We start from the raw sequence: 57671 nt of genomic DNA on the forward strand, positions 1-57671 counted from the left end.
TAAAAATTCACTATCTGGTAAAAGTTTTGTTGCGTAGCCTACATTATGCATTTTTTGATGCATTTCAATAACTTGTACAATAACTAATTTGGCTCCTAACTTTTCAGCAAATTCTTTTGCAATACCAAAACTCTTTTGACTAGTTGTAGAACGGTCAATAGGTAATAATATTTTTTTCATATAAGTGCCTCCTTACAAAACTTTGTAATATCTAAATTATTATCCATTATAACTAAAGGTAATGATAAATACTAGCTATTTTTGCAAAAAAATGAATAATCAGTCTAGTAACTTTTATTATTAAGTTATTTTTAATATCATTTACCATTACCCTTTTTAATATATTTATACTTATTAATAACAAATCACCATTTATCTTAACACTAAAACTGGTACCTTCGCATGATGAACTACCTTATTAGTTACACTTCCTAATAGGAATCTCTTAGGTAAAGACATCCCATGAGTACACATCATGATCATATCACAATTTTCTTTTTCACATCTATCCAAGATTATATTAGCTGGTTTTCCTAATTCTATAATAACGTCTACCTTAATCCCATTATCTGTTAAAAACTCTTTTGGTACATCTATAAACTCTTGATAAGCTTTATCAAAATCATCATTTGGTACTGCACCTGCTTCCAGAGAAACAGTATAAGAATTAAAATCGTATTCTATTACATGTAATAGCAAAATTTCTGCTTTAAACTTACTTGCTATATTTTTAACACTTTCCAAGTGTAAAGCGCATAACCCTCCACTATCAATCGGTAATAATATTTTATACACTTTAATCCTCCTCACAATTTTGCATAATAATATAGTGTATTAAAACAATTCATAAAAAGGTCTTAAATTCCAATATATTTTTGTTTTTTTATTAAAAATTTTTTATTGCAAAAATTACCTTAATAAAATACTAGAAAACAGCACAAAATAAGGTCGTGATAACTTGAGGAGGTGTAATAATGAGTAGAGGTAATAGTAGCATTGATTGTAATGTTTGTGATTGTGCCTTTAATCTTGGTTCAAATAATAAGTGTAGCCTTAGTTATATCAAAATCACTAAAAATGGAAACGCCACTTCTATCGAAGGTACTGACTGTGCAAACTTCAAACTTAAATCAGATAAGGGGGAATTTTAATGTCAGGTAATAAGAGTATAGGGTGTTCTGTACGTGAGTGTAAATTCCACGTCGAGTCATCAAATCTTTGTAGCTTAGAGAATATTATGGTTACAAAACACGGTCAAGGTAAAAGCATAGAATGTACAGACTGTGCAAGTTTTAAAGCAAGAAATTAACACAAAAGGTGACTGTCTAATATTCTAGACAGCCACCTTTCTTTATACATTTAAAGGTTCTTTATTATAGTTAATTTCATTTTCTGTAGCACCTACTAAAACAGCTGCAGAAATATCACCTGTGATATTTAAAGTTGTACGTGCCATGTCTAATATACGGTCTATACCCGCTATCAGAGCTATTCCATCAAGTGGTAATCCCACAGATGTTAATACCATCGTAAGCATCACTACTCCCGCTCCTGGAACTCCTGCAGTGCCTATAGATGCTAAAGTGCCTGTTAATACAATTGTAAATTGTTGAGTCAAAGATAAATCCACGCCATATACTTGTGCGATAAATAAAGCACATACGCCAAGATATAAACAAGTACCATCCATGTTTATCGTAGCCCCTAAAGGTAATACAAAACTTGATACCTCATTAGAAACGCCTAAATTTTCTTCCGCACATTGCATTGAAGCAGGTAAGGTACCTGAGCTACTACACGTTGAAAAGCCAACCAATTGGGCAGGTAAAATAGCTTTAAAAAATGCAAGTGGACTTATTTTAGCTGATACCTTTACTACCATTGAATAAACAAAAATAGCATGAATAATCGAGCCCAAGTATACAGTAAGGATAACCCAAAATAATGGTTTTAAGACATCATAACCATATTGAGCCACAATAGGTGCTATAAGGCCAAATACACCATAAGGAGCTAAAGACATTACAAAATCAGTAATTTTAAACATCACTTCGGAAAAACCATCAAAAAAACTTTTAACAACCTTACCCTTTTCACCAATAACTGTTAAACTAATCCCTACGCATAAGGCAAAGAAAATAATTTGAAGCATATTTCCTTCTACAAGAGACTTTAAAGGGTTTTCCGGTATAATATTTAAAAAGACATCAATAATAGGAACTATTTCTTGACTTTCAAACTTAGCATCAACAGCTAACTTTAGACCAGTACCAGGCTCTATAATATTAGCTAAAGTCAAACCAATAACTATAGCAACTGCCGTTGTAGCCATATAATAAATAAACGTTTTTCCACCCATTCTGCCTAACTTTTTGATATCACCTACACTAGACGCTCCCATCACTAAAGTAGCAAATACAAGTGGCGCAATAATCATTTTTATTAAACGCAAAAACAATAATCCCAGAGGTGCAATAAAAGTACTAGTTATATTTTCCGGTATAGCCAATCCAACTAAAACACCCAGAAATAATCCAATGAAAATTTTAGTAGAAATATTTAACTTTTTCATTAGGTCACTCCTTTCAAGAAAATTTAATCAATTAAAAAGCTTAACCTTATCATTTTAAATCATTTGTCAGTTTTTGTCGAATACCTTTATAAGACGTTATTTTACTCTTATTTACAGTTTTGTTTCTATATAAAAAGGCTTACTCAACCGAGTAAACCTTTTCTAATACTAATCCTTCTTTAAAACTGCCTCTAGTTAATACCTTTGTTTGTCTTATCTTTTCTATATCATCCATATTTAACTTATGTACTTGATTTGCTAAAGCATAAATAACCTCTAATATATCGGCTAATTCCTCAGGGTCAAAAGATTCAAGATATTCATTTACTTCTTCTTTAAGTTTGTCCACTAACATTTTACGGAAAAAATCATCATCAATTATTTTTGATATTTCTACCTTTTTACCGTCATTTTCAATTATTTGAGGAATTTTATCTCGGACTAGCTTTTTATATTCAATGATCATTTTCCTACCTCCCCTGTGAATTAGCTTTGATTTAAACAACTAGATTATTAAATATAATTTAATAATCTAGTTGAGTTTCTACTGCAAATCCAGACTATAATTTGCTCCATTATTATTGTCCCAATTATCAGCACTATCCCTAAAACATAGATTTAATTTGCTTCCATTTGGAACAGTTATATCAGAATAAAATCTGTTATTTTTTCTTTTCATTTTATAATCTTTTACATTTTCCCAACTATCTGAATAATTTGTAACTCCACAATGAACATAAATTTCATCAGCTCCTGATTGAACTAGTTCACCTTCATAAGTTAATTTCACAACTTTATTTGCCTTAACTTCCCTCGGGGTTACAAATATACCACTATGAAAAAGATCCATTTAAAATAACCTCCTTTTCTGATACTTATTTATTATGCCCAAAATGGAGATTAAAATTAGTTGTTTTCTTTGTTAGGGTTAATCAAGTTCTAATAATATCTCTAATTATTTTTCCTGGTGTCCTTGAAAATTCTTGTAGTGAAATTTTTTTAATTTGATCCTTTTTATAGATAAGTACTATTTCTTTATCGTCTAGGTGAACTATTTTATCATCTATTTTAAAACTAGCAATATTTGAATTATCCTTTTCTAATGAAACTTGCACCTTTTGTGACCAACGCTTTAATTCCATCCATAATCTGAATTCCAGCTCATCTTTTATGCAAAGTTCTTCAGAAAATTCACAATTCTTAAGTAAGTAATAGGTTGTATACATAATTGTTCTAAGACTATTTCCTTTAATCAAAATAGGATTATGTAAAACTTCCCACTTTTCAACTTCAAACTTAACATATAAATTATCTGCTTTTTTTATTTGCTGGGGCAATTCTTTAATTTCTTTGCGCGGTAAAACTATTATATTTTTAATTTTACCATAATATTTAATACCTGCGCTGTCTTTAAACAAGTTTTTTGATTGATAAATAGCGATATATTCTAAGTTGTTTTTATACATATTAATATTTTTTAACCTTGTATGATAAAAATTATTATTAAGATTAATTGTTAATTGTTCTCCATTACTCAAAGTTCCTAGCAATACATTTCTTTGTTTATAATATTCAGGTTTAAGATATTCAGTTGTACCTATTTGTTCAATACTTCGTTCAAAAGATGAATAGGATGATTCCTTAATAAGTTCATCTAAAAATTCTTCCATTAAATTTGTTGCAGTAGGTAAAAAGGGAAAACCACCTATATTTACCGACTTAATACTTTTATAAAATTTATGTTCTTTATATTCAGTTTCATTTTTATATGGAAATAGAACATATGCACCAAAAATATCCCTCTTAATCTGATTTTCAGTATTTTTACTAGTATGAATAATTGCATCTCGATATCTATGCATAGCATTAATATCTTCTTCCATAGGACCAGTAGCTCCATTTAATTTTTTCTCCCCTGAGATAGAATATTTAAAATCAACCTTATACTTTGCATCAAATATGTAATTATATTTAACATCACTATTTGCTTTTTTTAGAGAAAAAACATTATCAGGTTTCTGTCCTACAGTTACTGATTCCATCCCCAGATTATAAGAAACAGTAAAGACTTCTCCGTTTTGGGGATTTAAATATTTAGCAGAAGTATTCTTTCCTTTTTTTAAGGTTACAAAAACACCATTATTATTTATTTTTATTAAGTCAGTTTGTAAAAGCTGATATTTTTTCTTTAAGATGCTATTTATTTTTATAAAGCACCAATATTCATATAACACAGATAAATCTTTGATAGATAAATTAAACATATCACCTTGTAGTCTCAGACCTTTTTTAAGCATTAAATAATATTTATAAATATCTTTATATCCTGGTGCCATCTTGATAACTAAGGATGATGAATCTTTTGGAGCAAACTTGCTTACTTTTTTCCAAGTATCATTATACATAATTCGATTTAGGCTTTTAATAATATTATCAATACTCTTTACAATTAATTCATCCTGTTCTCTGTTTAAACTTAAATATTTTATTCTAAATTCTTTCAATCTACCCGCAATCTCTAATACCATATATTTTGTAAATTGGTTTTCATACGTATCTACAGTATTTTCTTTTCTTATTTCTAAAGCTTTAATTGCCACATAATGGCCACCTTTTCTCATTACATTTTGCGGATTTTTCTCTAGCCATCTAGTTGTTTTAGAACTATATTTCTTCGTTTTATGAAAAGGAAGTACTTGCTCATTTTTAATTAATTTATGGTGAGGATTACTATTAATAATTTTTAACGCTTGCATAAAATTATTAATAATCAACTGTAAAATGCTATAAAATTCAGTTAGACTACTTGAATTTTTTTCTATTAAGCTTGTTTGTAGATATGTTCTTTTTAAAAAATCAAAAGATAAATTATAGATTTCTTCATTTACATCATGCAAGATTTGCTGGTAATCATCTTTATAATCTATTTTAGTAGGAAAAACTTCTAGTAATAATACTAAATTTCGTTTTTTATTTAGCATTATAACTAGTTCAGTCAATCCTATATCACCTTGAAAATTAATAATGCCTGAAAGCACTCTTTTGCTTTTTGAAGTAAAATTTATTTGATTACGTAACAATATATTTTCATGGTAGAATTCAATTTCATCCTCAATAAATTTCTTTTCAATTATTAACTCATAATTCGTATATTCAAAAAGAATAGGTCCTTCACTTATTTTAAAATTTTCCATAAACTCATCTTGACAAAAAACTTGAAATTTATTTTCAGTATTTCCATAATCTTTATATTTACCTGTCAACGTTAAATATAAAGATTCAGTTTCTATGCTTACTAAAATATGATTACCAGAATGTAGTGAATCCATCACTTTCTAACCTCCTAGTCATATCACATATCTTGTAAGCAGATTTTTTAAATAATACTACTTCAGTGTTTTTTGCTAAATAAGCGTACATTTTGTCAGCTATTTCGTTAGAATATAGGTCATATTCTAAGGTTTGATCTGTAACATAAGAAAAAAGATTAACTAGAATCTTTTTTATCTCGATATCATTACCTTGGATTTTAGGAAGAATCTTTTGTAAAATACTAAAATCAAGAGCTTTGTTAAATTTAAAGATATTTTCTTTAACAGAGTAAATAACATAAAAAACTATTTCATCTCTAACCCTATATCCAAACTGCATATTTCTTTCAGCTAAGATTTTGTTTAAATTAATTAAATGATCAATCGCCTTTTCAGCTATGTTTCTTTCATCTAGACAATCTTTTAATATTAAATACTCAGACTTTAAACTCTTGTTTGTAATTATTATTTCTTCCTTTTCTTCATCTTCTGCTACATCGTCAAAATTAAATTCTAAATCTACACATGAAAACTCAATAGTATTAGCACGATCTAGAACCTTTTTACTGAAAGAATATGTGGTTTCGTCCATATTAACTGTGCCTATTATGTATAAATTTTCTGGTAGATATAATTCTTTATATTTATCTTTTGCTTCGCTATCTTCGCCAAACACGTCTTCTGATAAAAGCTGGTTAGTTACTATGGTATCTTTTTGTTCCCTGGTCTCCATAACTGATAACATATCACTAAAGTAATATTCCACTCTGGCCAAATTCATTTCATCTAAACATAAAAAATAAGGATAATTAAGATTTTCAGTAGCTTCTTTGATAACTTTAATTACCGGTCCAGGATTATACTTTCCATCGATATTTTTATAGCCTAACAAATCAGAGGGATCAGACCAATCGGGTCTAACAGGGATTAAACTAAATCTCCTATTACTTGTATTTGCCCCAATTGCTTCAGCAAAAAGCTTAACTAATTTACTTTTTCCAGTTCCTGATAAACCTGCTAATAAAACAAACGGTTTTGTCTTTAAGGATAAATAAAAATTAGCAATATCCTCATAAGTATAAAAATAACCTTTTCCTTTGATATAAGCATGGATATTACTAATTATTGCTTCAGTTTCATCCTGTGTTTCATCTACTTCTGCCTCAACATCTATATTTTCCTTTTCTAACATTTCAAAATACCTCTTTAATTTATCCTGTAAGATATCTTTTATTTTTTGTAAATCTTCTTGATTATTTATTTCTTGCCATAACTTGCTAGGAAATTGTACAAATTCGCTTTCTCCAGTTATTGTTTTTTCTATATATCCTTTGCTAGATATAACACTATAGGCATTATCATTAATCATACTTTTTAATTTGTTAATGTCTAAACTTTGATTATTTTTACTTAAAACTGAACTTTTATCCTCTAAAATAAATCCATTCTCTTTTCTTTCCAGAAAAAAATTTTGTATCCACTTTAAGACATCGCTGTAGTTTGCTCTGCCATGTTCATCAAGGTTATACAACATCCCAAGTAGTAACAAAAGTTTATATGACTTCTGATACTTATTTCTTTCTAATACACCAATTGGTCCGATATATTCTAAAAATTCTTTTTTCATTTCAGCCCATGCACCTGTTCATATAAAGTATCCCTAACATCTACAAATTCATCTTTTACTAAGTTATTTGGATAGGACATTATCATTAAAGGTACTGGTTTTTTACTTTCATCATAGGCAGGTTGGACATAGTCATAACTATTTAATTTAAATCCTAATCTTTGATAAAAGTTAATTCTTCTCTTTGCTATTTCTGTGTCGGGAGGTTCTACTTCGAGAACAATTTTAGTTGGATATTCTTTTATTAGCCCTTGGTACATTTTTTCACCATGACCCTTACCCCTTACTTTCTGATGGGTAGCAGCATGTTCTACATATAAAAAATCGCCTAATTCCCAAACTGTACAAAATCCAATAGTTTCGTTTTTTGCTTTATATGGTAATATCTTATATTTCGGATTATCTAATAACCTTTTTTGTGCTTGTAAATTTCTTTTTTCATCTTCAGGAAATGAGTCATTGTATATTTCCCAGAATACTTCCCAGGTTTCTTGTAAAGAATCCATAACCTTACCTCAATTCATGATATTATTAAATACTTCTAGGGTATAATTGATATCTTCTGTAGTGATATCTAAATGGGTCACAAGTCTAATTCTTTTATCAGTAATACTTCCTGTTAATACTCCATTTTTCTCTAATTCCGTTACTAATTCGTCTGCCCCTAGTTCAGGCTTAGTGATATCTATCATTACTATATTAGTATGAAGTGTTTCTAAATCTATCTTTAATCCGTTTAATTTATTTATACCTTCTGCTAATATTTTAGCATTATTATGGTCTTCAGCTAATCTTTTACGATTATTTTCTAAGGCATAAATTCCAGCAGCTGCTAAAATTCCTGCTTGCCTCATTCCTCCACCTAACATTTTCCGGTATCTTTTAGCACCAGTTATAAATTCCCTACTACCTACTAACATACTTCCTACCGGTGCTCCGAGTCCTTTAGAAAGACAAAACATCATAGAATCGACATCTTTAACGATTTCCTGTGGCGAAGTGTTTAAATATGCTGCAGCATTAAAAATTCTAGCTCCATCTAAATGAACTTTAAGACCATTTTCCGTAGCGATTTGAGCTAGTTCTGAAATTTCATTTGCCGTAGAAACTAATCCACCAGCCATATTATGTGTATTTTCTAAGCACAGTAAAGTTTGCTTAGGGGCATGAATATCAGGTGCTTTAATAGCTCTTTTTAATTGTTCTGGCATAATTTTTGCCTTTTCTCCAGCAATAAGTGTAGGTAGCACTCCCGCTAAAAGAGCAATACCACCCACTTCATAATTGTAGATATGAGATCTTTCTTCGAGGATAATTTCTTCTCCTCTCTCAGTGTGCACCAGTACTGCTATTTGATTTGCCATGGTTCCTGTAGGTACAAATAATGCTGCTTCTTTTCCCATAAGCTCAGCTGACATTTCTTCTAATTTATTAATTGTTGGGTCTTCTCCATAGACATCATCGCCTACTTCTGCTTCCATAATTGTCTGGCGCATTTCTAGTGATGGTTTCGTTACTGTATCGCTTCTTAAATCAACAATTTTCATCTTTAGATTCTCCTTATCTATTATCGTAAGCTAAAGCTAATAACTCTATGGGATGTTTTACTTCTCCAGGGATTTCATTTAACTTTAAGCCTGATTGTAATTGCATAGTACATGCTGGGCAAGATGTAGCTATAATAGATGCTCCTGTCTTTTGAAAATTATCTATTTTTCGATTAATAATGTTTTTTGAGATTACCGGATTGAAAATTCCATAAGATCCTGCTCCTCCACAACAAGTATCAGCTTCATCCATTTCTACAAATTCTATTCCAGGAATATTTTCTAATATTTTACGAGGTGCGTTTTTCACTTTTAAATATCTAACGCCATGGCATGGGTCATGATAGGTCACCCTTCTAGTTACCTTTCCCATTTCCTTTTTATACCCATATTTTAATAAGAAAGTGCTGATATCAATAATTTTGTCATAAATTTTATTAGCCATTATTTTATAAGTTTCATCATCTTTAAATAATTCTTTATAATCTCTAAGCATTGATCCACAGGTTTGACAATCTATGATAATGACTTCTGTATCTAAACAGCTAAGTATTTCTACATTTTCCTGTGCTAATTTTATATATTCATCTTGGTTTCCAGCACTAAAATGAGGGGCACCACAACACTTTGTCTCTGGTACTAATACCTCATAACCATTTTCTTGTAATACTTTGATTGTTGAGATAGCAACATTAGGAAAGAAATTATTTACCGAGCATCCTAAAAAATACCCAACTTTTTCTTTAGGGTCAAGTGATCTATATAATAGTTTTTTTAATCTTGAACGCACATTTTCTTTAGGTATATCGGGGAGTTTGCTATCAAGATTTTTAAATCTATCGCTTAAAGTTAAAACGCTTTGAGTGCCACTAGTTTGATAAAAACGCATTAATTTAATAACTCTATCTGTTTTCTTATTATCTGAAAATACATTTTTTAGTAATACCCTTTTAGCTAGGGATAGCCCTTTTATTTTGGTAGTTTCATTTCTCATTTGAGCAATTAATTCAGTAGTATTTACTCCTGCCGGGCATTTTTCTACGCAAGCACCACATAATAAGCATTCATTTATATACTTTTCTAATTCTGGTTCTTCTTTAAGATTAAGTACACCTTCTAAAGTCATACGAATTAATTTGTTTCGGCCACGAGCTAGTTGAAATTCATTTCCTGATGTTTTATAGGTAGGGCATACTTCTTGGCAAAAGCCACAACGATTACATTTCATCACCATTTCTAATAATTCATCTTTATTCATAGCAAGTTACCCCTTAAAGCTTTACTTTGTGGTATTAAAACTGAATTTGGATCTACTTTATCTTTAATTCTTTGTAGTAGCATCCCATAACCCGTTCCCCTACTTGGCTTAACCAATACTTTATCATCATATATTAAGGTTCCTTCTAAAGATTTAAGTATTGTGGCTAAATTTTGCAAATACCGTTCTGGACTTTTACTTATCTCAAACTCTATAATTCCATTTGTTAAATTTCCTTTAAAACTTAAATATTTTTGATATTTAGTAGCTAAATTTTCTAATACTTCAATTCCTTCTATGATGTTTTCTAAAGATAATGCAATCATTCCTTTATAACTACTTGCATCAATTATGTTTCCTGTAATTTTATATAGCTCATATTTCCTGCGCAGTAGTTCTGCCTGATGCCTGATTGTTTCAGAAAATCCTTCTAACTTAACCGTTAGATAATATCTTTGTTCTTTATTGTAAATGTTAATAGTAGCTAAACTTATTTTTTCTCGAAAGAGAGCAATTACTATTTTCTTAATTTCTGTAAGATCGTAACTATTAAAAGTAAGAGTTAAATTTTTTTCTGGTCTAGGTTTTATTTTTAAAGTAGCTTTAGTTATTATGCCAAAATTGCCCCATGAGCCTGCTAGTAATTGGCTAATATCATATCCTGTTACATTTTTGACTGTTCTTCCTCCAACCTGCACAATTTCACCTTCTGGTGAAACAAATTCAAGCCCTAGTACATAAAATCTAGCACTTTTATAGATATATCTATTTTCACCATATCTATTTGATGCTATTTGCCCTCCAATGGTAGAGTTTTCATCAGTATCCATTGGATAAAAAAGGTTATCCTTTTCTAAATATTCTTGTAAATCTTTCGTTGTCATCCCCGCTTCGACCTCTATACTTAAGTTATGAGGACGATATTCCATTACCTTGTTTAAATCTTTCGTAGAGAGAATTATTCCCTTTTGAAGCCTATCTACACCTTTTGCAAACATAGAGCCACTACCAATTGGATAAATAGCAAATTCATGCTCATTGGCAAGTTTTACTAACTTTGCAATTTCTTCAGTATTTTGAGCATACACAATATACTCTGGTTTATATTCTGAGCCTAATGCTTTATATGAATCTGTTAATTCAGAATATATATGTTTTTCATCGATGGCTTTAGTAAGTATTTCATAGAGCTGGTTGTTTTCCACTTTATTACCCCCTTACCTTAGATGTCATCTGGTAATACTTTGTCAGCGTTTAATAACCCTTTAGGATCAAAGGCATCTTTTATTTTTTTCATATATTTTAAACTAGTTTTTGAATATGCATCTACCATATATTTCTTTTTCTCCAAGCCAATTCCATGTTCCCCTGATAAACTTCCACCTTGATAAAACGTTTCTTTTATAATTTTATCACAAGCTTTTTCTACTTTTAACACTTCTTCAGGAATTCGATGATCATAATAAAGTGATGGGTGTAAATTACCATCACCTGCATGAGCAACTTGCCCAATAATGATTTGATATTCATCTCCTATTTGAGCTATTTTTTTAAGCATTGTAGCTATTCTATCTCTTGGTACAACTATATCGTGACTTATATTTGCAGGTTTTAATTTACCTAACGCTCCATTAACTGATCTCCTAGCTGTCCACAGTTCTTCTCTTTCTTTCTCGTCTTTAGCTAATTTATAGTCATAGCCTAAATTTGCTTTAAAAGCACGCATAATGCTCGTCACTTGAAAATTAGTTTCTGTAGGAAAACCATCTACTTCCACTAATAAAAAAGCTGCTGCCTTTTTGGGTAAACCTAGTTTAGCATGTTCTTCTACTGCCCTAATTACAGTATTGTCCATGATCTCCATCGTAGTTGGGATTACTCCACTTGCTATTATTTGCGCAACACAATTACCAGCATCTTCTATACTATTAAAAGTCGATGTCATAGTTTCCACAGATGGATTTAAACGACTTAGGGACAAACACGCTTTTGTTACGATTCCAAAGGTTCCTTCGGAGCCACAAAATACATAAGTTAAATCTACTTCAGGCAATATTTCCGAACTTAAATTCCCTGTTTTAATTATTTCGCCTGTTGGTAAAACGACTTCTAATCCCAAAACATGGTCTCTCGTTGAGCCATATTTAACGCCTTTAATTCCTCCCGCATTTTCAGCTATATTTCCTCCTATTGTAGAAATATTTTGACTAGCTGGATCCGGTGCAAACATTAAATCATACTTTTTAGTTGCTAATTGCAATTGTTTATTTGTTAAACCTACTTCTACTAAAGCAGTTCTATCTATTGAGTTTATATCTAATATTCTGTTCATTCTAGTAAAAGACAAAACGATACTCCTCTTTGGAGGTACCGCCCCTCCACTTACTGAAGTCCCTGCCCCTCTTGGCATAATAGGAATATCATATTTATCTGCTACTTTAACTATTTCTGCTACCATTTCAGTAGTTGATGGAAATAAAACCACCATAGGCTCTCCTTGATACGGAGAAGCATCATATGAATATGTTTCAAGGGCTAATTTATTAGTAATTATATTTTCAAGACCTACAATTTTTGTAAGTATTGTTTTTAGTTTTTTATCCAGCATTTTAATCACCTTTTTATATACGTTTTATATCTTTTAGTATAATACAAATCGTGAAATATTTCTGTATATTTAAATAAATAAGGCTTGGAACAAATGTCCCAGCCTTATTTTAAAAAGTAAAAATCAAGTACAAGAATTGCACTAATTTAATTAGTTTTAAATTTATATTAAACAATTAATTGTTTTTTAATTTTTTATAATATACATATGAATATATACTAACAAATATTAAAGGCACAAATATACCTACCATTAAAAAAATAAATCGATATACATCAGTTGTTAGGATGACTCCTAGCAAACTAAATACTCCGCCAGCTACCATAGCCTTTGAGCCTACATAATGTGTTTTTTTCCAGACCTTTTCATTAGCAAGTGTCCAGGGTAATCTAATTCCTACGAAATAATTATGTCTTACTCGCCCTAAAACATTTCCTAAACCAATAAATAACAAAGAAACACCCACTGAAATCCATAAACCCATGTCTACTTTATATCCTAAAGAAGCGTACAGGGTCAGAATATACATAAAAACTAAAAAAACTAATAAAGTAACTCTGATAAACTTATAAGACGTAGCAAATTTTTCATAATTTTCTTTTTTAGGATCTAACTTTGGAGCCAAAAGCAAGGTTAAATACATAAAAACATTTAAAGCAGGAAAGAAAAATGTCCCAAAATTTCTCGAGCTATACTGATCCACTTCTCCTTTAAAATTCCAATGTGTTGGCATTTGATCAGGTAAAGATGGGTATAGGATTATCCCAATGATAAAAGGAATAATTAAAAGCATAATTGAAAACCATTCATTTTTGATAAATTTATTCACTGTTCATCCCCCTTATTAAGAATATCAAAAAAGAAAGTTAATAATTCCTGAAAAACAGTCGTGTTAAGAGAATAGATAATATTCTGCCCTTTTCTATCATCTAAGATTAAATCAGCTTGTTTAAGAATATTTAAATGATGACTAATGCTAGGCTTAGAGATATTAAACTCCTGTGCTATTTCACCAGCAGTTAAATCATTTTCTCTTAATATTCGTAATATCTTCCTACGATTTGCATCCGATAGTGCTTTAAATATTTTGCTTTCATCAGCCAAGATACGACCTCCTTTATATTATTAGACATTTAGATAATTATCTAAATGTCTAATAATATTATAATGTATTTGACTAATCTTGAAAAGAAAAATAACTAAAAAATATAATCTAAAATCTCATTTTAAAACTAAAAATGTATCCTATAAAATTAAAACTCGGAATTTTAGATTTAACTAAAAAACCGAGTTTTTACCTGAATTTAAGATTACATTAACCACATATTAACTAGCATGATATATATACCTGAAACTAGAACTAATCCAATTCCAAAAATTATATTATGTTTTAAACAAATCTTAAATGTATTTTCAGACAGTAAACCACTTAACACAATATTAAAAGGTGCAAGCGGAGAAAATATCATGGCAGCTAGCCAGCCTCCTATTAAAGTTAAAGCAAAGGTAATGTTATGAAAACCTAATAAACTTGGTTCTAAGGCTAATCCTAAGGTGGTTACGGTAATTACTTGATGTATACCGATACTTGAAAAGACAGCTGTCAAAATAATTATAAATTCTATTAAAACAAACGTTGAAAGTCCTGAAATATTTTGAAACAAGTTAAAAATAAAATCTTTAATAGGTGTATTTGCCATTATTACTCCAAAAAACCCAGCACTGATAAAGAAAATAACTTCATTTTTTACTTGTAAAATAACATTAGAGTATCTTTTAATACTTATTAAAAATTCAGGTATTTTCTTAATTAATAAAGACCAGATAATACTATGAATAACTGCGATAAAACTTACCATTAACATCATATTGCTAAAGGTGAAAAACTTCTCAGCAATAACGACTTCAACTAATAATAGTACTAAATTTAACATTAATTTATGTACCCTTTTACCATCATTTTCATCCTCAATGATATTCTCATTTTTCGGGATACTCTGCACTTGATGCTTTAAATTTTTATCACGAGAAAATACTAAATTTCCTAAAATTAATAAGCATACTCCATAGAGGAATCCATAAAGAAGATAATCCGTAAATGGTACATTAGTATAATATAAAATTAAATTTACGGAGCCAAAATAAGGTGACCAAGTGATACAAGCTGCAAAGCCGACAGCATAAATATTCGCTAAGAATTTCTTTGGAAACTTAACATCTTCAATTAAGGCATGAGTAACACGAACTGATCCTAAGTTAGTTATTGCTCCTAAAGAAAAAACAAAACCACTTAAAATTCCAAATAACCTTTCAGTATGTTTGATATTTTTGCCGATATAATAATTAAAGGCTTTAAGGTAACCTCCTTCTCGTAAAGGAATTGATAAAATTGGAGCTGCCACAAATAAAATAGCTAAAGGTAAGTTTTTTGTAATCGCATCAAACCAAATATCAAAACTCATTCCATATCTATACCATAAATAATGCCCTACCATTAAGCCAAGTAGGCTTAAATATAATGAAATACCTCTGGCTAGTAATAAACAGGTTATTAACATGAAAACAAGTAAACCAATTTCTATATTCACCAGAGAATTTAAATCTATAAACTCTTTTGTAAATACGATGATAATTAAAAGAACCATACTACTTACAAACAATCTTTTAGTTACCTGCACTAAACTTTCCCTCCCAAAACAAAAACGGTGCAACACCTTCATAATGTTTACACCGCTATATTATATGCGTAATTTCTAATAATTAAAAGTTACTAATTAACAATTACTTCTTACCCTAATAACTTTAAACTTTTGGTTTATATATTTTTCTATTATGTAACAACCAAACACGATCGGAAAAATCGCCTTCATTTATATTATCTAAGTTTTTCTTCATATCAAACATGCGAGCATCTATCGTATCTATATGATGTAATAATTCTGCCTCAGGGATCATGGGTCTTTTAGGACTTCCAAACTCAGGCTCGTTATGATGCGAAAGAATCATATGCTGGAGTAAAATAGCTGTTTCTTCATTCATTTCTATTTCTGATGCAACCCTTTCAATCATTTTGATACCTTGAACAATATGGCCTAGTAAATTACCTTCCATCGTGTAATCTGAAACTATTCCTAATTCACTAGAATCCATCTCAAATAACTTAGCAATATCATGGAGAATAATTCCGGCATAAAGTAAATCTAGATTAATAAATTCATAAACTTTACTTAAACCTTCTCCAACCTTAAGCATACTCGTTATATGATACAACAGTCCAGATCTATAAGAATGATGATTTTTTTGCGCTGCTGGATAATAAATTAACCTGTCTTTGTTTTCCTCTAAAAGGATATTAACTAACATATTTATTTCTGAATTTTTTATTAATCCAACATATTTTAATACTTCACTATACATTTCTTCAGCAGGATACGGCGCTGATGGAACAAAGTTTTCAACTTTTAGATTATCATCTTCGGTAGTTAATCTAACTTTTTCAATAATGTACTGTAGCCTTCCTTGCCACTGCGTTACATTTCCTCTAACTTTAACTAATTTATTTGCAATATATTTTGCTTCATCTTTTTCTGTACAATGCCATAGTTTTGCATTGATTTCTCCGGTTTTATCAGCTAAGGTAAAATCTAAATATTTATTATTATTACTAGCGGTTCTACTTTCTACAGATCTAATTAAGAAAAATCCTTGTGATACTTCTCCAATTACAAATTCACTGATTTGTTTATCTTCAATTATTTTTTTATCATCCATATTTTATCTCCTCTAGTATAAAGATCTCTTTAAAAATCATACACTAAGTTAAGGAAATTGACAAATAAGATAATTAAAGGGACATTTAACATGTCCCTTTGAGTACTAGTTATTTTCTTTTCACTAAATAATTTATTAAACCCCCACTTGCAATAATTGGGTCAATTACTGGAATATTTAGCTTTTCTTCTAATAATGGAGCTAAGCCTATTGTCGACATACCTGTGCAGGCTAATAATAGACAATCTGCTCCTTGATCTCTTAAATCTCTAGCTGTCTTTAATACTTTTTCTTTTCCATCTATTTTTAATAAATCTTTAGTATTATTAATCCCCTCTGAAGGCTGATAAGCTAATAATTTATTGCCTAAGGTTTCATGTAAGTTTGGAGGAATTACTTTATCTAAAGAGGTTACCCCTATTTTATTCCCTAGAGACATTGCCATTAATGCTGAAGCCATCCCTGCTCCGACTACAGGAATATTAAGCTCTTTTTTAATCAAGGTTAAACCTGGATCCATACAGCAGCTAATCAGGATTGCATTTACCCCTGATTTTTCCATATCCTTGGCTATCTCTAAAATTTTAGGAACAGATTCTAATTCTGTTTCTTGATTATATACACCATTTGGTTGATCCTTAATAGCTTCTGATATTATTTCTAACTCTGGATAAATATTTTTAATTATGGTTTCATGTGAATATAAAACCTGAAGATTATCTGTCGAAAGAACTCTAATAATTCCAACCCTATTTTTATTCATTTTAATTACCTTCCTCAAGTAACAAACAAGAAGCATAGTGACCATTTCCATAATCAATTAGTTTAGGAGACTTTTGCTTACAGATATCTTTAGCCTGTCTACATCTTGTATGAAAATGACAGCCTGAAGGAGGGTTGATAGGACTTGGAACATCTCCTTCTAATACTATTTTTTCTCCTTTATGACGTGGATTAGGCACAGGGATAGATGAAAGTAATGCTTTAGTGTAAGGATGCTTTGGATTAGAAAACAATTCCGCATAACTAGCTAACTCCACTATTTTTCCTAAATACATAACAGCTATTCGATCACTTATATGTTTTACTACACTTAAGTCATGAGCAATAAATATATACGTAAAGCCAAACTCTTCTTGTAATTCTTCTAATAAATTTATAATTTGTGCTTGAATAGAGACGTCTAAAGCCGATACAGGTTCATCACAAACGATAATTTTAGGTTTAACTGCTAGAGCTCTTGCTATTCCGATTCTTTGTCTTTGCCCTCCACTAAATTCATGTGGATATCTTCCAGCAAAACTTGCATCAAGGCCTACGATATCTAACAGTTCCTTAACCCGTTTCTTTTTTTCTTCCATAGTACCAATGTTATGAATAACTAAAGGCTCCATAATAATTTGCTCGACATTTTTACGTGGATTTAAAGATGCATAGGGGTCTTGGAATATCATTTGTAATTCTTGACGCATTTTCCTCATTTCTTCAGGATTTAATTTACTTAAATCTTTTCCTTCAAAAATTACTTGTCCTTCAGTTGGTTTTAATAATTGAAGTAATAGTCGTCCTGTAGTTGATTTTCCACAACCACTTTCACCTACTAGGCCAAAAGTTTCTCCTTTATTAACCGTAAAACTAAGTCCATCAACAGCTTTAACTGCACCCACATTTTTTTCAAAAATTATTCCTTTTTTAATTGGAAAGTGTTTTTTTAAGTTTATTACTTCTAATATTTTTTCATTCACTTAATTCACCCCCTGTTGAGTGTTAGCCAAGGTTTCCCAAAAATGACAAGCTACTTTATGACCTTTTTTAACTTCTTGTAGTTCTGGCTTATCCTTATGGCAAATATCTTTAGCATAAGTACACCTTGGAGCAAAGCTACACCCTGGTTTTAGACTACGTAAATTAGGAGGATTACCCTTTATGGGATTTAATTTATCCCTTTCAATCCGATCAAGTTTAGGCTGAGAATTTAAAAGACCTAAAGTATATGGGTGTAATGGTTTTTCAAATAAAGAATAAACATCTGTATATTCAACACATTTTCCTGCATACATTACTGCTACAAAATCACAAGTTTCTGCTACAACTCCTAAATCATGAGTTATCATAATTATAGCTGTATTAAATTCTTGTTGTAATTTTTTCATAAGTTTTAAGATTTGTGCTTGCACGGTTACATCTAGGGCTGTAGTTGGTTCATCAGCAATTAAAAGTTTTGGATTGCAGGATAATCCCATTGCAATCATAGCCCTTTGTCTCATACCACCACTAAACTCATGGGGATATTGCTTAACCCTTTCTCGTGGCTCAGGAATGCCAACTAAAGTTAACATTTCTACTGCCTTTTCAAGAGCTTGTTTTTTATCACAATTTTGATGTAATTTAATTGTTTCCGCAATTTGATCTCCCACAGTAAAAGAAGGATTTAAAGCGGTCATTGGGTCTTGAAAAATCATAGAAATTTCATTTCCCCTAATTTCTCTCATTTCGTTATCTGAAATTTTCAGTAAATCTCTTCCTTCAAAAATAATTTCACCGGCAACTATTTTTCCTGGAGGGTTTGCAATAAGTCTCATAATAGATAAAGAAGTAACACTTTTTCCAGAACCAGATTCTCCTACAATTCCTAAGGTTTGACCCTTATCTACTACTAGATCAACTCCATCAACAGCCTTGACAGGAACATCACCAGTAAAAAAATGGGTCTTCAATCCTTTTATTTGCAATAACTCTTTTTGCATGTTTACCACCCTGCCTAAGTCTATTTTTCACCTAATGTTTGGAATACTTTCATAGAGCCATATAATTTTTGAATTCTTTCAAATTCGTTGGCATCATATAGTGAAATTTGTTTTGTACCAAATACTTTAGCAACTTCAATAGTAAATCTTGCAGCTAGTCCAATATCTACAATATGACTTGCACCTGTTGCACATCCTGGCACAGGTACTCCTGCTGTAATGGCTACCCCTACTACAGGTGCAGATGTGGCTACAGCTGGTTGTAAAATACTATTTATATGATAAAGTCCATTACCATAAGGAGTAATATCTTGTTGACTTAGTGGAAAAACATTAGCAGCATTACCTGTAACTATTTCTAAAATATCAACTAAATCGCTACTTGTTTTTAGAATATAGCCTTCCTTTACCGTTGGAGATATAGCTATACCTTTATAATTCATTATTTTATTACCCTTAGTAGTATCAAGAGAAATTATTGCATCCATTTCTTTTTCTACTTCATATTGATTCATAGTTATAATATCAACTGGGGAATCCATAAAAGGAACAGGTTCATGTGGTAATGTAGGTGCATCTGGACAAATATGAGTATTAATAATTATATCACCAGCTAATTTATCACCTAAATTATGCATTTTTCCTAACTTTAAAGCTGAAGTTAATGCTGCTGCACATCCATCCCCATCAGAAACAAAACCAATAGCCTCTGGTCTTGCTCCTATACCACCTAAACGCCCAACAATCCCAAGGGTTGGGGCAGTTCCACCTGTGGATTTACCTTGTGTACCTGGAATAAATATTCTTACAAAATCTGTTGAGCCTTTTTCGCCCATAACCGTTTGAAAGCTTACATTTTCAATGCCTTGAGCTTTAAAAAATTCTACCACTTCTAATCCATTTACTTTAGGACTATCTAATAATTCATATATATCAATTGCTTGTTTTAGCATTAGATTTCCTCCTTTAACGCTTTATACTCTTCTTGAGCCTTTTCTACTAATTCTGGATTTTGGAATAGATCAATTGCTGTCAGAGCAAGAGCCTTGGTTGCCGTAATTAAAGCTCTATGACCTGCCTCACTACCACAAGCATCTGCAAATCCAGTAGTATGAGTTGCTAAACCTTCACCTAGGCCTATATAAGATTGAAATCCAGGAAGAACCTGAGTAACATTACCCATATCAGTAGATCCTAGTCCTTCTTCAATATTACGTGGATAAACTTTTTCTCCTACTAATAAGTAGTTTTTTTCTAACTGTTTAGTTAAAATACTATTATTCATAATTTCATCATAGCTTAGTTCTTCTTGTTTAAATTCTAATTTTGCTCCCGTTGAAAGTGATGCGGCTTCGCTACATTTGTAAATCTTTTCAACTATTTTATCTAAATCTTTTCTCTTTAAAGCACGTACACTAAATCTACATTCGGCTAATTCTGGTACTATATTAGTTACCACGCCACCTTTTGTTATTATTCCATGAATTCTTATATCATCTTTAAGGTGACCTCTGAGACCATTAATATTATTAAAAGTTTGAATTACAGCTTCCAAAGCATTAATGCCTTCATGTGGAAAGGCTGCAGCATGAGCAGGTTTTCCATGAAAAGTTATGACTAATTCAGCATTAGCTAAAGAAATATCATCAACCATTGTTTTATCAGCTGGATGAATTATCATAGCACAATCTAAATCTGTAAAGCATCCTTTTTCTATCATGATAACTTTGCCTCCCCCGCCTTCTTCAGCAGGAGTACCATATACAACTAAAGTTCCTTTTAAATCTTTCATATATTTACTAATGGATATAGCAGCCCCTATACTAATCGTACCAATTAAATTATGACCACATGCATGTCCAATCTCTGGGAGAGCATCGTATTCTGCTAAAATACCAATAGTTGGACCTTGTTCCTTTCCCTCAAAGGTTGCTTTAAATGCTGTCTCTATTCCTTTAACTCCTTGTTCTACCTTAAATCCATGTGCTGTTAATTTATCAGTTAATACTTTAACTGCTTTAAATTCTTCAAAAGAAAGTTCAGGGTTATCAAATATATAATCACTTAAATTAATTAACTCATCTTTATTTTTTTCAACTTCGCTAATAATTTTATCTTTTAATTCCATATTAATTACCTCCATTTATTGTTTCAGCCTTGGATCTAAAGCATCACGTAGTCCATCCCCAAATAAATTAAATCCCAGTACAGAAAATAAAATTGCAAGTCCAGAAAAGGTTGAAATATGAGATGCCATACCAAGATATTCTTGTCCTGCTTTTAAAATACTACCCCAAGACGGATCTGGTTCTCTTATTCCTAGTCCTAAAAAGCTTAAAGCTGCTTCGGATAAAATAGCCCCAGCTATCCCCATTGTCGCGTATACAATTAAAGGAGCCATACAATTGGGTAAAATATGTGAAAATAATAATCTCTTATTTTTAGCACCTAAAGCCTTAGCAGCTTCGACATAATCTTGTTCCTTAACTACTAAAGTTTCGCCTCTAACTATCCTTGCAAATCCAGGTATATTTATTATACTTACAGCAATAATAATATTATGGATACCTGATCCTAAAGCAGTCATTAATGCTATTGATAATAAAACATATGGAAAAGCAAATAAACCATCCATAATACGCATTATAATACTGTCTATTTTACCTCCATAAAAACCTGCAACTAATCCTAAAACAGTACCAATTGTTCCTCCAATTAATATTGATACCATACCTACAATTAGAGAAACTCTTGATCCATGTAGGATCCTAGTTAATAAATCACGCCCAAAGTCATCAGTTCCTAAAATATGACCATCAACCCCAGGAGCTAAAAATGAATCTGCTAAATTCATTTCATTAGGACTAAAAGGAGTTAATAATGGAGCAAAAATTGCTACTGTAATGTTGATTATTACAATTATCATGCCGATCATGGCTAATTTATTTTTTTTAAGTCTATGCCAAACTTGACCATTAAAAAGCCCCATTACTAATTACCTCCTTCATTATCATAGCTAATCCTTGGATTAACCCACACATATAATAAATCTACAATTAAATTAATTATGACAAACATTAAAGCTAAAAACATAACACTACCTTGCACCATAATGAAATCCCTTTTTTCAATCGCATCAACTATTAATCTACCCATTCCTGGCCATGCAAAAATTGTTTCAGTTAATACTGCCCCACTTAACATCATAGAAATTTGCATACCCATAACAGTAATAATCGGAACTAAGGCATTTTTTAAGGAGTGTTTGCCAATAACTATCCATTCAGAAAGTCCTTTCGCCCTTGCTGTTCTAATATAATCTTGTCTAACAACTTCAAGCATACTTGATCTGGTAATTCTAGCTAAATTTGCCATAGGTATCGTTGATAATGCTATACTTGGCAAAATTAAATGACTAATTACATCCCATAATCCATTAGCCATGCTTCCCATCCCAATTGCAGGTAATATTTGAAGTTTAGTTGAAAATATTAACACCATCATTAATCCTAACCAATATACAGGCAATGATACTCCAATTAATGCAAAAGTCATGCTAATATAATCAAAAATTGAATATTGCTTTACAGCTGAAATAATACCAATTGGAATAGCTACTATAATAGCTATAAATAAAGCTGCTACAGTTAATAAAATAGTATTTGGTAATGTATCTAAGATTAAATTTAATACGGGTTGATGATATGCTATCGAAGTTCCTAAATCACCCTGTAATAAATCCAGTAAAAATCTACCATACTGTACAAGCCAAGGATCATTTATACCTAATTTTAATTCAAGTGCTTTAATTGCTTCCGCTGTTGCTTGTGGCCCAAGCATAACTTCTGCAGGATTACCAGGTAAAACTCTAGTAATTATAAAAACAACCACTGAAACAGAAAATAAAACAGGTATTAATCCTATAATTCTTTTTAAAACATACTTAAACAAAAATCTCCCCCCTAACATTAGGTAGTACACTATCATAAAAAATATGTAGCCAAAGGCTACATATTTTTTATTGTTCTACCCATACATTTCTTTCTTGTGTTACTATTCTAACTTGATCGTCTGGGCAAATATTGTAATCATGAACTCTGCTTCTAACACCATTGATATTATCTTTATGGAAACCTTCTACATGTGGTACTTCTGCTACTGCCTTTTCAATTACTTCTTTATAAAGAGCTTTACGTTCAGCCTGATCTACAGTTTTTCCTTTTGCATCTTCAATTAACTTAGTTACCTCTTCATTATCAAAACCTTGTCCATTTCCTAAATATCCGATTTGATCTTTATGGAATAATTGATATAAGAAGAAATCAGGATCTGGATACCAAGTCCAAGCTAATAAATAAATAGGTGCTTCTCCTTTTGCTACCTTATTACTATATGAACCCCACTCTAGCTTTTCAATTTCAGCATCAATACCTACTTCTTTTAATTGAGTTTGCATTATTTGAGCCCATTTTACACGAAATGGTTTATTTGGAGTAACAATTGTAGTTTCAAATCCATTTTCATAACCAGCTTCTTTTAAGAGAGCTTTAGCCTTTTCAATATCAGGTTTTTGAATAGCTAATTTTTCTAAAGAAGCATCATAACCCCATGATTTACTTGGTAATGGAAGGTAAGCCCTAGTAGCTCCTCCAAATTGAAAAATGTTCTTTACTGCTGCATCTACATCTAAAGCATAGCTAATAGCCTTTCGTACACGTATGTCAGCAGTTGGTCCTTTTTTCATATCCATACCTGCAAAATATACGTTCATTCCTGGCATTGTTTGAATATTTATATTAGAATCAGCTTCTAATTTTTGTTTATCAGGTCCTGCTACTGCAACTGAAATATCAATATCACCACTAATTAAAGCATTTGACATCATTGCTTGATCAGGAATAAATTTAAATACTAATTTATCTAGATGAGGCTTTTTCGCCCAATACTTTTCATTTTTCACTAAAGTAACATTATCATCTTTAGCCCATGTACTAAAAATAAAAGGTCCTGTTCCTATAGGGTTTTGACCAAAATCATCCCCTAAACCTTCAACTTCTTCTTTAGGGATAATAGCATTACCTGGGTCAGTTAATCTTGCTAAGAAAGCAGCATTTGGAGATTTTAATACTAATTTAACAGTGTTTTCATCTACCACAATTGCTTCTTTTAAATCGCTTAAACGACCTAAAGCCGATTCATTAGCTGATCTTTCTAAACTGAACTTAACATCTTCTGGTGTAACTTTACGTTCTTTTACAAACTTACCTGGGTGGAAATATACATCATCTCTTAAAGTAAATGTATATTCTAACATATCCTCAGATACCTTCCAGCCATCTTTACCAATAGAACCTACTATACTTTGTTGATCATCGGTATATGTAACTAATGTGTCAAAAATAGAATTCATCACGCTAGATTCATAAGTACCTGTATATTGTGCAGGATCTAAAGTTTTTGGCACCTGATCTAAACCAACGGTTAAACTTCCTCCATCCATTGGTTCTAAGTTAGCGTCTTGTCCAGCATTATCATCTTTTTTACCGCAACCAGTAATCATGACTGCTAACATTAAGCATATAACTAATAAATAATTCAATGATTTGCGTTTCATTCATAAACCTCCTTCATTAATTTAATCTACTTAATTAAAAGTATAATGTAATAGTTACTATTAATCATTGTACATAGATTACTAATTGCAATCTTTTAATTTGTGCACCGTGTATAATGTGTATCCAATTTTATAGATTTAACAAATGTCTTATTTTTATCGCTATTGACAAACTAAGTTTAATCTCAGGTTCATCAATATCTAAGTTTAAGATTTGTCTAATTCTCTTTAATCGATAGTTTAAAGTGTTTCTATGCATAAATAAATTTTCCGCTGTTAAGAGCACATTCGCATTATACTTGTAATATTGTTCTAGTGTATGAACATAATCAGTGTTATTCTTTTGGTCATATTGTACCAACATCTCTAGATATTCCTTATAAAACTCATTTAAGCTATTATTATCCTGATTAGAAAACAATATACGATAAACTCCCATATCATCGAAATTATAGATTTTTCCGCTTCCTAAAACTTTTCTACCAATAGTTAAAGCTTGATTTGCTTCTTCATAACCCGTTGAAAAATTACCAATTTCTTTTACAGTTTTGCTGATACCTATTGATAAAGAAATATCTAAAAACTTTGTTTCTACATTCTTTTTAATTTTCTTAGCGATAAATAAACAATACTCTTTTACCTCCTTAGTATCGGCAAAATTAGTATCTAAAAATAATAGAAACCCATCTCCCCGTTCCGTAAGTATTGAGTTTTTAGTGTTCGCTAAAACAACCTTTTTGATCGTATTATATATTTCGCTTTTAAAATCTTCCATTTCATACATTTTGTCAATCTTTCTCTGGTTTAAGCTGTAATTATCAATATATACATTCATAATCACAAATTCTTTATTAATATCCCACCCAAAGTCATTTGCTCTTTTTACTAAACTATATCCTTCTACATATTTATTTACTAAAAGCTCATCAATAAAATCCCGCTGTAGTCTTATTTCTGTTTCAAAAATTGCCTTTTCCTTCATAATTTCTAAAGCTGCTACAGTTGCACTTCTTTCTAGGGCTATTACAGTAAAATCGTTAATACTATCTTCTTCATCTAATATAAGTACTACTCCATATTTTTTTCTTCCAGCTAAAATTGAAACTATCACTTGATTGCTTGAATCATCTTTAATAACAGAGATTCCTTCTTTTAAATACTCACCCATTAATTTTGTGTTTAATCTTTTTTCTCTTAAAAATAAATACACTTCTTTACTTTTTTCATCTGCACAAAAATCCAGCAAATCTCCCGCCTTATTTTCAATAAAAACTGGCTTATTAATTACTTCTGCCAAAATATTTGTTACGCCTTTTAAACCTCCGCCACTTAAAACCATTTTATTTAATCTTTGATGTAGTTCATCCCCTAAACGTAAAAGCCTAGTTTGCTCTTGTAAGATTAAGCTTAAAACATTATTAATTATATCCGAATAAATAACATTTCCTGGTAGTTCAATAATCGGAATGTTTAGCCTATCTGCTAATTTTAAGACCTCATCAGGTATATTATCTAGATAACGTCCTAGTTTAATAGCTAGAGCTGTTTCTTTTTTATTAGCTAAAAATTTCACAATGTTAAGCAATTTTGTTTCATCTTTTTGCATAGCAAATGTTGTGGTTAATAAAAAGGTGTTTTTTCTAATCCAATCTCCAAAATCCGGAACCTCAATTACATCAATATATTCTATTTTATTATTTAAACCATTTTCCCCCGCTACAACCTTAGCATTTTTTAATATATCTAAACTTAGAATTTCTTTTACAGTAACACGCATAAAAATCTCCCTTTTGTCTTAATATCTATCTCATCTCTGCTGTAATATACTTATATTTAAAATTCTCATTTAAAAGTTCATTAATTATTGTTCCTAGTAATTAAGTTTATTATATCATTTAAAACATAGAGTAATATTATCTAATTAATATTTTAAATACAACTTCTAGGGTATAATCATAAATTACCGAAAAAACAATTAAAAAAGGGCACCTTGCAGAAATTAAATTTCTATGCAAGGTTACCCTTAAAATGACCTAGTCAAGCAAAATTATAGACTTATAAAAGCATCTTTAGCTTCTGGTTTTTTATCTATTAATTTATATTTTGCCATCCACTCAATCACATTTTCATAGCTTTCTAAAGACTGTGCACCAAAGTCCTCCATTAAAGGTAAAAGGATTTCTAAACTTTTTTCTTCAATCTCTTTTTCTAAAGGAAAACTATCATTTTGATGAGAAAGTAAAATAGTTAAAGCTTCTTCAGGATTATCTTTAACAAATGCTTGTCCTTTTGCTGCCGCATTCCAGAATTTTTTAACTGTTTCTTGATCATTTTTTGCTGTATCTTCACTTACTACTAACACTAACTCATAAAAATCTGGCACACCATAATCAACTGGATTAAAAGTTTTAATTTTTTGTCCTTCTTTTTCTAATAAAACCTGTTCATGATTTATAAATCCACCGCTAGTTGCTTCTACCCTTTTAGTTACTAGTGCAGGGATTAAATCAAAACCAATATCAATAATTTCTACTTTACTTAAATCTCCCCCATCAGATTCAATTACTGTTTTAGCTACGGCTTCATAAACAGGTAGTGAAAATCCTACAGTTTTGCCTTCTAAATCTTTTGGTGAGTTAATATTTTGGTCTGTGGTAGTCATCATGGTATTTAAATGATGACCTACAATAGATGCTACTGATACTACTGGAATATCTTTTGCTCTAGCCATTACTATTTCGGGTTGATAACTTACGGCAAAAGTAGTTTTTCCCCCTGCTACTAGTTTTAAAGGATCACTAGTTTCTGCTGGCATATTAATCTTTACATTTAAACCTTCTTCTTCAAAATAACCTTTTTCAGCTGCTACATATATAAAGGAATGAACTGCATTTGGATACCAATCTAACATAATACTTACTTCTTTTAAATCTTCAGTTTGTTCTGCACTCTTTTCTGGTTCTTTAGCTCCATCACTACATGCAACTAAAGAAAACATCATTACTAATGATAAGAATAAAATACCTAGCTTTTTCATCAATACACTACCCTTCTTTTTTTGTATTTAAAGACCAGGGGATGAAAATTTTTTCTAATATTTTGACTACTCCGAATAAAAATATTCCAAGCAAGGCTAAAATTATAACAGCAGCAAAAACGGCATCAGCTTCTAAATTACTAGACATTCTTCTACTAAATACCCCTAATCCAGAATTTCCACCTAACCATTCTCCTATTACTGCCCCAATAACACTTACGGCTGCTCCGACCTTTAACCCAATGAAAAAATTAGGTAAACAAGCAGGTACTCTAACCTTCCAAAATATTTGACTTTCTGTTGCCCCCATGGTTTTTAACAGATTTAGATACTTTATATCAATGCTTTTAAATCCTTCAAAGGTATTTACAACAATAGGAAAAAAAGTAATTAAGACAGTAATAGCTATTTTTCCCGATAAACCATACCCAAACCACATAATAATTACGGGAGATAAGACAATTATGGGTATAGTTTGAGAAATGACTAAAAATGGATAAATCCCTTCTTCTAATTTTTTACTTTTTAGCATTAAAACAGATATTAAAACTGATAAGATAACGGAAATAAGTAATCCTGCCATAACCTCTGCTAAAGTTACAGGAAAATGAACTGTAAAAAGAACTTTTTTATATGACCATAAAGCCATCGCTATTTTCGTAGGTGCTGGTAAAATAAATTGTTTTACTTTTAATAGTCTTACAGCTACCTCCCAAAAAATCAAAAACAGACTTAAGAATATGATCGCGTTATAATTTTTCATTTTTTTCATTCTTCTAATCCCTCTAGACCTTTTAATATTGCTTGTCTTATTTCAGTAAACTTAGGGTATCCTAGTAAATCATTATCCCGCGGATATTTAAAAGGAACTATAAATTCTTTAATATTTCGATTTGGTATTTTGCCCAGTAAAAATATTCTTTGAGATAAAAATATTGCTTCTTCTACATCATGAGTTATGAAGATAATAGTTGGTTTGAATTTTTGCCACATTTTAAGTAACCATTTTTGCATTTTAAACCTTGTTAAAGCATCTAAAGCACTAAATGGTTCATCAAATAAAATAACTTTATTACCCGTGAGAATATTTCTTAAAAAAGCTACCCTTTGCCTCATACCCCCAGAAAGATGATGCGGATAAGCATTTTCGTATCCTTCTAAGCCAAATTCTTTTATTAATTCTTTTACCCTATTTCGTGCCTCTTCTTTTTTTATCCCTTTTATTTCTAAAGGAAGCACACCATTTTCGAGTATTGTTCGCCAAGGCAAGAGTAAATCTTCCTGAGGCATTAAGCTGATTTTTCCCATTCTATCAGTATTACTACCATTTAATAAAACTTGTCCCTTGGTAGGTTCTAATAAACCTCCTAAAATATGTAGTAAAGTTGTTTTTCCACATCCACTTGGCCCAACTAAAGCTATAAATTCACTTTTTTCTACTTTAAAACTTATATTTTCAAACACTGGTTCTTTGTTTTCTTGGTAAGAATAATGAATTTTATCTACATTTAGTTCCATTGTTTTCACCCCCAATAAAAAAACCTCTCTACGCAAGGTAAAGAGGCTATAATCCTTTTCTAAACTTCCCTACGTAGGTATTAACCAAGTCAGGTTCAAAGGGTAAAAACTAATTGTTTTTTCTCAGCCACATGGCACCCCCAGCGACAATATTAAGTTATCCTTATTGTAGCATATAATAGAATATATTACTACAACCTTAGCTTATAGCAATTACAATTAAACCTAGTACTGTTAAGAATGTTCCAATAATTTTTAAAAGATACATAGATTCCTTTAAAATAAAATAACCAAACAAAGTACCAATTGGAATACTGACTTGCCTAAAAGCAACAACATAAGCAACATTACTGGCAAATAACATCGATAATAAGATTATCCCATACGAGACATAAATCCCTAAGCCCATAATAGTAGCATTTTTTTTATGGTTTTCCATTATTTCTCTAAATAATTTTCTTTCCTCCTGGCTAAATAAGGTGAATATTCCTAGCCATACAGAAGAAAAAAGAGCAATAAAAACCATAAAGATTAAAGAAGCTTCTAAAGATGAAAAAGCCTGATCGGGTACTTCATTTAAAATCCTTAGGGCCTTATCATCAATGACTGAATAGGCGGCTGTACCGATAGCTGCTACAAAGGCAAAACCGATTGATTTGGTAAATAGACTTTTCAGAGTTTCTTTGGTTATCTTTTCAAGAGGTAGAATAAATAAACCAACTACAATAAACAAACATCCTATTATGTAAGAATGCGAAATATCAGAGGCTTTTCCGATCATTACTGTATATATAGTAACCATAATAATAGGTAAAGCCCTTGCAATAGGGTAAACTAAAGACATTTCCCCTAAACGATACCCATAAGCTAAGGTGCTGTAATACAGGGCTTCAAAGAAACCTGTTAATATTAAAAGCACCCAAACATAATCAGGAATTAAACTTAATTTATCATGATAAAAAAATAAAATTGGAGAAAAAATAATTCCCGCTGCGATATTTCCTACAAAAAAATAACTTATCGAAGAATTATCCTTTTTACTTAGTAGATTCCAACCCGCATGAGTAACTGACGAAAGTAAAACTAAAATTATACTTATCGTAGACACATAAAACCCTTCCTCCAAATTAAGGTACTATAATCCAATTTTATCAAATTATTATGAAATTATCTATGAAAATTTGCTTTTTAAACTTTATGCAAGAACTCGCTTAAATCACTACACACTAAGACTGGCTTGTCATAATGTACTAGTTTTTTTAACTTACTTACAATTGTCGTATCAGGATTAACTATGACTAATTTTTCTAAAGAATTATTTTCAAATGACTCTAATAATAACTTTCTTATTCCAAAATCTGTAGGAGGAAAAGAATAACCTATCACAATTAAGTTTTTACACTGGGATAAACATTCTTTTGCTTTAACCCACAACTCCCAAATTAGTTCTTGATTATAATTTTTATACAATACCGGTGGAATTATTACAGGATCAATAATTAATCCATCTATATTCTCTGGTTCAGTAAGCCACCATTTTTCTGAGGTTAATACTACTTTTCCATTTTGTTGTAGATTTCTTTTCTGATCAACGGGTAAATATTTAAACCAATTTAAGGATCCATGTAGTTTAAGGATTTTCCAATCATATAATTTGTTTTTTTGATAATATGATTGGTCTACCTTTATACCATCAATTACTATTTGATCAAATTCCACTCCATAACTTAAAGGATATTTCCACTTATATTGATTATGTTTTCTCTCATTTAAAAGACCTGAGGCTGTTTCTATAGATCTTTCTACATTGCAATCATAATTAAAGGTTATTATATTTGGTTTTTGCTGATATATTAATTTGCCAAAATCCCGCATTAGCTTTGATGAATTGATGAATTCTTCAAAATCAGCTAAAAATTGTACAAACATTATTTTAAGGGCAGAATTAATTCTAAGTAAATATGATATTTCTTGTTCTTTATTTTCTTCAATTGCTTCCATTAATTGAAGTTGGATCAGAGTAAAACATTCTTCTAAATTAAATGTTCTATTTATTAAATTTTCTTTATCCATTTTCCAGTACTTTTCAATATACTCATATACTAAATTAACCTTTTGCACATACTCCTTAGATTGATACTTTGTGCTTTTAAGGATTGTTTTAAAAAAGTTTAAAGTTAAAGGAGGATTAAGTCCTTCATAGTCCGTTATACACTGATTTATTCCTGCTCCAATTATATAAACTGTATCATTAGTCATATAAAACTATCCTTTCAAGATCAAGCTATCATATATATTTCCCCATAGTTAAATAAGAATACCTAAATACTTATAGAACACTTTCAGTTAATTATGTATATTAATTTCAGATAAAACTAATCATATAAAAACCAAAGTATACAATATAATCATTTGCAAAAAAATAATATTCAGTTACAATATATACGGGGAAACTTCCTAAGAATGGTTAAAGATGAGTATAGTTAGGTTAGGAGGAGTAAAATATGTCAAGGACTATTGGTACCACGGTTAGAGGTATTATAGCACCTATTGTTAAACAAGGTGATGACCTTGTAGAAATCGTAGTAGATTCTGTAAAAGCAGCCTATGAATCAGAAAAGTTTACATTTAGAGATAAAGATGTTGTGGGGATTACTGAATCTCTTGTGGCCAGAGCTCAAGGGAACTATATAACAATAGATGATATTGCAGAAGATGTCAGCAAAAAGATAAATGGTGAAGTTGGGGTTGTCTTTCCTATTTTAAGTAGAAATAGATTTTCTATGCTTTTAGAAGGTATCGCTAAAGGGGTAGACAAAGTACATTTGTTATTAAGCTATCCTTCAGACGAAGTTGGTAACCATTTAATGGACATCGAAAAAATGGATGAAGCTGGAATTGATCCGTTTACAGATGTTTTAAGTGAAGAAGATTACCGCAAAATTTTTGGCAAAGAAGTAAAGCATCCTTTTACAGATATTGATTATATTCAAATGTATAAGGATTTAGGGGTAAATGGTAATGTTATTATTCACTTAGCAAATAATCCTAAGGAAATCCTAAAGTTCACTAAAAATGTAATTGTAGCCGATATTCATAGTAGAGAAAGAACTAAAAAAATCTTAAAAAATGCTGGTGCTGAAATAGTTCTAGGTCTTGATGACATTTGCTCAGAGCCTTCTAACGAAAGAGGCTATAATAGTGATTATGGTTTATATGGCTCAAATAAAGCATCTGAAACAATGATCAAACTCTTTCCACGAGATGGTCAAACATATGTTGATGAAATTCAAGCTAGATTAAATAAGATGACTGGTAAAAATATTGAAGTTATGATTTACGGTGATGGAGCTTTCAAAGACCCAGTCGGTAAAATTTGGGAACTAGCTGATCCTGTTGTTTCTCCTGCATATACAAAAGGATTAGAAGGAACTCCTAATGAATTAAAATTAAAGTATTTAGCTGATAATAACTTAATTAATTTAGAAAATCAAGATATAAATGAAATAGCGAAAAAGTATATTAAAGAAAAAGATAGTAATCTTTCTGGAAAAATGGTTGCAGAAGGTACAACACCACGTCAAATTACAGACCTTTTAGGTAGTCTTTGTGATTTAACTAGTGGTAGTGGTGATAAAGGTACCCCAATCATTTTAATCCAAGGATATTTTGATAATTACGCAACCGATAGTTATTAAAATAAAAGGCTACTCTAATGAGTAGCCTTTTATTTTATTTATTCTGATTTTAATTTTTAATCTATTCCTTATTATCCGGAAAAAAAACCCCAATATTTATTAATACCCCTATTATAATTAATAAAGATGCGATTAACTTTATTATACTGATACTTTCATGCAAGAAAAAATAAGCTAATATCATTGAAAATAAAGGCACTAAATTAATATACAAGGAAGATCTACTAGGACCAATATTTTTAATGGCAATTTGATGAATCAGATAGCCGATTACTGAGGCAAAAAAGGACATATAAAAAATTGATAACCATCCATTTAGAGATGTATCAGGGATATAAACCCACGGCTTTTCTAAAATAACCATCGGTATTAATAAAATTGCACAAAATAAAAAGGCATAACTTGTCACTTTTAAAGGACTATATTTTATTAAAGCCTTTTTAGAAAGTATCGCATAACTTGCCCAGCAAATTACGCCAATAATCATTAGTAAATCTCCTATATTAAAACTAAGGCTTTTTAAAACTTGCCACTTTCCATTAGTAATTATTAAAGCCACTCCACTAAAAGATAATACTATGGCTACTACATTTTTTATTTTAATTACCTCTTTTAAAAAGATAAAAGACAAAATGGTGGTTATTATAGGATTAATTGCCCCAATCAAAGAAGCATTCACGGGTGAAGTATATTTTAAGGCTAGAAAAAAGAAAATATGATATCCGATCATCCCTATAATTGCTAAAATTAAAAATGTTTTTAAATCTTCTCGTCCTATTTTCCAATTTTGTTCAGTTTTAATTAAAATCAAGAAAATAATCATGGACGCAAATAAAAACCTATAAAATGTTAGCGAAAATACCGGAAATTCTTGTACAGAAAATTTACCAGCGATAAAAGCTCCCGACCAAAAGAAAGCTGCAATCACCATTAAATAACCATAAAATACATTTGACTTGTTTTGCTTTTGTATTGCTTTTGACATACTACTACCCCCAGGTATATATATTCTTACAAAAATAAATTATATACCTAGGGAGAGTAAAATTATAGGTAAATTAATGTTTTTCAGAGAGAAACCAGATATTATTATTTTTCTTGAATATTATTAACATTTTGAGTTATTTCTGTAAAACTTGAGTATCGTGGATCTAACGGATTTATTTTCAACATATTTACTAATTCTATATATCTATTACTAACTGTCGAAGGAGCTAATTCATACATTTTAGCTAATTGTTTTTGCGTTAAACTTGGTCCAGATTCAATTATATTTATCGTATAATCCAGCACTGCTACCCAAACCATGGGCTTAATAATTCTTGGTTTACTCTTTTGTAAGAAATCATGCCAAAGTTTAATTGTATTTGCAATTTGTAATGTGGTATATCTAGTTTTAAGTTTTTCTTCGAGTAAATTAGCAATTTTTTTATACTGTCCTTTAGGCCATAAATAATCTTCACTAAATGCGAGTTTCTTACTTCCCCAGCCTAAATGTTCACAAATTATACTTTTACATAAAGAGAACATTAAATCTTCTTCAGTACCTTGTTCGCTTGAATTTAGAATCTTTTCTAATTTACTTTTGTAATGAGGATTATCTAACGCTTCTAGAGGAGTTAATCCACCTAGTTTAGAGTTTTTATAATGAAGCCAAAAAATAGAGAACATATGTTTTTCTCGATCCGAAACATAATCCTTTGCAAATTCATCTGTATCATCAATCAAAACTTTTAATAATTTAAAACTATAATCAGTGAGAAAAGAATTTATATTTAAATTGCTTTCTTTATATAAATTGAGGATGCTTTTTAAAAATCTATCTTTTTTAATTACATCTACATAATAAATACTTAAAAATGGCTGATAATAATTTTCATCTGGTATTAACTGACACCAAATAGCTTGTCCTTTATCAAAATTACGATATTTGCTTGCATACTTAAGAGATTTTATACCTTCTCTTAATACGTCCTTTAATTTGATTTCGCCTTTTTCTTTATCAACTTCAATTATTTCATATAATGAAAATTTAATGGTTTTTAAATATTCTAACCAGGTAATTGTAACTTCTCTAAAATTACGCTTACTTTTTGCAATAAACTTTTCAATTATTGTTTCTCCGTCATTTAACTTATTGTGCATTATAAAGGATTCTAAAAATAAAATATTTTCAGCATCTTTTACAATCTCCGACATTGTCCTTGGACATTCATATTTTAACTTTTTTAAATATAAGATAAATTCGTTAAAGTATTCATTTTCTACAAATTGCATTAATAAATCTGGAATACTATTCTTTTCCTTATCCGCTTGTGCTTCTAAAAAATCCACAATTTTATTCTCTTCTTTACCACAGCAATGTTTATATTTTTTATTACTCCCACAATTACATAATTGATTACGACCTATTTTCATTTAATAACCCTCCATTTTTCCTTTATTGCCAATAATTGTATATTCTACTTGTTTTCTTTAATTCCTTTTTTAAAATAATTATTTTGTAATATTTGTCAGTATATCTAAGCTTAATAATCTAATACTAAGCATGAGGTGAAAAATATGAGGGTTATTATCTTTACTTTAATCCTAAATATTTCAATATTTGCTTTTAGTTTTTATACTGACAATTATTTAGCCAAATCTTCTGTGGAAATGATTGCTACTTTAAAAACAATTGAAAATAATTTAGAAAATGAAAATTGGCAAATGGCTCAAAAAAGTATGCAAAATTTTGAGCAAAAATGGAAAGATAATTTGTTTATGTGGTCTTTAATTACAGATCATAGTGAAATTGATAATATAGAAGTAAGTATAGCTCATATAAAATCTTATCTTAAAACTCAAGATTTTTCTGAGGTGAATGCAGAGATAGCTTCTTTATTTCGTTATATAAAGCATATACCTGAAAACGAAAAATTAACTATCCGCAATATTTTTTAAAATATGCGTCATTGTAAAATATTCTTCATTGCTTCATTGTAAAATATCTATAACTAACTACTTTTCAAGATTGACAGTTCGCTAACCTTTCCCTAAACTTACTTATAGAATATATCTTAAATTTAGGGAGAGAAAATCATGACCAAAGAACAAAAAAAGGTTTTTGATATTTGGTGGAGACTTTTAAGACCACATACTTTATCAGCTGCTTTTATTCCTGTCTTTATAGGAACAGTACTTGCACTTGAGATTACATCTATTCATTTTGGGCTTTTTGGAGCTATGCTGTTAGCATCAATATTAATTCAAGCAGCAACCAATATGTTCAATGAATATTTTGATTTTAAAAGAGGTTTAGATACTAAAGATTCAATAGGAATTGGTGGTACAATAGTTCGGGACAAAGTTAAACCAGAAATCGTTTTAAATTTAGCTTTTATTTTTTTAGGTGTTGCTACATTATTAGGTGTATATATTTGTATGATGAGTAGCTGGTGGTTAGCCGTAGTAGGGCTAATTAGTATGTCAGTAGGGTATTTGTATACTGGTGGGCCTTATCCAATTGCTTATACTCCTTTTGGCGAATTGGTTTCAGGACTATTTATGGGATTATTAATCATTTCTATTTCATTTTTCATTCAAACAGATATGGTAAATTTAAAAACAATTTTAATTTCTGTGCCTACCTCAATCTTAATTGGGGCTATCTTAATGGCTAATAATTTAAGAGACTTTGATGGTGACAAAGAAAAAGGTAGACGAACTTTAGTTATCATTTTAGGCAAAATTAATGGTATAAGATTTTTCACTGGTATGTTTGTCGCAACTTACGTTTTTCTACTATTATTAATTTTTCTAAACTTTGCCTCATGGTGGTCTATGTTAGTTGTCTTAACTATTCCTACCGCTATCAAAGCAGTTAAAGGTTTTATAGGAAAAAGCAAGCCAATTGAAATGATGCCTGCTATGAAATTAACTGCTAAAACTAATATTCAATTTGGATTTTTATTAGGTCTTAGCATTATTATTAGTCATTATATATAACTGTATTTGAAAATTTCGTAATAATAGCTATAATTAAAGAGTGATTCATAAATTAAGGAGGTAATATTATGAAATTAGCTTTACCAACTAGAAATAATGAAGTGGACAACCACTTTGGACACTGTGAATACTTTACAGTTTATGAGATTAACGATGCTAAGGAAATAATTGCAGAAGAAAAAGTAGAAGCTCCATCAGGATGTGGATGTAAATCTAATATCGCTACTGTATTAGCTGAAAGAGGAGTTTCTGTTATGTTAGCTGGTAATATGGGACAAGGAGCAGTTAATGTTTTAAATCAAAACAAAATCGAAGTAGTTCGTGGTTGCTCTGGAAATATTAAAGAAGTTGCAGAAGCTTATTTAAGAGGCGAAGTTGTAGACTCATCGGTTGGTTGTACTAGCCATGATTGCGGCCATCACTAAGTCTTTACTACTATAAATAAGTTAAATAAGATAAAATAGCTTTATTAATTTAAGTTAATAAAGTAAATAAACAAGGCTTACTGATTTTAGATTAAAATCGTAAGCCTTGTTTTTATTTAACTTGCATACATTTCTTCTACTTGTTTTTGGACACTTTCATTTTCTAAATATTCATCATAACTCATTTCTTTATCGATTAATCCATTAGGAGTAATTTCAATAATTCTATTTGCTACAGTTTGGACAAATTGATGGTCATGAGATGTGAATAAAAGTGTACCTGAATAGTTTATTAGTCCATTATTTAATGATTGAATAGATTCTAAATCTAAATGGTTAGTAGGTTCATCAAAAATTAATACATTAGCCCCACTAAGCATCATTTTAGAAAGCATACATCTAACCTTTTCTCCTCCTGAAAGTACTTTAGTACTTTTAAGAGCCTCTTCTCCAGAGAATAACATTCTTCCTAAAAATCCTCTTAAAAAGTTTTCTGTTTGATCCACTGAAAATTGACGTAACCAATCCACTAAATTTAGGTCAACATTAAAGAATTCAGAATTATCCTTAGAAAAATATTCTTGGGAAGTAGTTACGCCCCAAGTATACTGTCCACTATCTGCTTCTAATTCGCCCATTAAAATTTTAAATAATGTTGTTTTAGCCATTTCATCTTTACCCACAAAGGCTATTTTATCTCCTTTATTCACTCTAAAGGTAACATTATCTAAAACTTTTTCACCATCAATAGTTTTCGTTAACCCATCCACAAATAATAAATCGTTTCCAACTTCTCTATCAGGTTTAAAGTCTACAAATGGATATCTACGTAAAGATGGTTTAATATCATCTAAAGTTAATTTATCTAATTGTTTTTTACGTGAAGTAGCTTGCTTTGCCTTAGAAGCATTGGAACTAAAGCGTGCAATAAATTTCTCTAACTCTTTAATCTTTTCTTCTTTTTTCTTGTTTTGATCTTTAGACATTCTTAATAATAATTGACTTGATTCATACCAAAAATCATAGTTACCTACATATAACTGAACTTTAGAGAAATCAATATCTACCATGTGAGTACATACTTTATTTAAGAAATATCTATCATGCGATACTACTATTACGATGTTTTCAAAATTGAGTAAAAACTCTTCTAACCACTTAATTGCTTTAATATCTAAATGGTTAGTCGGCTCATCTAGTAGTAAAATATCTGGTTTACCAAATAAAGCTTGTGCTAAAAGTACCTTTACCTTATCTGCACCCGTTAGTTCCTTCATTTGTTTATAATGTAAATCCTGATCAATGCCCAGTCCTGACAATAAAATAGCTGCTTCTGATTCTGCTTCCCAACCATTTAATTCTGCAAATTCTCCTTCTAACTCAGCTGCCTTCATTCCATCTTCCTCAGAAAAATCAGTCTTTGCATAAATGATGTCTTTTTCTTTCATAATCTCATATAGTCTTGCATGTCCCATTAATACAACTGTCAAAACTTCAACTTCTTCATACTCGAAGTGATCCTGTTTTAAAACAGTAAGTCTTTCGCCTGGTGTAATATGCACATCACCAGTACTAGGTTCAATTTCTCCTGATAATATTTTTAATAGAGTTGATTTTCCTGCTCCATTTGCTCCAATTACTCCATAGCAATTTCCAGGTGTAAACTTAATATTAACATCATCAAATAGTTTACGGCCACTAAATTGTAAACTTACATTACTTACACTAATCATATTTGTAAAGCCCTCCATATTTTTAACTATTAACACTTTGCCCATTATATCATGTCTACTAGTAATAAATCGACTTATTAATAGTGAAGCAAGTTCTTAATTCAGGTGGAGATTCTTCCACCTGAATTCTAGAACTGCAAATGCATGACTTAGTTGGCGTTTGATTCCCGCCTAAAGAAGCGGGAGTCTTACGTCAAGTTAGTCAGGTTAAACTTCTAGTAATTCAAATCCACTGCTGGCATCTACTTTTCTAGTACCTGAATGATTTATCATTTCTAATATAACAACTTCACCCACAAGCCAAATATCGACTCCTTGTCTTGTGCATCCAGTTACGACTCCTTTATGGCTTCCAAAAGAAGCGTGAAGGTGAAGTCTAGGTTCAGTTTCTTCATTAGTAAAGATTGTCCCTACCCCTATGGTTTCGCTTGTGTTTAATAAATCTTCTACTATAGCTACGGGCTTATCTGCCTCACAGTCTTTTGGTCCTACGACAATTTTACTGTCCTTTTTAGCCCCACCAATAAACAAAACTGTAGCACTATTAATATTTTTATCTTTTGCAAACTTTTCAATCGTTCTAGGAATTTGATCTCCTTCTTCTAACCTTAAAATAAATATCCTGCCTAAATTTGCCTCAGTATATTTCATAAACTCACCTCCCAAACTCATAAGAAAAAACACCCAAGAAAAGATTCTTGAATGTTATTGAAATGAAAAATTTACTATATTAAATCGAAAGTAATTTTATTATCTTAAGCTAAATATTGGCGAGATTAAATAAAAGAGCGTAATATCTGAGGATAAGAATTTTTAACTGTTTTAGCGATAGCGAGTTTTAAAAATTCCCGAAGATATGAAGCTCCTTCCTTTTCACTGCCTGAGCCTTTTTAGCGTAGATAATAAAATTACCTTTCCTTACTATTTACTGATTTTTCTTGGTGTAATTTAATAATCCACCTGCTAATAAGACATCTCTTTGTCTTGCTGAGAAATCAGATTTTAATTCTATCTCTGTGCCTTCATTAGTAGTAAGAATCCATTTATCTTTAGCTTGTTCTAAATTAGACTTAATATCTTTAATTTGCACCTCTGCGTTTAAATCTAATTTATCATAGTCTGCTTCGTTTGCAAAGTTTAAAGGTAAGATACCCATATTAATTAGATTATCATAATGGATACGCGCAAAAGATTTTGCAATTACTGCTCTTATTCCTAAAAAGCGTGGCACTAAGGCAGCATGTTCTCGACTTGAACCTTGTCCATAATTGTCCCCTGCAATAATAAATCCATTTTCTGCTTGTTTAGCTCTTTCTGAGAAATCTGGATCTACACCTGCAAAGCAAAAGTTAGCTAAATGTGGGATATTCGAACGAAATGGAAGTAAGCTAGCATTAGAAGGCATGATGTCATCAGTTGTGATATTGTCTTCTACTTTTAAGACTACTTTTGCACTAATTTGTTCTTCCATATCTTCATATTTTTTAAGAGCCTTAATATTAGGTCCTCTAACTACTTCTACCTCTTTACTATCTTCTCTAGGCTTTATAATCATATTATCATTTGTGAGAAACTTTTCTGGCATTTCTACTATAATAGGTTCACCAAAGGTTCTTGGATCAGTAACTACACCATTGATAGCAGATACAGCTGCTACCTCTGGACTTACTAAATAAATACCCGCATCAGCAGTTCCACTACGCCCTTTAAAGTTTCGATTATTTGTACGTAGGGATATTCCTGCACTTTGTGGAGCCTGTCCCATACCAATACAAGGACCACAAGCTGATTCTAATATTCTAGCACCTGAATTAATAATATCAGCTAATGCACCATTTTCAGCTAACATAGTAAATACTTGTTTTGATCCTGGAGCAATCGCTAAACTTACATTTGGATGAACATTTTTTCCTTTTAAAATTGCAGCTACTTTCATTAAATCCATATAAGAACTATTAGTGCAGCTTCCAATAAATACTTGATTTATTACTGTGCCTTCAAGTTCTTTAACTGGTACTACATTATCTGGACTATGAGGTTTTGCAACTAAAGGTTCTAATGCACTTAAATCTATTACAACTTCTTCATCATAAGCAGCATCGCTATCAGCAATAAGCTCTGTCCAAACATCTTCTCTTCCTTGTGCTTTTAAAAATTCTTTTGTTACTTCATCACTAGGGAAAATTGAAGTAGTCGCGCCAAGTTCCGCCCCCATATTTGTAATTGTTGCTCTTTCAGGAACTGATAAATTTTTCACGCCAGATCCTGTATATTCAAATATTGTATTTACGCCACCTTTAACTGATAATCTTTTTAATAATTCTAAGATTATATCCTTTGCAGTAGCCCAAGGCGCTAATTCTCCTACAAGTTCTACTTTACACACTTTAGGTTGTTTTAAAAAGTATGGTTTACCGGCCATTGCTACAGCTATATTAAGTCCACCTGCACCGATAGCAATCATTCCCATACCACCAGCTGTTGGCGTATGACTATCAGAACCAATCAGCGTCATACCAGGAACAGCAAATCTTTCTAAAAATACTTGATGGCAGATACCATTTCCTGGGCGCGAAAAATTAATGCCATATTTTTCTGCTACAGTTTGCAAATATTTATGGTCATCAGCATTTTCAAAACCTGCTTGTAATGTATTATGATCAACAAATGATACAGATAGTTTTGTTTTTACTTTTGGAATATTTAAAGATTCAAATTGTAAATAAGCAAGTGTTCCAGTTGAATCTTGAGTTAAAGTATAATCAATATTAAGAGCAATTTCCCCTGCATCAGTTTTAGCATCTGTTGCAAGATGATTTTGCAAAATCTTTTCAACGATATTTAATCCCATTTGAAATCTCCTCTCGAAAGTCTATTTTTATGTCTATTCATAATCATTATAAAGCAAGTATAAAGAAAACATTATAAAAATTTTCTTTATACTTGCAAGAATATTGTATACATTTAATTAATCTCTTGTTTCAATAGGTTCATATTCTTTTCCATACTCACCTACGTATATTCCCCTTGGTCTAAAAATACGATTTTTCTTTAAATATTCTACCACATGTGCAGCCCAACCTGACACACGAGAAGCACCAAATATAGGTGTATAGTATTCTGTTTGAATACCTAATGATTTATAAACAATTCCTGAATAAAAGTCAACGTTTGGAAAAATCTTTTTCTCTTTACCAAAGCCATTTACTACTTCATCTTCAAGAGCCTGGGCAATCTCATACTTTTCTTTCATTTCAGGGTGATTTTCAACTAATAATTTAGCTAAAGGTTCTAAGATTCTAGCCCTTGGATCATACGCCTTGTAAACACGATGTCCAAATCCAGAAATTTTTCTACCTTCTTTACGTGACTGTTCATACCATGCTTTTACATTATCTACACTACCGATTTCATTAAGTGTATGAACTACTTCTTCGTTTGCTCCACCATGTAGTGGACCATTTAAAGCAGCAATCCCCGCTCCAATTGAAAAATATAAATCTGATAAAGTTGAAGCAACTACTATGGTAGCAAAGGTACTTGCATTCATACCATGATCAGCATGTAAAATTAAGCATATATCCATAATTCTTTCTTCAAGTGGCGTAGGTTCTTTGCCAGTCATCATATATATTAAATTTGCTGCATGACTAAGTTCATCTTTAGGTTCTAAAGGTAAATAACCTGAACGAAGTCTTGAGATAGCACCTAAGATACTTGATAAACCTGCTATAGCTTGGTAACAACTGTCAATTAATTCTGCTGAGTCTTCTGAATCTGTATCAAATTCATAAATAGCCTTTTTTTCACCCATTGGATTAGTTTCCATAGGTATTGAGTCTTCATCTGAAGAAATATATCCATAGGCATCAGTTAATTCTTCAACTTCATCAACCTTATTTTGACGCATTAGTTCACTACCTAAACGTAACGCTGCCATCGTACTCATTTCTTCAACAGGAAAACTAGTAAGCATTCTAATCGTTTCAGGTATATCACGATATCTTGCTAGTTTCTTTTTGAAACTTTCTAATTGACTATCATTTGGTAGTTTACCATGAATTAATAAGTATGAAACTTCTTCAAATGTTGAATACGCACATAAATCAAAAATATCATATCCTTGATAAATTAACCACCCTTTAGACCCATTAACGTATCCAATTTTGGTTTCACAAGCAATTGCACCTTCAAGTCCTGGACCAATTGTACAACTGATTGGCCATTCTAATTTATCAGGAAATTTAGGATCAGGTTCTCCACTACTTTCCCTAGTTGCTTTTTCTTTTGCTTTTAAAATTATTTCAGTAATTTCTTTTGTTAATTCATGATTAATTTTACTCAATCACTTCAACTCCTTCCTTATGCTCTTTATTAATAAATAGTAAAATACAATTATTTTACATAGACAAACTTCCATCGTGTATATTCATGTAAAATAATTGTATTTTAAAGAGACAACTTGTCTAATGAGCTAGACAGTTCCCTTCATTATAATCTTTTTTCCGAATAAGTTAAAGATAAATATCTAAAATATTTTTGAGAAAAAAAGGAACTACCTTTACCTATGATTTTAAAAATCATTTTAGGGTAGCTCTCCTTGTTTACTTGATAAAAGGAATAATGATTGCAAAAATTATTCCCATACCTAAGCAATATATGATATTTAATCTCGGTCCTAATTCCCAAGAACTATGTTTGGTTAAACCAGACATTACTAAATTCATCCCTGAAAAAGGCGAAATTAAAACACTTAAACCATAGGATGCAAGTAAAGTAAAAGCATATGCATATACTGATATACCTAGAGTTTCTGCGCCAATAGTTGTTGCTAGAGCTGTGGAAGTTACTATTGGATGAATGCCAATAATCGAAAGGGCGCCCATTAAAATAATAATTGCCAAAATCACCAAAAACGGTTGGTGAATACTATCAAGTTTTATTAAAGAAGGGATTATTTCTCCAACCCCTGATATCTCCAAAGATTTACCAAAAAAACCTGCTGCTGCAAAAATAATTATTTCATTTTTGATATTTAGGAGCGATTTTGTATAATAATTCTTTAATTGTTTAATATAACTTGAAAAACTCTTTTGTAAAATAGCTAATAATAGAGGATAAATTAAAGCTACAATGGGTACGATTACTAATAATTTTAAAGTTGTAAAAATATTAAAAAAACCAATTAATAGGATTAAAATTAAAAATGTTCTCGTTAGTTTAAATAATTTTTTATTATCTTCAGGAGTTAAATCATAAGGAATTTCTTTTCTTTCATATTGTTCCTCATTTAATTTAGCCCTTACATACATAGTTACCCAATTACTAAACATCGTAATCAACGATAAAAGAAATCCCATCGGCAAAATTGTAAGCCAAGGTAATTCCAAGTAATGAAGGATAACGGCTACAGCCACAAAGTTAGGTGACCAGAAAATAGCAGCTGTATTTCCTCTCATCATGGATAACCATAAGGTTCTATCCTTATCCGTAAAATCAACCGTTTTATCAAATAAATTATAGACAATCGGAAAAGAGCCTACATTTAATAAAGCAGAAAGAAAATAGGTTAGAAAACCAGAAAGATTACCAAATTGAATGACATTATTGATATGTTTTAAGGAAAATTGGCGTAATGACTTTTCGTAATCTTCAAAATATAAAGGAAAGCTTAAAAAGGGTAAGACAATGAAAAGAACTACCAAACCACTATTAGAACTAATGGCAGTGATCCATTCCCCTATTGAACTATTTGTTTTTATTAAGAACATAATTCCGAAGAAAAATAAAACTAAAGATATTTTCTGATTAGTCTTACCGACAAGCGGCATATTTTGGACAATAATAATTAACAAACAAATCGCCGTTAAAATAGAAAAATAGATTATATTAGTGAACTCTGACAAAAGATAAAAAATACTAAAAGCTATTAAAATAATTTGACGTTGGTTTTTCATATTTTACACCCTTCTAACTTAATATACATCTTTTCTTAATCTTATGTATTAATTCTCCTTTTTCCTCCTTATATCAAAGGGATAAAATAATTTTAAGATTTTGCCTTTTCTAGATATTTTAAAAATTCTGTCCGAAAATCGCTATTTTGCTTCATGAAATCTATAAACAATTTTATTTTTGTTAAAGTCTCTTTACTAATACTATGTTCAACTTTTTCCGTTTCCTCTAAAACATTATTTTTAATGCCTAATAAAAACAAAAACTCTTCTATTGTTTTATGTCTATGTAGAAAATATTCTCCTAAAATATTACCTTCCTCTGTAATTTCAATAACTCCATACTTTTCATATTTAACTAATTCCATTCTTCTTAATTTATTAACCATTTTATTTGCTGATGAAGGCGTTACATTTAAAGCTTTTGCTAAGTCGCCCATTTTTACAAATTCTTCTTTTAAGCAAATTCGATAAATCATTTCTATATAATCTTCCATCCCAGAAGTAAGCATTTTTTCTTCTTGGTCTAATAATTCATAACCTCTTACCGTATGAAATTTCTCTCTAAAATTTTTCATTTTTCCTCCTTTAAAATTTAGAGAGCTCAACCTAAACTAAGTTGAACTCTCCAAAATTTACTTATACCCAGCCTAAACCCATGACAATTTGTGCCACTACAAAACACACAATTATCGCTACCATAGTTGGCATTAAAAAAGCAAAGAAAGTCCATTTTGCATTCTTTGTTTCCTTCGCAATAGTCCATAAAGTTGTGCCACAAGGAAAATGAAGTAAGGCAAATAACATTGTAGATAGTGCAGTTAACCAAGTCCAGCCTTGAGCTATAAATAAATTAGCCAGTTCATTTAAACTTTCAAACTCAAGCATTGCTCCTGTTGATAGATAAGACATAATTAAAATAGGTAAAACTATTTCATTAGCGGGTAAGCCTAAAATAAAGGCCATTAGAATAAAGCCATCCATACCAAGTGACCTTGCAAAAGGGTCTAGAAAGTTTGCACAGGTAGCTAAAACGCTTAATTCACCAATGTAAGTATTAGCTAAAATCCAAATTACTAGACCCGCTGGTGCTGCTACCACGATTGCTCTTCCTAGAACAAAGATAGTTCTATCTAAAATTGAGCGCACAATTATTCTTCCAAATTGAGGCTTTCTATATGGTGGTAGTTCTAAAGTGAATGAAGATGGAATTCCTTTTAATAAGGTTTTTGATAAAGTAAAAGAAACCAAGAGAGTAATTGCAATACCAATCAAAACCATACCTACTACCACAAATGTAGCTAGTAAGGTCCCCCCACTTGATGCTGCTAATCCACCCATGAAAATCATACTTAAAGCTATTAAAGTTGGGAATCTTCCATTACAAGGAACAAAGTTATTCGTAACTATCGCAATTATTTTTTCTCTAGGTGAATCAATAATTCTACAAGCAATAACCCCGGCCGCATTACACCCAAAACCCATACACATGGTTAATGCCTGTTTACCATGTGTTCCACAAGCTTTAAATAATCTATCCATATTAAAGGCTACTCTAGGTAAATAACCTAAATCTTCTAATAAAGTAAACAAAGGAAAGAAAATAGCCATTGGTGGTAACATAACTGAGATTACCCAGGCTAAGGTTCTATAAATCCCTAAAACAACTATTCCATGAAACCACTCTGGTGCTCCAAGACCTAATACAAAAGTAGATAAATAATCTTCAATTGTAAATAGTATATTTGCTAAAATTTGTGAAGGATAATTAGCACCCGTGATTGTAATCCAAAAGATTGTTCCTAAAAGTAAAAGCATTATCGGATAACCAAATAAAGGGGAGGTTAAGATTTCATCTATTTTATTATCCCAATCTGTCTTTCTCGTTTCTTCTTCCACTACGTCTTTGCTTACATCTTCAGCTTGACGATAAATACTTTTTACCATACTATCTCGTAAAGTATCTTTTTTTATACTTCTAAAATTATCAACTTCTTTATTTAAATCTTTAAGATTCACTTTTAGATTACCTCCTTATTCTTTACTCGCTAATTTATTGAAAATTTCTTGATCTCCATCAATTAGCTTTAATGCTAGCCATCGTAAGTTCTCTTTCTCTCCATAAACTGAACGCATCTTAGGTACTAAGCTATTAATTATTTCTTCAATATCTTCATCGTATTTAACTAGCTGAGGATTAGTTATTGCTTTGCCTTGAACCATTTGGGCTATTTTATCTTTTAATTCCAGTAGCCCAAATCCATCTCTAGCTACCGTTGGAATTACAGGTACACCCAGCTTATCTTGTAACATTGGTATATTTATGTTGATTTTTTTACGTTTGGCTTCGTCTAATAAATTTAGACAAATAATAACTTTTGGGGTTATCTCCATTATCTGGTATGCAAGATTTAAATTTCGTTCTAACACAGTAGCATCAACAACTACTACAGTAACGTCTGGACTTCCAAAATAAAGAAAGTCTCGTGCAACTTCTTCTTCAGAGGAATTAGCTAATAAAGAATAAGTACCAGGTAAATCAACTAACTTATAATTAATATTTTGATGACTATACATTCCTTGGGCTTGTAGTACAGTTTTACCCGGCCAATTTCCCGTGTGCTGATTTAAACCTGTAAGTGCGTTAAAAACAGTGCTTTTTCCGGTATTAGGATTTCCGGCTAAAGCAATTACAGGCTGATTAGAACTAACATCAACATTAAATTTCTCCTGCAAAATATTTAAACCCGTGGAACTTTTAGTTAATCCCATTCTCATTTTCCTCCTTAATGATGATATTAATAAACTGAGCCTCTTCTTTTCTAAGGGCTATCATTGTACCCCTTATTAAATATAAGGTGGGATCCCCTAAAGGACTTCTACGCATAACCTTTACCCTTGTTCCTTCAACTAATCCAATATCTAAAAGCCTTCTACGAACAGTATCCTTGGCCTCTAGCTTTTCTACAAAACCTTCTTCTCCTATACTTAAATCCGTTAATTTCAAGTTTATCCCTCCTAGAAAGTGTTGGTGGCGTCTAACTTTTATTGATAAAGTTTATATTCTAAAGTATGAAAATAAAAACAATCGGTGACATAAAAACTCTATTTTTAGACATAAAAAAACTGCATACCTAAGTATGCAGTGGGTTACTATTCTATATCTAATTCCGGCATCATTTCTGCTGTAATTATTTTAGAGTGGTCTAAAAGAATAATTAAACGATCGTCATTTTTTATAATCCCTTTGACACAATGTTCTTTCTCTTGTTCATCTAATTTAGGTGGATTTTCAATATTTGCATCATCTATAGTTAATACTTCGTTTACATAGTCTGTTTTTATAGCAATAGGTTTGTTTTTAATAAATTCTAATACTATTAATCTAGCTGAATCATCTTGATCCTTGATATCAAAATTGAATTTCTTGGCTAAATCAATAACTGGTATTATCCTGCCTCTAAAGTTTACAACCCCTTCAATATAGTCTGGCATATTCGGAATCTTGGTAGTTTCCTGTAAACTCACAATTTCTTGTATATACTGTATATCTAAAGCATATTGTTCTTTTCCTAAGCCAAATACTACAATTTGCATAATTCTACCCCCTAAAATAATTATAAAACATCTTATTTTTTCAACCATTAAAATATTACTTTAGTTTATTATTATTCTTTATTTCTGCTAGCATTTCCTCCATATTTTTCATACTAGCATGTATTTGCGATATTTTCTTTGGAAATACGAATATCACATTATATAAGACCCAGACAAAGCCTACGAGTAAAATAATATTTAAAAAGGCAAAAATAAATTGAAAAAAATCAAATCCTACAGGCGTATGCATTTTAAGACCTCCAAAAATTTTGCTTTCCTATACATATATTACAAGTAGATGTAAACAATAGCAATAGGAGGTGTTTTTGATGTTAAAACTAACACAAAAAGAAAAAATGCTATTGGAAGATCAAAAGAAGCACGAGGAACTATGTATTGAAAAATACACTACTTATGCTAACAATGCTCAGTGTCCACAACTTAAGCAATTATTTCAGTCTCATGCTCAATCAGAACAACAACATCTGGATACGATTAATCAACTATTAAATGGAACAATTCCTCAAGTAGGGCAAGGTCAGAGCGGACAAAGTAATCAAAGCCAAGGACAGCAAAGTTCTGGGGGCAGTCAAAGTATGAATTCTAGTCAATCAAGTCAAAGCATGCAGTCTAATCAAGCAAGTCAACAAGGACAAAATAGCCAAGCTTCAATGAACGCTAGAGTAAATTCATCTTTCATGGGTTCACAAAATAATGCGGGCTCTATGAGCTCTAAAAACAGCAACGCTTCAATGAGTGCTCAAAATAGCGGATCTAATAATTCTTATAATGCTAATGATGCTAGCTTATGTAATGATATGCTCGTAACCGAAAAATATATCTCTAATGCTTATGATACAGCAATTTTTGAAAATACTAATTCGCAAGTAAGACAGGTATTAAATCATATCCAAAAAGAAGAACAACAACATGGTGAAGATATTTTTAACTATATGAACAGTAATGGGATGTATAATCCTCAGTAATAAGATTTATAATTATATTTTTAGAAAGAAGGTTGCCTCATAAACTGAGGCAACTTCTTTTAAATTATTTCCTTAGGGTGCAACAGTAGGACAACTTGGTAATCTAAATATTACGCGGAATCTCGCAACTCTTGAATCAGGATCTAGAGCATCAGGGCATATATCTCTAAGATCGGCAAAAACTCGAGCTGGTACCACAGTACAATCTCCACTAGCCAAGCTAGTATTAAGTGCATCACATACGGCTTGGGCTTCTTCTCTAGTTAATCTGATGCAAATAGGATTGTCAACACACACTGAACCTTGACAGCTTATAGCTACTCGTTTATCACCATCAGGAACTGTTCCATCTGCGGTAGCTTGACCTCCACAGGCACTTGTTTGTAAAAGTTTACTAGCTATATAGGGAATACAACCCACGATTCTAACCTGATACACATCTAAATCCCCTAAAGGAGGACATCCTAAAGCATCATCAATATCTACCGTACATTCTCTTACCACACAACTTAAACAACTAACATCATATACAAGTCTTTCAGAATCTGCAACTAAGTTACCAGTAAAAGGAGCAGGTATCGTAGTAAAGCAACAAGTTCCTACCCTTCGTTCACAAGGATCACAAGCTACTTCTGCTTGTTGTGGTTGAACTGGACAATTAGTTTCTTGTTTAATAGATTGAGAACTATCCATATCGTCCGTATCATCCATTAAATCTAAATCATCAAAATCGTCGAAATCGTCTTTATACTTATTTGCCATTTTTAAACCCCCAGTATTTTTTTATAAGCTAAAACTAAAATTCTTAATTTTAACTTATAATTTATACTATGAAGGCTTATGACAAATAGTTTGTGTTAAATACAAATTCTAAATTATTTCCACAAAATTTTCCATCTTTCAAATCTTAAATTTTGTTTTACTACCTTCAGGGCTTGGAAAAACCTCTAGTTTAGCCCTTATTCGCTCTTTGAATTCTGGTACATGAGATATTATTCCTACCATTCTGCCTGACTTTTGGAGATCTAGTAAAGTTTCAATGGCACCTTCTAAAGATTCAGGATCTAAAGTTCCAAAACCCTCATCAATAAAAATTGTATCCAGACTAATCCCTCCAGAATAAGATTGCACAACATCAGCAAGTCCTAGGGCTAGTGCTAACGATGTTTTAAAACCTTCTCCCCCAGATAGAGTTTTAACATGCCGTGATTTACCAGTATAATTATCAAATACTTCTAATTCTAAACCACTTTGCGCATTATATTTAGCCTTTTCATCAGTTCTACTTAATTCATAACGGTTTTCAGTCATTTTTAACAGTCTAAGATTAGCTACCCCGATAATTTCTTCAAAAAAAGCGGCTAAAACATATCTTTCAAAGGTTAATCTTTCAGAATTATTTCCCCTTGCTATTTCAGCTAAATCACCAAATATAGCATATTTTGCATTTTCTGAATTTATCTTTTTTGTAAGTTCCAGACAACTTTTTAAGATTTCTGTATTTTTATCGATTCTCGCAAAAAGATAAGTTATTTTTTGTAGTATATTTTTTTCTTCTTGTTTTATTTCTTGATACTTTAGTTCTAAAGCATTTATATCTTCCACTTTTAACCCTTGTAACTCAGTTTCAAGGATCTCATATTGGTTAGTTACTACTTTTAAATTTTCATGATATTCACGTATCTCTTTTTCTAAACTTCTTATCTCTTCTTCACTTATTTTAGCTAGGTGATATTTTTCAAGGTCAAATCCTGCTAAATTAATTTCCTCCAAAAACTTAAGTTTAGCTTCTTGTAAAATTTCTGCATATTCTTCTAAGGACTTTTTATATCCAAATTCTTGTGTTTTGCATTTTTCAAGCTCTAGATTACTTTGTTGATGTTCTTTTTCTTTATCAGCTAAACTTTTAACCATTAAATTGTAGCCTTGTTCTACTCTTTGATATTCTAACTTTAATGCCATAATAGATCTAATATTTTCAGGTATTTCCTTCATGGTTTCAGCTAAAGAGGCCTTTTCAGCTTCATACTTTTTAAAAACATCTAAATATTCTAAACTTAATTCTCGCTCTTTTTCTTCCGCACTTTCAAGCTGTTTTTCTGTATCTACCAAGCTTTTAGCTAAAGATTCTTGGAGTTTCTTAGTTTTTTCTAATTCGACTTTTACCTTTTCTAGTTTACCTTTTTTTACATCTATGTCTGTAAATATCTTTTTTACCACTTTATTTAACTCTTGATCTTTTAAATCACTTATTCTTTCCGGGATTAATTGTTCAATTTCTGCAATTAAAGAATTAACTATACTTTTTTGGAAATCTCCTGAACCTTTTATATCAATTAATTTTTCGTACATTTCTTTTAAAATCTTTTCTTTTTGTTCTAACTCTTCTTTTTCTAATTTTAATTTTTCTCCTGAATAAAAATTTTCTTCTAACTCAGCGGGATGGGGATGATGTTTAGAACCACATACCGGACAGTTTATACCCTCTTGTAAATTTTCAGCTAATACTCCTGCTTGGGCTTTAAACCAATTTTCTTCATTCTTTTCATACTTAGCTTTTAGGTGGTCATAAACTACTTTTGTTTGTTTATGTTTTTCATGCATAATCCCAAATTCTTGCCTTAACTTTGCTAGTTTCGTATTTGCTTCCAGTAATTTATGCAATTTATCTTGAGCCTGAGAAACACTTTCTAGTTCCATCTTGTTTTTTAGGTATTCAGTATCTGCATTTCTAGCCTTTTCTAATTCTAAAGCTAATTGTTTATGTAATTTTTTAAAATTTGTAATTTCTAGAATTTTAGTATTTTTATCTTGTTCAAGTTTTTGCACCAATTTTTGCAATACACTTAATTTATCTTTTTTATCATCCAGGGTACTTACCTTTTCTTCATATCCTTTTAATGTATTTAACTTAAGAAAGCTTTGCTTTATTTCTGGCTCTTTAGCTTTTTCTCGTGCTAAACTTTCACTCACTAAATCTAATTTAGCTTTAGCCTGTAGGGCGTCTTGCTGTGACTTTTTATATTCCGTGATTTTTTTTTGATAGCTATAATCTTTTTCTAGATAATTATCTTCACTGGCTTTAATTTTTAAAGCTTTTCGGCCATTATCGATTTTAGTTTGTTTTTCTATATATAATGATTTTTTTAGTTCTAAATTACTTTTTTGCGTGGCAAATTTCTCTTTATGAGCAAATTTTTTATTATTTTCGGTTGCATCAAAGATCTTTTCCCGCTTATTTTCTAGAACAATCTTTATTCTTTTAAGATCATTTTCAAAAACTTCATTTTGATTTTTATCATATATTAATTGCTCTTTTAGGAATGTAATTATCGAATCTTTATTTTTATTCTCATTAGTAATTTGTTCCTTAAGTTTTTCATTATCCCCTGCATCAATTCTAAGTAGATTTTCATGATAGCTATTCTCGAGCTTGGCAATTAGCGTTTTAATTTCATTGGCTTTTTCAATTAATTTCGTCTCTACCTTTTTATAACCCACCGTACCAAATATCTTTTGAAATATTTTTTCTCTATCTTTACTATCAGCTGTTAATAATTTACGAAAATCACCTTGAGGAATCATCATAATTTGCTTGAATTGGTCACTATTTATACCCATTATTTCTTGAACTTTTTCATTTACACTATTTACACCTGCATAAACCTTGTCTCCATTTTTTCCATAAATAGTTAACTCTGCATCCGCTTTTTGTTCAGTTGTTCCTTCCCCTCTGCTTTTTCTTTTTTCTTGCTTAGGGATTCTTTTAATATAATAACGTGTGCCTCTTAATATAAATTCAAGCTCTACACTCGTTAAATCATCTATACAAGCAAATTGACTTCTTAAACTTTCCCCGCTTCTTTCATCACCACTTGCTTGTCCATAAATAGCATAGCTAATACCATCAAAAATCGTAGTTTTACCTGCTCCGGTTGGACCTGTTATTAAAAATACATTTTCCTCACCAATTTGACGAAAATCAATCTCTTCTCTCCCCGCATAAGGACCAAAAGCAATCATAACTAATTTTAAAGGTCTCATTTTAACTTACCTCCCCTCATTATTTATTTCTTTTAAAACATTAATTAAAATATCTTTCTTTTCCTTGGTGAACTCTTTACCCGTTAAAGAACAATAAAAATCACTAAAAAGTTCTAAAGTGTCCTTTTTGGCAAAATCTTTACCTAAAGCTACTTTTACGCCATCCTTTGCAAAAGAAATTTTTTCAATGCTCAGCACATTAGGATAAACGGTTCGTAACTTGCCCATGATATCCATAATTTCACCTTCATCTTCAATCGTTACCATTAAGTAGTCATTAATATTTGTATCTTTATAAATATCTGCATCTAGTAAATTTTCCAATTTACCTTTAATTTTACGCATATCTCTAAGAGGATTAAGCTCTACTTGGTTTACTTTAATCTCGCCTTCCCCATCCATCTTAATTATCGAAATAGATTTTTTTTGCATATGCTCTGAAAAAGAATATTTTAAAAGAGAACCTGCATATCTAATCTTTTCTGAACCAACCTTTTGTGGTCTGTGTAGATGTCCTAAAGCAGTATAATTAAAAAGATTAAAATGATTTGCATCTACATAATCTGTTCCTCCAATTGATAAAGGACGTTCCGATTCACAAGTATCTACAGACTGCTCCCCTATGACAAAGGCATGAGTAATTAATACATTTCTTTCATTTATGTTTATATTTTCTTTGATTTTTTCTATGATTGCTTTCATCGCTGTATCATGATTAATAATTTTTTCATCATTATATAATGCTCTAACAATTACAGGATTCGCATAAGGTACTAAATAAAAATTAACTGGCCCTCTTTGATCATTAATAACGATAGGCTTAAATTCATGAGGTAAATTTCCGCTAATATATAATCCTTTATCTTTTAGAATCTTGCTCCCAAAGCTAAGACGATCTGAGCTATCATGGTTACCTGCAACAATCATGATAGGTGTATTTAAATCCAATAAAATTTCAGACAACACTTCATCTAATAATTCCACCGCTTCAACTGGAGGTACTGATCTATCATATAAATCACCCGCAATTATAACTACATCTGGTTTTTCTTTCGCTACTAATTCTATAAATTGCTTTAATATGTACCTTTGATCTTCCGTCATATGTATAGAATGAACTATTTTACCAATATGCCAATCTCCCGTATGAATTATCTTCAAATTATAAACCCCCACTTTTACCATTTTATTTTAGTAATGTATAAGTTTTAATCCTTTACTAAAAATCAATAATAAATAATATATCTTAATTTTAGCATAAAAAGATGCTTTCAACTTGAAAGCATTACAACACTAAAAATTCTAATATACTCTTAAATTCCTTACTATCTATCTATGATTTCATAATTAAAAACTTATAGATTTAAAATTTCTAGATTTATTCGTAATAGTTAGCTATACTATTATAGAGATTTTAAAAATTCTGAAAATTAAGGAAGGAGAGATATACTTGAAAAAAGGGGATTTGTACTGGATACTTGCTTTTGTTCTATTTGCTACATTTGTTATTTTTCCTACAACACATGAAATTTTCGTAAACTTTACGACTAATCATCCTTACATAGGTGGATTTTTTAAATTTGGTATCCTTGCTACTATGGGAGAACTTCTTGCCATTAGGATTTCCACAAGAGATTGGAAAAAGCCAAGTGGATTAATTTATAGGGCTATTATCTGGGGATTGTTAGGAGTAGTAATTACTTTAATGTTCCAAGTCTTTGCAGTTGGGGTTAAAGGCGCACTTGCTTCTGGATATCTTCCTGGAGGCGATTCAGCAATAGCATTTGCATTTTTAGTGAGTACTATTATGAACTTATTTTTTGCTCCTATTTTTATGGCCTTTCATAGATACACAGATACGTACATCGATCTATACTATGAAGGTAAGAAAAATATCACAGTTGATAATGTAGTATCCCGCATTGATTGGACAGGTTTTGTATCTTTTGTAATTTTAAAAACAGTTCCTTTCTTCTGGATTCCAGCTCACACTGTTACATTTATGCTTCCTCCAGAATACAGGGTATTAATGGCAGCATTTTTATCAATAGCACTTGGGGCAATTTTAGCTTTTGCGAAGAAAAAGAAATAAGCTTTTAAAAAGAGCTAGTGTAAAAGATACTTTATCTTCTATACTAGCTCTTAAATTTATTCATCATTACTAAATACAACCTGCTGGGAAATAGTGCTTCCTGCTTTGTTTCTATTCATAGATAAACCTATAAATATAATTGCAGCTCCTATAAACTGAATAAAACTAAATTTTTCTCCTAAGATTAAAAAAGCAAAAATCACCGCAAATACTGGCGTTAAATTATTATATAGAGCTGTTCCCGTACTACCTATTTTATTTATTCCCCATACCCAAATGATGTTTCCTATTCCAATAGCAAAAATTCCGGAATAAATATTACTACTCCAGCCCATCTGTGGGACTGCCTTATAATCTAATTGGATCAGTTCTGGAATTGAAATTAAAAAAAAGAAAAAGGTGGAGATACTGAAAACGTACGCAATTACTTGATATGATGAATATTTAGCCATTAACCTTTTGGAAAAGATAGTATAATAAGCAAAAAAGAATTGACCTACTAACAGCATTAAAGCACCGATTAGATGATTATGGGCTAAACTTAATTCTTTACCTGACCCCAAAATTACTAAAAGTATTCCCACAAAGGAAAAGGCAATTACTCCAAAAGTTTTCTTTGATATTTGTTCTATTTTTAGGATAGTATTTAAAATTACAACACTAATTGGTAATAAGGCAACTATAATGGCTGCATTACCTGATGTAGTTAAATTAACGCCTAAAATAAATAATACTTGAAAAATAAAAAATCCAAAAAAACTTACAAAGAACATACTTTTCCAGTCTTCTTTTACGATCTTTTGGTAGGTTTTAGAATAATATAAAATTATCCATGCTACAGCTACAGAAAAGACCATCCTCAGCGAACTATATGCAAGTGGTGTAATAAATTCCAAGCCTACCTTCATAAAAGGAAAATTAAGCCCCCACATTAGTGGTACTGAAAATAATAATAATCTTGTTTTATTATCACTAGTCATAATCATCAACCTATTTTCTGTTTTACTAAATTATATACATTTATTTACACAATATTAATAATCTATTTAATAAATTTATATCCGTATTAAAATTTCCTCGTAAAGTCATAGTTACTGTTTTTGCATTAGGCTTTTTGATGCCTCTTGTTGTCATACATCCATGCTCACCCTCGATAATAACAGCTACATCTTCAGTTTCAGTTATTTTTTGCATAATCTCAGCAATATCTTGACCAATTCTTTCTTGAAGTTGTAACCTTTTTCCTACCATATCAGCTATTCTAGCCATTTTACTAAGTCCTATCACTTTATCTTTAGGAATATATGCTATAGTTACTTTCATATTATACATTAAGGCTAAATGATGTTCACAATGACTAAATATTTCAATGTCCTTCATAACTACTATATCTTGGCTATCTTCCGTAGTATTTATATCTTCTTCAAAGGTTTTATTAAACATGTCTACTAATTGATCATTTGTATATGCTATTCCTGCAAATATTTCTGCATACATACTTGCTACTCTCTGGGGGGTATCTTGTAGTCCTTCTCGATCAGGATC

At 30.8% G+C, this 57671-nt stretch carries 54 protein-coding genes, 1 pseudogene and 1 riboswitch (1 of these 56 running past the window's edge); of the genes and pseudogenes, 8 read left to right on the forward strand and 47 right to left on the reverse strand.

All coding sequences use genetic code 11. From position 1 onward, the window contains the following. Together B8965_RS01420 and B8965_RS01425 are read right to left on the reverse strand one after the other, a co-directional pair. Nucleotides 1-180: universal stress protein (locus tag B8965_RS01420; RefSeq protein WP_159446237.1), on the reverse strand; the 180-nt coding region annotated here is incomplete at its 3' end. A 192-nt stretch (nucleotides 181-372) separates the two neighbouring features. Then, the gene (locus B8965_RS01425) at nucleotides 373-795 is read right to left on the reverse strand and encodes a universal stress protein (protein WP_159446236.1); all 423 of its coding nucleotides are present in this window, start codon (nucleotides 793-795) and stop codon (nucleotides 373-375) included. A 179-nt stretch (nucleotides 796-974) separates the two neighbouring features. Between B8965_RS01425 and B8965_RS01430 the strand changes: the two genes are divergently transcribed. Both B8965_RS01430 and B8965_RS01435 read left to right on the forward strand, forming a co-directional pair. After that, on the forward strand, nucleotides 975-1151 hold the full coding sequence (locus B8965_RS01430) for a DUF1540 domain-containing protein (RefSeq protein ID WP_084052089.1): 177 nt from the start codon (nucleotides 975-977) through the stop codon (nucleotides 1149-1151). After that, nucleotides 1151-1309 (forward strand): DUF1540 domain-containing protein, encoded by a 159-nt coding sequence (locus tag B8965_RS01435; RefSeq protein WP_084052090.1) that lies wholly within the window; start codon nucleotides 1151-1153, stop codon nucleotides 1307-1309. The genes B8965_RS01430 and B8965_RS01435 overlap by 1 nt, the downstream gene beginning before the upstream one ends. A gap of 42 nt (nucleotides 1310-1351) precedes the next feature. Here the strand turns inward: B8965_RS01435 and B8965_RS01440 are convergent, their stop codons facing one another. The 28 genes from B8965_RS01440 to B8965_RS01575 all read right to left on the reverse strand — a co-directional run bounded on the left by B8965_RS01440 (nucleotide 1352) and on the right by B8965_RS01575 (nucleotide 31869). Next, nucleotides 1352-2572, reverse strand: a complete 1221-nt coding sequence (locus tag B8965_RS01440) for a dicarboxylate/amino acid:cation symporter (RefSeq protein ID WP_084052091.1) — start codon at nucleotides 2570-2572, stop codon at nucleotides 1352-1354. A 139-nt stretch (nucleotides 2573-2711) separates the two neighbouring features. Further along, complete coding sequence (locus B8965_RS01445; protein WP_084052092.1) at nucleotides 2712-3038, reverse strand: nucleoside triphosphate pyrophosphohydrolase; 327 nt, start codon at nucleotides 3036-3038, stop codon at nucleotides 2712-2714. Nucleotides 3039-3116: 78 nt separating this feature from the next. After that, nucleotides 3117-3422 carry a carbohydrate-binding protein gene (locus tag B8965_RS01450; RefSeq protein WP_084052093.1) on the reverse strand — a complete coding sequence of 102 codons (306 nt, stop codon included), beginning with the start codon at nucleotides 3420-3422 and terminating at the stop codon, nucleotides 3117-3119. Nucleotides 3423-3504: 82 nt separating this feature from the next. Continuing rightward, nucleotides 3505-5901, reverse strand: a complete 2397-nt coding sequence (locus B8965_RS01455) for a DUF2357 domain-containing protein (RefSeq protein WP_084052094.1) — start codon at nucleotides 5899-5901, stop codon at nucleotides 3505-3507. Next, on the reverse strand, nucleotides 5879-7510 hold the full coding sequence (locus tag B8965_RS01460) for an McrB family protein (RefSeq protein WP_084052095.1): 1632 nt from the start codon (nucleotides 7508-7510) through the stop codon (nucleotides 5879-5881). Before B8965_RS01460 ends, B8965_RS01455 begins: the two co-directional genes overlap by 23 nt. Continuing rightward, the gene (locus B8965_RS01465) at nucleotides 7507-8016 is read right to left on the reverse strand and encodes a GNAT family N-acetyltransferase (protein WP_084052096.1); all 510 of its coding nucleotides are present in this window, start codon (nucleotides 8014-8016) and stop codon (nucleotides 7507-7509) included. Before B8965_RS01465 ends, B8965_RS01460 begins: the two co-directional genes overlap by 4 nt. 9 nt (nucleotides 8017-8025) lie before the next feature. Continuing rightward, nucleotides 8026-9057 carry a low-specificity L-threonine aldolase gene (gene ltaE / locus B8965_RS01470; protein ID WP_084052097.1) on the reverse strand — a complete coding sequence of 344 codons (1032 nt, stop codon included), beginning with the start codon at nucleotides 9055-9057 and terminating at the stop codon, nucleotides 8026-8028. 13 nt (nucleotides 9058-9070) lie between these two features. Then, on the reverse strand, nucleotides 9071-10315 hold the full coding sequence (locus B8965_RS01475) for a (Fe-S)-binding protein (RefSeq protein WP_084052098.1): 1245 nt from the start codon (nucleotides 10313-10315) through the stop codon (nucleotides 9071-9073). Next, a complete protein-coding gene (locus B8965_RS01480) occupies nucleotides 10312-11520 on the reverse strand; it encodes an FAD-binding oxidoreductase (RefSeq protein WP_084052099.1) in 1209 nt (402 codons plus the stop codon). Before B8965_RS01480 ends, B8965_RS01475 begins: the two co-directional genes overlap by 4 nt. 17 nt (nucleotides 11521-11537) lie before the next feature. Next, the gene (locus B8965_RS01485) at nucleotides 11538-12923 is read right to left on the reverse strand and encodes an FAD-binding oxidoreductase (protein ID WP_084052100.1); all 1386 of its coding nucleotides are present in this window, start codon (nucleotides 12921-12923) and stop codon (nucleotides 11538-11540) included. A gap of 175 nt (nucleotides 12924-13098) precedes the next feature. After that, nucleotides 13099-13752: an SdpI family protein gene (locus B8965_RS01490; protein ID WP_084052101.1), complete on the reverse strand. Its 654-nt coding sequence runs from the start codon at nucleotides 13750-13752 to the stop codon at nucleotides 13099-13101. Further along, nucleotides 13749-14027 carry an autorepressor SdpR family transcription factor gene (locus tag B8965_RS01495; RefSeq protein WP_084052102.1) on the reverse strand — a complete coding sequence of 93 codons (279 nt, stop codon included), beginning with the start codon at nucleotides 14025-14027 and terminating at the stop codon, nucleotides 13749-13751. Before B8965_RS01495 ends, B8965_RS01490 begins: the two co-directional genes overlap by 4 nt. Before the next feature lie 206 nt (nucleotides 14028-14233). After that, entirely contained in the window at nucleotides 14234-15601 is a 1368-nt protein-coding gene (locus B8965_RS01500) for a hypothetical protein (RefSeq protein ID WP_084052103.1), read from the reverse strand. A 124-nt stretch (nucleotides 15602-15725) separates the two neighbouring features. Then, nucleotides 15726-16694 (reverse strand): 3'-5' exoribonuclease YhaM family protein, encoded by a 969-nt coding sequence (locus tag B8965_RS01505; protein WP_143334187.1) that lies wholly within the window; start codon nucleotides 16692-16694, stop codon nucleotides 15726-15728. A gap of 109 nt (nucleotides 16695-16803) precedes the next feature. Then, nucleotides 16804-17457, reverse strand: a complete 654-nt coding sequence (locus tag B8965_RS01510) for an aspartate/glutamate racemase family protein (RefSeq protein WP_084052104.1) — start codon at nucleotides 17455-17457, stop codon at nucleotides 16804-16806. A 1-nt stretch (nucleotide 17458) separates the two neighbouring features. Beyond that, on the reverse strand, nucleotides 17459-18439 hold the full coding sequence (locus tag B8965_RS01515) for an ABC transporter ATP-binding protein (protein WP_084052105.1): 981 nt from the start codon (nucleotides 18437-18439) through the stop codon (nucleotides 17459-17461). Next, nucleotides 18440-19441, reverse strand: coding sequence for an ABC transporter ATP-binding protein (locus B8965_RS01520; RefSeq protein ID WP_084052106.1), 1002 nt, complete (start codon nucleotides 19439-19441; stop codon nucleotides 18440-18442). It lies immediately after the preceding gene. Between the two features lie 20 nt (nucleotides 19442-19461). Further along, nucleotides 19462-20394 (reverse strand): DUF1177 domain-containing protein, encoded by a 933-nt coding sequence (locus B8965_RS01525; protein WP_084052107.1) that lies wholly within the window; start codon nucleotides 20392-20394, stop codon nucleotides 19462-19464. Continuing rightward, the gene (locus B8965_RS01530) at nucleotides 20394-21569 is read right to left on the reverse strand and encodes a M20 family metallopeptidase (RefSeq protein WP_084052108.1); all 1176 of its coding nucleotides are present in this window, start codon (nucleotides 21567-21569) and stop codon (nucleotides 20394-20396) included. Before B8965_RS01530 ends, B8965_RS01525 begins: the two co-directional genes overlap by 1 nt. 15 nt (nucleotides 21570-21584) lie before the next feature. Next, a complete protein-coding gene (locus B8965_RS01535; RefSeq protein ID WP_084052109.1) occupies nucleotides 21585-22430 on the reverse strand; it encodes an ABC transporter permease in 846 nt (281 codons plus the stop codon). Between the two features lie 2 nt (nucleotides 22431-22432). Beyond that, nucleotides 22433-23392: an ABC transporter permease gene (locus tag B8965_RS01540; protein ID WP_084052110.1), complete on the reverse strand. Its 960-nt coding sequence runs from the start codon at nucleotides 23390-23392 to the stop codon at nucleotides 22433-22435. A 67-nt stretch (nucleotides 23393-23459) separates the two neighbouring features. After that, nucleotides 23460-25055 carry an ABC transporter substrate-binding protein gene (locus B8965_RS01545; protein WP_084052111.1) on the reverse strand — a complete coding sequence of 532 codons (1596 nt, stop codon included), beginning with the start codon at nucleotides 25053-25055 and terminating at the stop codon, nucleotides 23460-23462. A gap of 130 nt (nucleotides 25056-25185) precedes the next feature. Further along, entirely contained in the window at nucleotides 25186-26832 is a 1647-nt protein-coding gene (locus tag B8965_RS01550) for a PucR family transcriptional regulator (protein ID WP_084052112.1), read from the reverse strand. Between the two features lie 270 nt (nucleotides 26833-27102). Then, nucleotides 27103-28092 (reverse strand): ABC transporter substrate-binding protein, encoded by a 990-nt coding sequence (locus B8965_RS01555; RefSeq protein WP_084052113.1) that lies wholly within the window; start codon nucleotides 28090-28092, stop codon nucleotides 27103-27105. Nucleotides 28093-28099: 7 nt separating this feature from the next. After that, nucleotides 28100-28864 (reverse strand): ABC transporter permease, encoded by a 765-nt coding sequence (locus tag B8965_RS01560; protein ID WP_084052114.1) that lies wholly within the window; start codon nucleotides 28862-28864, stop codon nucleotides 28100-28102. Next, complete coding sequence (locus B8965_RS01565; RefSeq protein ID WP_084052149.1) at nucleotides 28861-29610, reverse strand: ABC transporter ATP-binding protein; 750 nt, start codon at nucleotides 29608-29610, stop codon at nucleotides 28861-28863. The genes B8965_RS01560 and B8965_RS01565 overlap by 4 nt, the downstream gene beginning before the upstream one ends. A gap of 49 nt (nucleotides 29611-29659) precedes the next feature. Next, a riboswitch (TPP riboswitch) is annotated at nucleotides 29660-29762 on the reverse strand. Between the two features lie 47 nt (nucleotides 29763-29809). Then, on the reverse strand, nucleotides 29810-30718 hold the full coding sequence (locus B8965_RS01570) for an EamA family transporter (protein WP_159446238.1): 909 nt from the start codon (nucleotides 30716-30718) through the stop codon (nucleotides 29810-29812). Nucleotides 30719-30798: 80 nt separating this feature from the next. Beyond that, nucleotides 30799-31869 (reverse strand): hypothetical protein, encoded by a 1071-nt coding sequence (locus B8965_RS01575; RefSeq protein WP_084052116.1) that lies wholly within the window; start codon nucleotides 31867-31869, stop codon nucleotides 30799-30801. A 245-nt stretch (nucleotides 31870-32114) separates the two neighbouring features. On the opposite strand from B8965_RS01575, the gene B8965_RS01580 reads away from it, so the two are divergent. Further along, nucleotides 32115-33308, forward strand: a complete 1194-nt coding sequence (locus B8965_RS01580) for a coenzyme F420-0:L-glutamate ligase (RefSeq protein WP_084052117.1) — start codon at nucleotides 32115-32117, stop codon at nucleotides 33306-33308. 61 nt (nucleotides 33309-33369) lie between these two features. On the opposite strand, the gene B8965_RS01585 is transcribed toward B8965_RS01580, so the two are convergent. Further along, entirely contained in the window at nucleotides 33370-34293 is a 924-nt protein-coding gene (locus B8965_RS01585; protein ID WP_084052118.1) for a DMT family transporter, read from the reverse strand. A gap of 104 nt (nucleotides 34294-34397) precedes the next feature. After that, a complete protein-coding gene (locus tag B8965_RS01590; protein WP_084052119.1) occupies nucleotides 34398-35726 on the reverse strand; it encodes a YecA family protein in 1329 nt (442 codons plus the stop codon). A gap of 144 nt (nucleotides 35727-35870) precedes the next feature. Here B8965_RS01590 and B8965_RS01595 point away from each other — a divergent pair, with 144 nt between their 5' ends. From B8965_RS01595 to B8965_RS01605, 3 genes are all read left to right on the forward strand, one after another. Further along, entirely contained in the window at nucleotides 35871-36251 is a 381-nt protein-coding gene (locus tag B8965_RS01595; RefSeq protein WP_084052120.1) for a DUF4363 family protein, read from the forward strand. Nucleotides 36252-36389: 138 nt separating this feature from the next. Then, entirely contained in the window at nucleotides 36390-37295 is a 906-nt protein-coding gene (locus B8965_RS01600; RefSeq protein ID WP_084052121.1) for a 1,4-dihydroxy-2-naphthoate polyprenyltransferase, read from the forward strand. A gap of 68 nt (nucleotides 37296-37363) precedes the next feature. After that, entirely contained in the window at nucleotides 37364-37720 is a 357-nt protein-coding gene (locus tag B8965_RS01605) for a NifB/NifX family molybdenum-iron cluster-binding protein (protein ID WP_084052122.1), read from the forward strand. A gap of 116 nt (nucleotides 37721-37836) precedes the next feature. On the opposite strand, the gene B8965_RS01610 is transcribed toward B8965_RS01605, so the two are convergent. The 10 genes and pseudogenes from B8965_RS01610 to B8965_RS01655 all read right to left on the reverse strand — a co-directional run bounded on the left by B8965_RS01610 (nucleotide 37837) and on the right by B8965_RS01655 (nucleotide 49254). Beyond that, on the reverse strand, nucleotides 37837-39453 hold the full coding sequence (locus B8965_RS01610) for an ABC-F family ATP-binding cassette domain-containing protein (protein WP_084052123.1): 1617 nt from the start codon (nucleotides 39451-39453) through the stop codon (nucleotides 37837-37839). Between the two features lie 207 nt (nucleotides 39454-39660). Continuing rightward, a complete protein-coding gene (locus B8965_RS01615) occupies nucleotides 39661-40104 on the reverse strand; it encodes a PPC domain-containing DNA-binding protein (RefSeq protein ID WP_084052124.1) in 444 nt (147 codons plus the stop codon). Nucleotides 40105-40378: 274 nt separating this feature from the next. After that, the gene (locus B8965_RS01620; protein ID WP_084052125.1) at nucleotides 40379-42304 is read right to left on the reverse strand and encodes an aconitate hydratase; all 1926 of its coding nucleotides are present in this window, start codon (nucleotides 42302-42304) and stop codon (nucleotides 40379-40381) included. Nucleotides 42305-42421: 117 nt separating this feature from the next. After that, entirely contained in the window at nucleotides 42422-43798 is a 1377-nt protein-coding gene (locus B8965_RS01625) for a citrate/2-methylcitrate synthase (RefSeq protein WP_200805859.1), read from the reverse strand. Nucleotides 43799-44057: 259 nt separating this feature from the next. Next, a complete protein-coding gene (locus tag B8965_RS01630) occupies nucleotides 44058-45410 on the reverse strand; it encodes a hypothetical protein (protein ID WP_084052126.1) in 1353 nt (450 codons plus the stop codon). Between the two features lie 92 nt (nucleotides 45411-45502). Next, complete coding sequence (locus B8965_RS01635; protein WP_084052127.1) at nucleotides 45503-45985, reverse strand: metal-dependent transcriptional regulator; 483 nt, start codon at nucleotides 45983-45985, stop codon at nucleotides 45503-45505. A gap of 61 nt (nucleotides 45986-46046) precedes the next feature. Further along, a pseudogene (feoB, locus tag B8965_RS13005) lies at nucleotides 46047-48179 on the reverse strand (ferrous iron transport protein B). Beyond that, on the reverse strand, nucleotides 48166-48414 hold the full coding sequence (locus tag B8965_RS01645) for a FeoA family protein (RefSeq protein WP_084052128.1): 249 nt from the start codon (nucleotides 48412-48414) through the stop codon (nucleotides 48166-48168). Before B8965_RS01645 ends, feoB begins: the two are co-directional and overlap by 14 nt. 146 nt (nucleotides 48415-48560) lie before the next feature. After that, nucleotides 48561-49004, reverse strand: a complete 444-nt coding sequence (locus B8965_RS01650; protein ID WP_159446239.1) for a chemotaxis protein CheW — start codon at nucleotides 49002-49004, stop codon at nucleotides 48561-48563. A gap of 55 nt (nucleotides 49005-49059) precedes the next feature. Beyond that, nucleotides 49060-49254 (reverse strand): hypothetical protein, encoded by a 195-nt coding sequence (locus B8965_RS01655; RefSeq protein ID WP_084052130.1) that lies wholly within the window; start codon nucleotides 49252-49254, stop codon nucleotides 49060-49062. A gap of 79 nt (nucleotides 49255-49333) precedes the next feature. On the opposite strand from B8965_RS01655, the gene B8965_RS01660 reads away from it, so the two are divergent. Beyond that, the gene (locus tag B8965_RS01660) at nucleotides 49334-49990 is read left to right on the forward strand and encodes a spore coat protein (RefSeq protein ID WP_143334189.1); all 657 of its coding nucleotides are present in this window, start codon (nucleotides 49334-49336) and stop codon (nucleotides 49988-49990) included. Between the two features lie 72 nt (nucleotides 49991-50062). Here the strand turns inward: B8965_RS01660 and B8965_RS01665 are convergent, their stop codons facing one another. The 3 genes from B8965_RS01665 to B8965_RS01675 all read right to left on the reverse strand — a co-directional run bounded on the left by B8965_RS01665 (nucleotide 50063) and on the right by B8965_RS01675 (nucleotide 55195). Then, a complete protein-coding gene (locus B8965_RS01665; protein WP_084052132.1) occupies nucleotides 50063-50752 on the reverse strand; it encodes a hypothetical protein in 690 nt (229 codons plus the stop codon). Nucleotides 50753-50890: 138 nt separating this feature from the next. Continuing rightward, complete coding sequence (locus tag B8965_RS01670; RefSeq protein WP_084052133.1) at nucleotides 50891-54034, reverse strand: AAA family ATPase; 3144 nt, start codon at nucleotides 54032-54034, stop codon at nucleotides 50891-50893. Between the two features lie 6 nt (nucleotides 54035-54040). After that, nucleotides 54041-55195, reverse strand: coding sequence for an exonuclease SbcCD subunit D (locus tag B8965_RS01675; protein ID WP_084052134.1), 1155 nt, complete (start codon nucleotides 55193-55195; stop codon nucleotides 54041-54043). A 289-nt stretch (nucleotides 55196-55484) separates the two neighbouring features. Here B8965_RS01675 and B8965_RS01680 point away from each other — a divergent pair, with 289 nt between their 5' ends. After that, a complete protein-coding gene (locus B8965_RS01680; RefSeq protein ID WP_084052135.1) occupies nucleotides 55485-56126 on the forward strand; it encodes a hypothetical protein in 642 nt (213 codons plus the stop codon). Nucleotides 56127-56182: 56 nt separating this feature from the next. On the opposite strand, the gene B8965_RS01685 is transcribed toward B8965_RS01680, so the two are convergent. Together B8965_RS01685 and folE are read right to left on the reverse strand one after the other, a co-directional pair. Then, complete coding sequence (locus B8965_RS01685) at nucleotides 56183-57106, reverse strand: DMT family transporter (RefSeq protein WP_159446240.1); 924 nt, start codon at nucleotides 57104-57106, stop codon at nucleotides 56183-56185. A gap of 40 nt (nucleotides 57107-57146) precedes the next feature. Next, nucleotides 57147-57671: the 3' portion of a GTP cyclohydrolase I FolE gene (gene folE / locus B8965_RS01690; protein ID WP_084052137.1), read on the reverse strand. Its footprint extends 63 nt past the window's final position; 525 of the gene's 588 nt are visible here — the last part of the coding sequence; its start codon lies beyond the right edge, outside the window; its stop codon occupies nucleotides 57147-57149.

Origin of the sequence: Desulfonispora thiosulfatigenes DSM 11270 (assembly GCF_900176035.1) — a bacterium.
GTDB lineage: Bacteria > Bacillota > Peptococcia > Peptococcales > Desulfonisporaceae > Desulfonispora > Desulfonispora thiosulfatigenes.

Coding starts and splice junctions, on each gene's coding strand:
- B8965_RS01615 (WP_084052124.1), bottom strand. CDS start 40,104: ATGAAATATACTGAGGCAAATTTAGGCAGGATATTTATTTTAAGGTTA.
- B8965_RS01460 (WP_084052095.1), bottom strand. CDS start 7,510: ATGAAAAAAGAATTTTTAGAATATATCGGACCAATTGGTGTATTAGAA.
- B8965_RS01580 (WP_084052117.1), top strand. CDS start 32,115: ATGTCAAGGACTATTGGTACCACGGTTAGAGGTATTATAGCACCTATT.
- B8965_RS01600 (WP_084052121.1), top strand. CDS start 36,390: ATGACCAAAGAACAAAAAAAGGTTTTTGATATTTGGTGGAGACTTTTA.
- B8965_RS01575 (WP_084052116.1), bottom strand. CDS start 31,869: ATGACTAATGATACAGTTTATATAATTGGAGCAGGAATAAATCAGTGT.
- B8965_RS01505 (WP_143334187.1), bottom strand. CDS start 16,694: ATGGATGATAAAAAAATAATTGAAGATAAACAAATCAGTGAATTTGTA.
- B8965_RS01595 (WP_084052120.1), top strand. CDS start 35,871: ATGAGGGTTATTATCTTTACTTTAATCCTAAATATTTCAATATTTGCT.
- B8965_RS01485 (WP_084052100.1), bottom strand. CDS start 12,923: ATGCTGGATAAAAAACTAAAAACAATACTTACAAAAATTGTAGGTCTT.
- B8965_RS01510 (WP_084052104.1), bottom strand. CDS start 17,457: ATGAATAAAAATAGGGTTGGAATTATTAGAGTTCTTTCGACAGATAAT.
- B8965_RS01630 (WP_084052126.1), bottom strand. CDS start 45,410: ATGAAAAACCAACGTCAAATTATTTTAATAGCTTTTAGTATTTTTTAT.
- B8965_RS01535 (WP_084052109.1), bottom strand. CDS start 22,430: ATGGGGCTTTTTAATGGTCAAGTTTGGCATAGACTTAAAAAAAATAAA.
- B8965_RS01440 (WP_084052091.1), bottom strand. CDS start 2,572: ATGAAAAAGTTAAATATTTCTACTAAAATTTTCATTGGATTATTTCTG.
- B8965_RS01655 (WP_084052130.1), bottom strand. CDS start 49,254: ATGCATACGCCTGTAGGATTTGATTTTTTTCAATTTATTTTTGCCTTT.
- B8965_RS01430 (WP_084052089.1), top strand. CDS start 975: ATGAGTAGAGGTAATAGTAGCATTGATTGTAATGTTTGTGATTGTGCC.
- B8965_RS01650 (WP_159446239.1), bottom strand. CDS start 49,004: ATGCAAATTGTAGTATTTGGCTTAGGAAAAGAACAATATGCTTTAGAT.
- B8965_RS01450 (WP_084052093.1), bottom strand. CDS start 3,422: ATGGATCTTTTTCATAGTGGTATATTTGTAACCCCGAGGGAAGTTAAG.
- B8965_RS01660 (WP_143334189.1), top strand. CDS start 49,334: ATGTTAAAACTAACACAAAAAGAAAAAATGCTATTGGAAGATCAAAAG.
- B8965_RS01665 (WP_084052132.1), bottom strand. CDS start 50,752: ATGGCAAATAAGTATAAAGACGATTTCGACGATTTTGATGATTTAGAT.
- B8965_RS01555 (WP_084052113.1), bottom strand. CDS start 28,092: ATGAAAAAGCTAGGTATTTTATTCTTATCATTAGTAATGATGTTTTCT.
- B8965_RS01445 (WP_084052092.1), bottom strand. CDS start 3,038: ATGATCATTGAATATAAAAAGCTAGTCCGAGATAAAATTCCTCAAATA.
- B8965_RS01465 (WP_084052096.1), bottom strand. CDS start 8,016: ATGGATTCTTTACAAGAAACCTGGGAAGTATTCTGGGAAATATACAAT.
- B8965_RS01435 (WP_084052090.1), top strand. CDS start 1,151: ATGTCAGGTAATAAGAGTATAGGGTGTTCTGTACGTGAGTGTAAATTC.
- B8965_RS01585 (WP_084052118.1), bottom strand. CDS start 34,293: ATGTCAAAAGCAATACAAAAGCAAAACAAGTCAAATGTATTTTATGGT.
- B8965_RS01545 (WP_084052111.1), bottom strand. CDS start 25,055: ATGAAACGCAAATCATTGAATTATTTATTAGTTATATGCTTAATGTTA.
- B8965_RS01620 (WP_084052125.1), bottom strand. CDS start 42,304: ATGGGATTAAATATCGTTGAAAAGATTTTGCAAAATCATCTTGCAACA.
- B8965_RS01455 (WP_084052094.1), bottom strand. CDS start 5,901: ATGGATTCACTACATTCTGGTAATCATATTTTAGTAAGCATAGAAACT.
- B8965_RS01560 (WP_084052114.1), bottom strand. CDS start 28,864: ATGAAAAAAATGAAAAATTATAACGCGATCATATTCTTAAGTCTGTTT.
- B8965_RS01610 (WP_084052123.1), bottom strand. CDS start 39,453: ATGATTAGTGTAAGTAATGTAAGTTTACAATTTAGTGGCCGTAAACTA.
- ltaE (WP_084052097.1), bottom strand. CDS start 9,057: ATGAAAATTGTTGATTTAAGAAGCGATACAGTAACGAAACCATCACTA.
- B8965_RS01685 (WP_159446240.1), bottom strand. CDS start 57,106: ATGACTAGTGATAATAAAACAAGATTATTATTATTTTCAGTACCACTA.
- B8965_RS01565 (WP_084052149.1), bottom strand. CDS start 29,610: ATGGAACTAAATGTAGATAAAATTCATTATTCTTACCAAGAAAACAAA.
- B8965_RS01590 (WP_084052119.1), bottom strand. CDS start 35,726: ATGAAAATAGGTCGTAATCAATTATGTAATTGTGGGAGTAATAAAAAA.
- B8965_RS01475 (WP_084052098.1), bottom strand. CDS start 10,315: ATGAATAAAGATGAATTATTAGAAATGGTGATGAAATGTAATCGTTGT.
- B8965_RS01520 (WP_084052106.1), bottom strand. CDS start 19,441: ATGCAAAAAGAGTTATTGCAAATAAAAGGATTGAAGACCCATTTTTTT.
- B8965_RS01525 (WP_084052107.1), bottom strand. CDS start 20,394: ATGCTAAAACAAGCAATTGATATATATGAATTATTAGATAGTCCTAAA.
- B8965_RS01670 (WP_084052133.1), bottom strand. CDS start 54,034: ATGAGACCTTTAAAATTAGTTATGATTGCTTTTGGTCCTTATGCGGGG.
- B8965_RS01530 (WP_084052108.1), bottom strand. CDS start 21,569: ATGGAATTAAAAGATAAAATTATTAGCGAAGTTGAAAAAAATAAAGAT.
- B8965_RS01550 (WP_084052112.1), bottom strand. CDS start 26,832: ATGCGTGTTACTGTAAAAGAAATTCTAAGTTTAGATATATTAAAAAAT.
- B8965_RS01635 (WP_084052127.1), bottom strand. CDS start 45,985: ATGAAAAATTTTAGAGAGAAATTTCATACGGTAAGAGGTTATGAATTA.
- B8965_RS01605 (WP_084052122.1), top strand. CDS start 37,364: ATGAAATTAGCTTTACCAACTAGAAATAATGAAGTGGACAACCACTTT.